The 49,561-nt window shown below is 44.5% G+C and carries 43 protein-coding genes and 4 tRNA genes (1 of these 47 running past the window's edge); 37 read left to right on the top strand and 10 right to left on the bottom strand.

The genetic code is table 11. The features are described 5' to 3' along the window. Nucleotides 1-272: 272 nt before the first annotated feature. The 7 genes from gyrA to dnaA form a co-directional block, all read right to left on the bottom strand. Complete coding sequence (gene gyrA / locus RB160_RS20560) at nt 273-2,843, bottom strand: DNA gyrase subunit A (RefSeq protein ID WP_316572314.1); 2,571 nt, start codon at nt 2,841-2,843, stop codon at nt 273-275. A gap of 136 nt (nt 2,844-2,979) precedes the next feature. Next, on the bottom strand, nt 2,980-4,890 hold the full coding sequence (gene gyrB / locus RB160_RS20555; RefSeq protein ID WP_396954753.1) for a DNA topoisomerase (ATP-hydrolyzing) subunit B: 1,911 nt from the start codon (nt 4,888-4,890) through the stop codon (nt 2,980-2,982). Between the two features lie 73 nt (nt 4,891-4,963). Continuing rightward, nucleotides 4,964-5,194 (bottom strand): extracellular matrix regulator RemB, encoded by a 231-nt coding sequence (gene remB, locus RB160_RS20550; protein WP_316572313.1) that lies wholly within the window; start codon nt 5,192-5,194, stop codon nt 4,964-4,966. 9 nt (nt 5,195-5,203) lie between these two features. Continuing rightward, the gene (recF, locus tag RB160_RS20545; RefSeq protein ID WP_316572312.1) at nt 5,204-6,322 is read right to left on the bottom strand and encodes a DNA replication/repair protein RecF; all 1,119 of its coding nucleotides are present in this window, start codon (nt 6,320-6,322) and stop codon (nt 5,204-5,206) included. An 11-nt stretch (nt 6,323-6,333) separates the two neighbouring features. Continuing rightward, on the bottom strand, nt 6,334-6,552 hold the full coding sequence (gene yaaA, locus RB160_RS20540; protein WP_316572311.1) for a S4 domain-containing protein YaaA: 219 nt from the start codon (nt 6,550-6,552) through the stop codon (nt 6,334-6,336). A 253-nt stretch (nt 6,553-6,805) separates the two neighbouring features. After that, a complete protein-coding gene (gene dnaN / locus RB160_RS20535; protein ID WP_316572310.1) occupies nt 6,806-7,942 on the bottom strand; it encodes a DNA polymerase III subunit beta in 1,137 nt (378 codons plus the stop codon). 185 nt (nt 7,943-8,127) lie between these two features. Next, nucleotides 8,128-9,474: a chromosomal replication initiator protein DnaA gene (dnaA, locus tag RB160_RS20530; protein ID WP_316572309.1), complete on the bottom strand. Its 1,347-nt coding sequence runs from the start codon at nt 9,472-9,474 to the stop codon at nt 8,128-8,130. 666 nt (nt 9,475-10,140) lie between these two features. Here dnaA and rpmH point away from each other — a divergent pair. From rpmH to RB160_RS20475, 11 genes are all read left to right on the top strand, one after another. Then, nucleotides 10,141-10,275: a 50S ribosomal protein L34 gene (gene rpmH, locus RB160_RS20525; protein ID WP_115450926.1), complete on the top strand. Its 135-nt coding sequence runs from the start codon at nt 10,141-10,143 to the stop codon at nt 10,273-10,275. 217 nt (nt 10,276-10,492) lie between these two features. Continuing rightward, nucleotides 10,493-10,858: a ribonuclease P protein component gene (rnpA, locus tag RB160_RS20520; protein ID WP_316572318.1), complete on the top strand. Its 366-nt coding sequence runs from the start codon at nt 10,493-10,495 to the stop codon at nt 10,856-10,858. Between the two features lie 142 nt (nt 10,859-11,000). Continuing rightward, on the top strand, nt 11,001-11,777 hold the full coding sequence (gene spoIIIJ / locus RB160_RS20515; RefSeq protein ID WP_316572308.1) for a YidC family membrane integrase SpoIIIJ: 777 nt from the start codon (nt 11,001-11,003) through the stop codon (nt 11,775-11,777). After that, entirely contained in the window at nt 11,774-12,397 is a 624-nt protein-coding gene (gene jag / locus RB160_RS20510; RefSeq protein WP_316572307.1) for an RNA-binding cell elongation regulator Jag/EloR, read from the top strand. Before spoIIIJ ends, jag begins: the two co-directional genes overlap by 4 nt. 392 nt (nt 12,398-12,789) lie before the next feature. Further along, nucleotides 12,790-14,175, top strand: coding sequence for a tRNA uridine-5-carboxymethylaminomethyl(34) synthesis GTPase MnmE (gene mnmE / locus RB160_RS20505; protein ID WP_316572306.1), 1,386 nt, complete (start codon nt 12,790-12,792; stop codon nt 14,173-14,175). A gap of 152 nt (nt 14,176-14,327) precedes the next feature. Next, the gene (gene mnmG, locus RB160_RS20500) at nt 14,328-16,217 is read left to right on the top strand and encodes a tRNA uridine-5-carboxymethylaminomethyl(34) synthesis enzyme MnmG (RefSeq protein ID WP_316572305.1); all 1,890 of its coding nucleotides are present in this window, start codon (nt 14,328-14,330) and stop codon (nt 16,215-16,217) included. A 21-nt stretch (nt 16,218-16,238) separates the two neighbouring features. Next, nucleotides 16,239-16,955, top strand: a complete 717-nt coding sequence (gene rsmG, locus RB160_RS20495; protein WP_316572304.1) for a 16S rRNA (guanine(527)-N(7))-methyltransferase RsmG — start codon at nt 16,239-16,241, stop codon at nt 16,953-16,955. Between the two features lie 114 nt (nt 16,956-17,069). Next, nucleotides 17,070-17,939, top strand: a complete 870-nt coding sequence (noc, locus tag RB160_RS20490; RefSeq protein ID WP_316572303.1) for a nucleoid occlusion protein — start codon at nt 17,070-17,072, stop codon at nt 17,937-17,939. 337 nt (nt 17,940-18,276) lie between these two features. Further along, on the top strand, nt 18,277-19,038 hold the full coding sequence (locus RB160_RS20485; RefSeq protein ID WP_316572302.1) for a ParA family protein: 762 nt from the start codon (nt 18,277-18,279) through the stop codon (nt 19,036-19,038). Further along, the gene (locus RB160_RS20480) at nt 19,031-19,885 is read left to right on the top strand and encodes a ParB/RepB/Spo0J family partition protein (protein ID WP_316572301.1); all 855 of its coding nucleotides are present in this window, start codon (nt 19,031-19,033) and stop codon (nt 19,883-19,885) included. Before RB160_RS20485 ends, RB160_RS20480 begins: the two co-directional genes overlap by 8 nt. Before the next feature lie 62 nt (nt 19,886-19,947). Further along, complete coding sequence (locus RB160_RS20475) at nt 19,948-20,661, top strand: DUF554 domain-containing protein (protein WP_316572300.1); 714 nt, start codon at nt 19,948-19,950, stop codon at nt 20,659-20,661. A 41-nt stretch (nt 20,662-20,702) separates the two neighbouring features. Here RB160_RS20475 and yyaC read toward each other — a convergent pair whose 3' ends face one another. Continuing rightward, on the bottom strand, nt 20,703-21,338 hold the full coding sequence (gene yyaC / locus RB160_RS20470) for a spore protease YyaC (RefSeq protein ID WP_316572299.1): 636 nt from the start codon (nt 21,336-21,338) through the stop codon (nt 20,703-20,705). Between the two features lie 319 nt (nt 21,339-21,657). On the opposite strand from yyaC, the gene RB160_RS20465 reads away from it, so the two are divergent. From RB160_RS20465 to rlmH, 25 genes are all read left to right on the top strand, one after another. After that, nucleotides 21,658-22,551 carry a mechanosensitive ion channel family protein gene (locus RB160_RS20465; protein ID WP_316572298.1) on the top strand — a complete coding sequence of 298 codons (894 nt, stop codon included), beginning with the start codon at nt 21,658-21,660 and terminating at the stop codon, nt 22,549-22,551. After that, complete coding sequence (locus tag RB160_RS20460) at nt 22,551-22,748, top strand: DUF951 domain-containing protein (RefSeq protein WP_316572297.1); 198 nt, start codon at nt 22,551-22,553, stop codon at nt 22,746-22,748. Before RB160_RS20465 ends, RB160_RS20460 begins: the two co-directional genes overlap by 1 nt. Before the next feature lie 78 nt (nt 22,749-22,826). After that, nucleotides 22,827-24,839 (top strand): molybdopterin-containing oxidoreductase family protein, encoded by a 2,013-nt coding sequence (locus RB160_RS20455; protein WP_316572296.1) that lies wholly within the window; start codon nt 22,827-22,829, stop codon nt 24,837-24,839. A gap of 146 nt (nt 24,840-24,985) precedes the next feature. After that, nucleotides 24,986-26,086 carry a redox-regulated ATPase YchF gene (ychF, locus tag RB160_RS20450; RefSeq protein ID WP_316572295.1) on the top strand — a complete coding sequence of 367 codons (1,101 nt, stop codon included), beginning with the start codon at nt 24,986-24,988 and terminating at the stop codon, nt 26,084-26,086. Nucleotides 26,087-26,266: 180 nt separating this feature from the next. After that, nucleotides 26,267-26,554, top strand: coding sequence for a 30S ribosomal protein S6 (gene rpsF / locus RB160_RS20445; protein WP_066205283.1), 288 nt, complete (start codon nt 26,267-26,269; stop codon nt 26,552-26,554). Nucleotides 26,555-26,626: 72 nt separating this feature from the next. Beyond that, a complete protein-coding gene (gene ssb / locus RB160_RS20440) occupies nt 26,627-27,139 on the top strand; it encodes a single-stranded DNA-binding protein (RefSeq protein WP_316572294.1) in 513 nt (170 codons plus the stop codon). A 48-nt stretch (nt 27,140-27,187) separates the two neighbouring features. After that, complete coding sequence (rpsR, locus tag RB160_RS20435; RefSeq protein WP_053368607.1) at nt 27,188-27,427, top strand: 30S ribosomal protein S18; 240 nt, start codon at nt 27,188-27,190, stop codon at nt 27,425-27,427. Nucleotides 27,428-27,746: 319 nt separating this feature from the next. Further along, the gene (locus RB160_RS20430) at nt 27,747-29,720 is read left to right on the top strand and encodes a DHH family phosphoesterase (RefSeq protein ID WP_316572293.1); all 1,974 of its coding nucleotides are present in this window, start codon (nt 27,747-27,749) and stop codon (nt 29,718-29,720) included. Next, entirely contained in the window at nt 29,717-30,166 is a 450-nt protein-coding gene (gene rplI, locus RB160_RS20425) for a 50S ribosomal protein L9 (RefSeq protein ID WP_316572292.1), read from the top strand. The genes RB160_RS20430 and rplI overlap by 4 nt, the downstream gene beginning before the upstream one ends. A gap of 130 nt (nt 30,167-30,296) precedes the next feature. After that, nucleotides 30,297-31,661, top strand: a complete 1,365-nt coding sequence (gene dnaB / locus RB160_RS20420; protein ID WP_316572291.1) for a replicative DNA helicase — start codon at nt 30,297-30,299, stop codon at nt 31,659-31,661. A 58-nt stretch (nt 31,662-31,719) separates the two neighbouring features. Further along, on the top strand, nt 31,720-32,274 hold the full coding sequence (locus RB160_RS20415) for a GNAT family N-acetyltransferase (protein WP_316572290.1): 555 nt from the start codon (nt 31,720-31,722) through the stop codon (nt 32,272-32,274). 165 nt (nt 32,275-32,439) lie between these two features. Continuing rightward, nucleotides 32,440-33,735, top strand: coding sequence for an adenylosuccinate synthase (locus RB160_RS20410; protein ID WP_316572289.1), 1,296 nt, complete (start codon nt 32,440-32,442; stop codon nt 33,733-33,735). A 444-nt stretch (nt 33,736-34,179) separates the two neighbouring features. Continuing rightward, nucleotides 34,180-34,255 (top strand) — tRNA-Lys (locus RB160_RS20405). 18 nt (nt 34,256-34,273) lie between these two features. Further along, nucleotides 34,274-34,345: transfer RNA gene (locus RB160_RS20400), tRNA-Glu, on the top strand. Nucleotides 34,346-34,351: 6 nt separating this feature from the next. After that, nucleotides 34,352-34,428 (top strand) — tRNA-Asp (locus tag RB160_RS20395). A 173-nt stretch (nt 34,429-34,601) separates the two neighbouring features. Further along, nucleotides 34,602-34,674: transfer RNA gene (locus RB160_RS20390), tRNA-Phe, on the top strand. Nucleotides 34,675-35,100: 426 nt separating this feature from the next. Next, complete coding sequence (locus RB160_RS20385; protein ID WP_316572288.1) at nt 35,101-36,561, top strand: peptidoglycan DD-metalloendopeptidase family protein; 1,461 nt, start codon at nt 35,101-35,103, stop codon at nt 36,559-36,561. A 310-nt stretch (nt 36,562-36,871) separates the two neighbouring features. Then, the gene (gene yycF, locus RB160_RS20380; RefSeq protein ID WP_316572287.1) at nt 36,872-37,582 is read left to right on the top strand and encodes a response regulator YycF; all 711 of its coding nucleotides are present in this window, start codon (nt 36,872-36,874) and stop codon (nt 37,580-37,582) included. 5 nt (nt 37,583-37,587) lie between these two features. Next, nucleotides 37,588-39,411, top strand: a complete 1,824-nt coding sequence (gene walK, locus RB160_RS20375; protein ID WP_316572286.1) for a cell wall metabolism sensor histidine kinase WalK — start codon at nt 37,588-37,590, stop codon at nt 39,409-39,411. Further along, entirely contained in the window at nt 39,408-40,724 is a 1,317-nt protein-coding gene (locus tag RB160_RS20370) for a YycH family regulatory protein (RefSeq protein ID WP_316572285.1), read from the top strand. Before walK ends, RB160_RS20370 begins: the two co-directional genes overlap by 4 nt. Then, entirely contained in the window at nt 40,711-41,511 is an 801-nt protein-coding gene (locus RB160_RS20365) for a two-component system regulatory protein YycI (RefSeq protein ID WP_316572284.1), read from the top strand. Before RB160_RS20370 ends, RB160_RS20365 begins: the two co-directional genes overlap by 14 nt. 5 nt (nt 41,512-41,516) lie before the next feature. Further along, complete coding sequence (locus RB160_RS20360; protein WP_316572283.1) at nt 41,517-42,311, top strand: MBL fold metallo-hydrolase; 795 nt, start codon at nt 41,517-41,519, stop codon at nt 42,309-42,311. A 490-nt stretch (nt 42,312-42,801) separates the two neighbouring features. Next, on the top strand, nt 42,802-44,046 hold the full coding sequence (locus RB160_RS20355) for a S1C family serine protease (RefSeq protein ID WP_316572281.1): 1,245 nt from the start codon (nt 42,802-42,804) through the stop codon (nt 44,044-44,046). Between the two features lie 172 nt (nt 44,047-44,218). After that, nucleotides 44,219-44,377 (top strand): CxxH/CxxC protein, encoded by a 159-nt coding sequence (locus RB160_RS20350; RefSeq protein WP_316572280.1) that lies wholly within the window; start codon nt 44,219-44,221, stop codon nt 44,375-44,377. Between the two features lie 101 nt (nt 44,378-44,478). Further along, on the top strand, nt 44,479-44,958 hold the full coding sequence (rlmH, locus tag RB160_RS20345) for a 23S rRNA (pseudouridine(1915)-N(3))-methyltransferase RlmH (RefSeq protein WP_316572279.1): 480 nt from the start codon (nt 44,479-44,481) through the stop codon (nt 44,956-44,958). A 202-nt stretch (nt 44,959-45,160) separates the two neighbouring features. On the opposite strand, the gene RB160_RS20340 is transcribed toward rlmH, so the two are convergent. After that, entirely contained in the window at nt 45,161-46,123 is a 963-nt protein-coding gene (locus tag RB160_RS20340; protein ID WP_316572278.1) for an aromatic acid exporter family protein, read from the bottom strand. Nucleotides 46,124-46,474: 351 nt separating this feature from the next. Further along, nucleotides 46,475-47,257: a metal-dependent hydrolase gene (locus RB160_RS20335; RefSeq protein ID WP_316572277.1), complete on the bottom strand. Its 783-nt coding sequence runs from the start codon at nt 47,255-47,257 to the stop codon at nt 46,475-46,477. 618 nt (nt 47,258-47,875) lie between these two features. Between RB160_RS20335 and RB160_RS20330 the strand changes: the two genes are divergently transcribed. Next, nucleotides 47,876-49,561: the 5' portion of an FUSC family protein gene (locus RB160_RS20330; RefSeq protein WP_316572276.1), read on the top strand. It continues 261 nt past the right edge of the window; only the first 1,686 of its 1,947 coding nucleotides appear in the window; its start codon is at nt 47,876-47,878; its stop codon lies off the right edge, out of view.

The raw sequence follows: 49,561 nt of genomic DNA, 5'->3' as shown, positions 1-49,561 counted from the left end.
TTATTGTTTGTTGACGCTTGTTTGTTTAGTTTTCAAAGAGCAATTGTCGCCCAACAGCGACTTTAATAATATATCATATCAGCTGGTTAACGTCAACACTTTTTATTAAATATTTAACTTCTCAGTGTTAATAACTCAAGCCGACCTTTGTGATTATATCAGCAACCTGGCAAACAGGCAATACCTTTTAAAACAGAAAGTTATTTCTGATAATTCCTTTAAAAAACGGGAAGCCATAATCCGGCTTCCCGCTTTAATTTACCATTTGGCGCTTATTCTTCGCCGCTCTCTTCTTCTGGATCTTGGTCCATGTTTTCTGCAGGCTCATCCAACTCGACAACCTCTGTTACGACAATATCTTCATCTGTATGCGTAGCTTCAACTACTGCACCGGATTCGTCTTCGGGCTTTTCTTCTTCCCTTTCTACTTTCGCAACCGTTGCCACACTTTCATTATCTTTAATGTTAATCAGCTTGACACCGATTGTGTTCCTTCCTACCTTCGAAATGCTGTCAACCGGTATACGGATAAGCACCCCGCTTGTGGTAATGAGCATAAGGTCTTCCTCACCCGTAACAGTTTTCATTGAAACGAGTTCACCGTTCCGTTCAGTTACGTTTGCTGTCTTAATACCTTTTCCACCTCGGCCCTGGATACGGTATTCGGCAGCGGCTGTCCGCTTTCCATACCCTTTGCTTGTTACGACAAGCACATCCGTGCCTTCCTCAAGGACCTCCATCCCTATGACTTCATCATCAGGATCAAGCGTAATTCCTTTTACGCCTGTTGCAGTCCTTCCCATTGTCCTTACATCTGTTTCAGGGAAACGGATCTGCATTCCTTTTTTGGTCGCGATTGCGATTTCCTTGCTTCCGTCAGTAAGCCGGACTGAGATCAATTCATCTCCCTCTCGGAGGTTCAGGGCAATGAGGCCGTTGTTCCGAATATGGGCAAATGAAGTAAGCGGTGAACGTTTCGAAATCCCTTCCTTTGTTGTAAAGAAGAGGAACCAGTCATCGACAAATTCATCAATTGGGATGATTGCGTTGACCCATTCGCCTTTCTCAATGCCAAGAAGGTTAATAATTGGGAGTCCTTTTGCCGTACGGCTGAATTCCGGAATCTCATAGCCTTTGGCACGGTATACTTTCCCCTTATTCGTAAAGAAGAGGATCGTATCATGGGTGGACGTTGTAATCAGCTGTTCAACAAAGTCATCCTCATTTGTCCCCATCCCCTGAATTCCTCGTCCACCGCGTTTTTGCGCGCGATAGGTGGAAACTGGCAGGCGTTTGATATAGCCATTATGGGTAAGGGTAAGAACAACGGTTTCTCGCGGAATCAGGTCTTCATCCTCGATGTTTTCAATTCCGCCCGCCACGATTTCAGTACGCCTTGTGTCGTTAAAGCGCTCCTTGATTTCGAGCAGTTCTTCTCGGATGATCTCGAGGATTTTTTCTTCATCGGCCAGGATTGCCTTCAACTCGGCTATCAATGCCATCAGATTCTGGAATTCATCCTCAATCTTTTCCCTTTCCAGGCCGGTTAAGCGCTGCAATCTCATATCAAGAATTGCCTGGGCCTGCTTTTCGGAAAGATTGAAGGTTGACATTAACCCGTCCTTCGCGATATCGGTTGTCCTTGAATTACGGATAAGTGTAATGACCGCATCAAGATTATCGAGGGCAATGCGCAGCCCCTCGAGTATATGCGCCCTCGCTTCAGCTTTACCAAGTTCAAATTCAGTACGGCGCCTAATGACCACTTGTTGATGGGCGAGATAGTATTTTAAGCACTGCTTCAGGTTTAACACCTTTGGCTGCCCTTCTACTAGGGCAAGCAGGTTGATTCCGAAGCTGGTCTGCATCGCAGTTTGCTTGTACAAATTATTTAGGACGACATTGGCATTCGCATCTTTTCTGACCTCGATGTAAATCCGCATTCCATTTCGGTCGGATTCATCACGCAGGTCGGTAATGCCATCAATCCTTTTATCACGCACGAGCTCAGCGATTTTTTCAATCAGCCTTGCTTTGTTCACCTGATACGGCAATTCATTTACAATAATGACTTCTTTGCCGTTCTTCAGCTGTTCAATCTCGACTTTTGCACGGAGAGTGATTGAACCCCTGCCGCTTTCGTATGCTTTGCGGATGCCGCTTCGCCCGATAATAATTCCGCCAGTCGGGAAATCAGGGCCTGGAATCGTCTCCATCAATTCATGAATTGTAATATCTGGATCCTGGCTAAGGGCCAATACGCCATCGATTATTTCACCAAGCTGATGTGGAGGGATATTTGTCGCCATTCCAACAGCAATCCCGGTCGTCCCATTTACTAGCAGGTTAGGGAAGCGGGCGGGAAGGACAACAGGCTCCTTTTCCTCTCCATCATAGTTATCCTGATAGTCAATGGTATCTTTATTGATATCCCTTAGGAGTTCCATCGATATTTTCGACATTCTTGATTCCGTATAACGCATTGCCGCGGCCGCATCGCCGTCAACTGACCCGAAGTTCCCATGTCCATCGACGAGCATATAACGGTAGTTAAAATCCTGGGCCATCCTGACCATTGTTTCATATACGGCGGAATCGCCATGTGGATGGTATTTACCAATAACATCCCCTACAATACGCGCGGATTTCTTATATGGTTTGTCCGAATGCATTCCAAGGTCGTGCATTGCATAGAGGATACGTCGGTGTACCGGCTTCAGTCCGTCCCGGACATCTGGAAGGGCACGTGAAACGATAACACTCATTGCATAGTCCAGGAAGGATGATTTCATTTCCTGGCTAATATTTATTTCCCTTACTCGGGGGTTTTCAAAATCAGCCATCAAATTACCTCCATTAGGGACTGGCAGCTACTTGCTCGCCGGCCAATAAACCCTAAATTAATTGCAAAAGCAGGATAGATGACTATCTATCCTGGCTTTTAAGTTGAACCATCATGTCATGCGGCGTTCATCGTTTTTAAATATCCAGGTTTTTTACATAAAGTGCGTTTTCCTCGATAAAGTTCCGTCGGGGCTCAACTTTGTCGCCCATAAGGATTTCAAATGTCTCATCGGCTTCAATTGCGTCAGTCAGGCTTACCTGAAGAAGAGTCCTCGTCTCAGGATTCATCGTTGTCTCCCACAGCTGATCCGGATTCATTTCTCCAAGTCCCTTATACCGCTGGATATTAGGTCTAGGCGTTGCTGGGAGCCCAGCCATGATCTCATCCATTTGTTTGTCGTTATACGCGTATTCGATGCGTTTACCTTGCTGGATTTTATACAGCGGCGGCTGTGCGATATAAATATATCCCGACTCAATAATCTGCCGCATATAACGATAAAAGAACGTCAATAATAAAGTGCGGATATGGGCTCCGTCGACGTCGGCATCTGTCATGATAACAATTTTATGGTATCTCGCCTTGCTGATTTCGAAGTCTTCACCAATCCCAGTACCGACGGCAGTGATGATTGCCCTTACTTCGTTATTGGACAGGATTTTATCAAGCCTTGACTTTTCAACATTCAAAATTTTTCCGCGAAGCGGGAGGATTGCCTGGAAATGGCGGTCACGGCCCTGTTTGGCCGATCCACCCGCAGAGTCACCCTCAACAATATAAATTTCACTTTCGGAAGGATCTTTTGATGAGCAGTCCGCGAGCTTCCCTGGAAGGCTTGAGACTTCAAGCGCACTTTTTCTGCGTGTCAACTCGCGTGCTTTTTTCGCCGCGAGCCTTGCACGGGCAGCCATAAGCCCTTTTTCGACGATTTTCCTAGCGACGATAGGGTTTTCCAGCATGAATTTTTCAAACTGATCCGCAAAAACGGCATCGGTTACCGCGCGTACTTCCGAGTTGCCTAATTTTGTTTTGGTTTGGCCCTCGAATTGCGGGTCAGGATGTTTGATTGAAACGATGGCAGTCAACCCTTCCCGGACATCCTCTCCGGACAGGTTTGCATCGGCTTCCTTGAAAATACCGCTCCTTCGGGCATAATCGTTTATCACCCTTGTCAGCGCGGTCTTGAACCCGAATTCATGGGTACCGCCTTCATACGTATGGATATTATTTGCAAAGGAATATAGGTTTCCGGTATAGCCATCGTTGTATTGCATGGCTACTTCGACTGTAATCCCGTCACGGCCGCCCTCCATATAGATCGGCTCGTCATGGATTACTTCTTTTGTACGGTTCAAATGCTCTACATACGATTTGATTCCGCCCTCATAATGGTACTCATTCGATTTGTTCTCCTCGCGCTTATCCTCAATGGAAATGTTGATTCCGCGGTTTAGGAAAGCCAATTCCCGGAGCCTGTTCGCAAGTACATCGTATTCGTATTCAAGTGTTTCAGTGAATATTTCCGGATCCGGCTTAAAGTGGATGGTCGTCCCGGTCCTGTCGGTCTCGCCAATCACCTTCAAATCGGCGACTGGAACACCGCGTTCATATTTCTGATAATGGATTTGGCCGTCCCGGTGGACAAATACCTCAAGGAATGTGGACAGCGCGTTTACAACAGAAGCGCCGACACCGTGGAGCCCTCCGGACACTTTATATCCTCCGCCGCCAAACTTTCCCCCGGCGTGCAACACTGTCAAGATAACCTCAACAGCCGGCCTGCCCATCTTTTCCTGGATCCCGACTGGAATGCCCCGCCCATTATCTTTGACTGTAATGCTATTATCTTCTTCAATGATGACCTTAATTTTATCGCAATAGCCGGCCAGCGCTTCATCTATACTATTATCGACAATTTCCCAGACAAGGTGGTGCAACCCTTTGCTGCTTGTCGAGCCGATGTACATCCCCGGCCGCTTCCTAACAGCCTCCAGGCCTTCAAGCACCTGAATTTGACTGGCATCATACGATTGTTCCTTCATCATTTCTTGATCCATTGCCAAACCGCTCACCTGCTCTTTCATTGCATTTGCCTTGCTGATTTATGTTAAGTTCATATCAAAAATCCTGAATGCCCATCCGGGCTGAACGTTTTTTTAATGTAGTTGAGGCCAAAGGCGATAAATATATGTCTTTCTCCGTAACGACGACCGATTTGAAGGGGCCCTTCGACAAATTGATTGCTTTGCCCGATTCAGCAAATCGCGAATCCAGGGCACTGCTTTTATCGATGATGGCAATAATCTCCTTCACCCTTACCATATGGTCTTCGCCGATATGAATATACATAGGACCGCCTCAATTCCTGCGTATGATCTCCCCTGAATCGACAATGAATGTAGAAGCTTCCTTGATTGTCTGGTGGTCGATTCCTTCCACACTTGTTGTCGTTACGAATGTTTGTACTCTCCCAAGGATTGTATTAAGAAGGTGGGATTGCCGGTGATCATCAAGCTCCGAAAGGACATCGTCCAAAAGAAGGATTGGATATTCACCGATTTCGGACTGGATTAACTCAATCTCCGCGAGCTTTACGGATAAGGCCGTTGTCCGCTGCTGCCCTTGTGACCCGAAAGTTTGGACATCGCGACCGTTCACATGGAACAGGACATCATCCCGGTGAGGTCCGAAAAGGGTTGTTCCCCGTTCAATTTCCCTGGCTTTCACCTTTGTGAATTTTTCTTCAAATACCTCTATCATTTTCGACAAATCCTGTCCTTCTAATACATTGACAGAGGGGGAGTAGTGTATTTCCAATGTTTCAATACCTCTTGAGATGCCTTTGTGGAGGGGCTGTGCCCATTTCTCAAGGAGCCTGAGGAATTCAAACCGTTTCGCGGTAATTCTGACCGCAGCTTGGATAAATTGTTCAGTGAGGATATCCAGCATAGTCTCGTCACTGGTTTTCTTGATTTGCAGCATTTTCAAGTAGTGGTTTCTTTGCTGCAGGATTTTTAAATATTGGCTGACCCCGTGCAAATAGACAGGCGAAACCTGTCCAATCTCCATATCTATGAAACGCCGGCGGATCTGTGGACTGCCTTTGACAAGGTTCAGATCTTCAGGCGCAAACATGACAACATTCAAGTTTCCGACATACTGGCTCAGCCTTTGTTGCTCAATATGGTTGTACCAGGCTTTCTTGCCTTTTTTTGAAATAACGAGCTGCATCGGGAGAGAACCGTGCTTTCGATTAATCCGTCCTTCTATTTTAGCATAATCCGTATCCCAACGAATAAGATCTTTATCATTCGAGGTCCGGTGGGATTTTGCCATTGCCAGGACATAGATCGATTCCATTAGATTTGTTTTTCCTTGGGCATTTTCACCAAGGATTACATTCACCTTATTTTCAAAGCCGATTTCCAGGCTGTCGTAATTTCGATAATTTTTTAATGCCAGCTTTTCAATATACATGTCAACATCCCTTAAGCCTGTTCAAGGGTAAATTCACCAAAGCCCGGAATGGATATTCTATCTCCAGCCCTGAGTTTTCTTCCTCTTCTTTGGTCCTGTTCCCCATTGATAAACACTTCATGTTCGCCAAGGAACCATTTGGCCATCCCGCCAGTCTGAATGATGTCGGCGAGCTTCAGAAACTGGCCCAGCGTGATGTATTCCGTATCGATTGTTATCTCAACTGGCATTTCGCTCACTCTTTTCCAAAAGAAATTGGCTTTTCATTGAAACTCGATCAGCCCAACCCAAATGGTGGCTGAGCGTTTCCAATTAGAAGTATCTAATACTTTATTTTACTAAAAAAACTCCGAAGATACAAAGAATACTGAGATTTAGCTTGTTTATTCCTATTTACCATAATTTAGGAGCGTGTTTTTTCCCTGTTATCAAGAAAGGAAGCTGCCAGTTAACCGGCAGCTCCTTTTTAAACGAACTTGGAAATTAATAAGTTCTTACCGGAAGGATCAGCTGCAGTGTCGATTCGTCGTGAAGTGGACGGATGACGAACGGCCTCATCGCTCCTGTGAAACTTACTTTAATATCTGTACCTTCTAGGGCTTTTAGCGCATCCATCATATATTTTGCGCTAAAGGAGATTTTTAATTCCTCGCCTTCGACAGACTGGCTTTGGATTTCTTCAACAACCTTTCCGATTTCAGGGGTGTTGGAAGAAACTTCGACGATGCTATCTCCAAGGGTCGAAAATTTAACAACGTTGTTTCGCCCTTCTTTTGCAAGGAGCGAAGCCCTGTCAATCGCATGGAGGAAATCCTTCGTATGGACGACGACATCCGTTTTGCTGTCCTGTGGGATAAGCCTGGATGTGTCCGGATAGTTCCCTTCAAGAAGCCTTGAGAAAAAGAGCAGGTTTTTCGCTTTGAACAGCACCTGGTTATCGGTAATGACAATATCAATCGGCTCATTTGTGTCGGCAATGATTTTGCTCAGTTCATTCAGGCTTTTACCCGGAATGACGACATTATAGGAATCATTGTTTTCCGTTTCCACATGCGCCTTCCTCATTGCGAGGCGGTGCGAATCTGTTGCAATACAGGTCAGTTGATTGTTTTCAGCCTTCCAGTTTACACCTGTCAAGATAGGCCTTGTTTCCGATACGGATACTGCGAAAACGGTTTGCCTGATCAATGCCTTTAGCAAGTCGGCTGGGATGCGGAATTTGTTTTTTTCTTCAATCTGCGGAAGGTGCGGATATTCCTCCGCATCCAGGCCAATCAGGTTAAATTCAGATTTCCCTGAGCGGATGACGGTCTGCTGATGGTTTTGCACGTCTATTTCAACTGTATCGGTAGGAAGTTTTTTAACGATTTCGCTGAAAAATTTCGCCTGGAGGACAATTGCTCCCTGCTGCTTGATTTCAACGATTTCATCCCCATTTTCTTCTTTCGGGATGAACGATTGGATCGAAATATCGGAATCGCTCCCTGTTAATGTTACTCCGTCTGTTCCCGCAACAATTTTTATTCCTGTCAGGATTGGAATGGTCGTTCTCGACGTAACTGCCTTCATCACATCATTTACGCTCTGGACAAGATAGTCGCGTTGGATACTGAATTTCATTTTTCTTCCCCCGATTCATGCATAATTTTTTTTGCTTAAAATATAATAATAAGTTCTTTAAAAAGATCGTAGAAGTACTAGTAGGGCCTGTGAGTTTGTGGATAACTGGCCTGTTCAAAGGAAAGACAGTCTATCCACATGTGGACAGACTGTGTGTAACCTCAACGGAGTTATTCACAAAAAGGCTAAACTTTCAACAGCTCGTTCAGCTCTTTGACCTGCTTTTGGAGCTGGGCATCGGTAGCTAGCAGCTTCGAAATCTTTTCATGGGCATGGATAACCGTCGTATGGTCCCGGCCTCCGAACTCTTCGCCGATTTTCGGAAGCGAGAAGTCGGTAAGCTCACGTGATAGGTACATGGCAACCTGGCGGGGAAATGCTACGGATTTGGTCCGTTTCTTTGCTTTGAAATCCTCCAGCTTCACGTTAAACTGCTGCCCGACTGCCTTTTGGATATCAAGGATCGTGACGATTTTCGGCTTTGAACTAGGGATAATGTCCTTTAGCGCCTCGGCTGCGAGGTCGGCGTTAATATCCTTGTTAATTAATGAGGAATAGGCAACGACCCTGATAAGCGCTCCTTCAAGTTCCCTAATATTCGAGTCGATCTGGTTTGCTATATACAGCATGACTTCATTCGGAATATCAAGGCCTTCCGCTTTGGCTTTCTTGCGAAGGATTGCAATCCTTGTCTCCAGATCGGGAGGGGTGATGTCGGTTATAAGGCCCCATTCAAACCGGGAACGAAGCCTGTCTTCAAGGGTCGGAATTTCCTTTGGCGGCCGGTCACTCGAAATGATGATCTGCTTGCTTTCTTCGTGCAAGGTGTTGAATGTATGGAAGAATTCTTCCTGTGTTGACTCTTTTCCAGCAAGAAATTGAATATCATCAATGAGCAATACATCAACTTTCCGGTACTTATTCCGAAATTCAATCGCCTTGTTGTCACGGATTGAATTGATGAATTCATTCGTGAATTTTTCGGAAGACAAATAAACTACTTTTGCAGACGGATTATGTTCAAGGACGTAATGCCCGATTGCATGCATCAAGTGTGTTTTGCCAAGCCCAACCCCTCCATAGATGAACAGGGGATTATACGCTTTTGCAGGAGCTTCAGCGACCGCAAGCGAAGCCGCGTGGGCGAACCGGTTTCCTGATCCAATGACAAACGTGTCAAACGTATACTTCGGATTCAGCATCGTTTGGGGAATATCATTGTTTTCTTCCTCTTTTTTATGCTTCTTTTTCGGGAGAGCAAGTTCAGGCTCCTCGTCGTCCTTTACCTGCGGGATGATAAATTTTGCTTCAAGCTCTTCCCCGGTAATTTCATAAAGGATTTCCGAAATTAATGGGGCATATCGTTCTTCAAGCCAGTCTCGCGCGAATTCGTTCGGCGCCGTTACAACAAGTGTATTGCCCTGGAGCGAATGCGCCTTTGTCGATTTCAGCCATGTATCGAAGCTGGGCTTGCTTATTTTTGTTTCGATCGTAGCTAACGCCGCATTCCATAAGTCCGCGATATTTTCCAACTAGTTTCCCTCCCTCTCTTAATCTCTGATTCTCACAAGAATAGGTTCTTGTGTATTTGTAGAATAGTCGGGTCTGTTATACAAGCTGTACAACCCGTATGAATAAATATTCAAGGTGATGGATTTGTGGAAAAACATATTATAAGGAAAGAATAAGAGGTTTCGACAATATCCACGGGATGTGGACAAGTTTTTACAAAGTGGTTGGATAACCTGTCCACAACTTATCCACAATCTGTGGACAATTAAGATGTCCACAGTGATTTATTAGAAGTGAAAACACAAATATAATATCAAAAAAAAGTAAGTGGCGCAATGGGTTTTCGTAATTATCCACAAGAACCGGATTTATCCAGGTTCGATTTATCCACAATACTAGGGTATGTGAAAAACCTGTCAATAAGCAAGGGAGAAGGCTAGAAATCTGTCGGAATTTATCCACAGGGATAAAAAGAGGGCGTTTTGCAGTGGTAAAAATGGAGGAGAAAAGAGGGATGGCGGAAAAGGCCCCTTCCTTTTAGGGGCTGGAAGATGTATGAAATCAGAATCAATAGTTGACAACTTCCTGCATGCGTCTCTATAATAATTAAGACTGTCTTTACCAAGCGTAAATTAAAAGCAAGCTAGACTGTCTATATAAGCAATTCCTCAGGGAGGTGTCATACGATGAAAAGGACGTACCAGCCAAAGAAAAGAAAGCATAGCAAAGTTCACGGGTTCCGCAGCCGCATGAGCTCAGCGAACGGCCGCAAAGTACTAGCGCGCCGCCGCCAAAAAGGAAGAAAAGTATTATCAGCTTAGGCCACTGACCGTCTCAGTGGTCTTTTTTCTATTGAAAATCAAAGACAATTTTCTTCGGGCTCACCCAAAACCACTCTAAGAATCATAATTGAGCGGAATGTATTGATTGAACGCTTTTATTTCTCCTTCGCGGCCTTCCGAATAACGGACTGCCTCGAGGGAGAGGATGAAACGTAGAGGTGGCAGCCATCCGGTGGCGAAGATGGAAGGTGAAGTCATGAAAAAAGATTATAGAATTAAAAAGAATAACGATTTTCAGGCTGTTTTTAAAAAAGGGCGTTCGACTGCAAACAGGCAATTCATCGTCTATGTCCTGAAAAAGGAAAACCAGCCTTCATTCCGGATCGGCTTGTCGGTGAGCAAAAAAATTGGAAACGCTGTGGTCCGAAACAGGATCAAGCGATACATACGGCAGTCGTTTTTTGAAATGAAGGAAGGGCTTTCTGACGGTAATGATTATGTCATCATTGCCAGAAAGCCTGCCGCGGACATGGATTTTTTCGAGGTAAAAAAAAGCCTCGCCCACGTCCTAAAGCTTGCAAAAGTATTGAAAAGGAACTTTCCAGTCGACAATGAGGGGTAAAGAGCATATTTTTTCCCGCTTCCATAGATTTTGAAAGCACTTCCTTTAAAAAAATGATAGAATGATTCAGGTAGCATGTCCTTTTTTGGGGAACACCCAAAAATAAATTCACATACCCATCCGCTTAAGGAGGAAATTTCGGTTGAGTAAGCGAAAATTACTGTATTTAGGTTTATTTTCATTGGTTCTCCTGCTCTCAGGCTGTATGGAGGTAAATAAACCAATTGATGCGAACAGCAAAGGTTTTTGGAACGAGTATATTGTTTACCCGCTCTCTTGGCTCATTACAGAAGGAGCGAACATTTTATGGGGGAGCTTCGGGCTTTCGATCATTGTTGTAACAATCCTGATCCGCCTTGCAATCCTGCCATTGATGATTAAACAAACAAAAAGCTCAAAAGCGATGCAGGCCCTCCAGCCGGAAATGCAGGCGTTGCGTGAGAAATACAGCTCAAAAGACCAGAAGACACAGCAGAAACTACAGCAGGAAACGATGGCCCTGTTCCAGAAACATGGTGTCAACCCGCTGGCCGGATGTTTACCTATCCTAATCCAGATGCCGATCCTCATTGGTTTTTACCATGCGATTTCAAGGACAAGGGCGATTGCAGACCATAACTTCCTTTGGTTCGACCTGGGCGATAAGGATCCGTATTACATTTTGCCGATTATCGCCGGCATCACCACGTTCATTCAGCAAAAAATGATGATGGCCGGAATGGAAGGCAATCCACAGATGCAAATGATGCTTTATATGATGCCGATTATGATCCTGATTTTCGCCATCAACTTCCCGGCAGCCCTGTCGTTGTACTGGGTAGTGGGGAACCTGTTCATGATTGTCCAGACATATTTCATTAAAGGGCCGGACCTGAAGAAGTCATCAGCAACCGGCGGCGCGGGGGGAGCAAAGAAGTGAAACAGATAACTGCTAGCGGGCAAACCGTAGATGAAGCAGTCCAATCAGCACTGGCTCAATTGAACACAACAAAAGACCGCACAGAAATAGAAATTGTAGATGAAGGAAAAAAAGGAATCTTCGGCCTTTTTGGATCAAGGCCGGCTGTTGTAAAAGTTACTCTCAAACCTGATCCGATTGAAGAAGCAAAAAAATTCCTTTCCGAGGTCAGCGAGCAGATGGGAGCGCCCATTGAAATCGAGGCAAAAAGGGAAGGCAAGCTCGTTACTTTTGTCCTTTCCGGAGAAAAGATTGCGCTATTGATAGGGAAGAGGGGACAAACACTCAACTCCCTCCAATATTTGACTCAGCTTATTATCAATCGTTTATCGGAGCAATACCTTACAGTCATCCTTGATGCAGAAAATTACCGGGACCGCCGCAATGAGACGCTGATCCAATTGGCCCAGCGCCTTGCGCAAAAAGCCGTGAAAACAGGCAAAACGGTCACACTTGAACCAATGCCTTCCTACGAACGGAAAGTCATCCATACCGCTCTTTCCGAAAATAGCAAAGTAAAGACTTATTCTGACGGTACAGAGCCCCACAGGCACATCGTCATTACGCCGGTACGGTACTGAAATCGAATAGTTGTTGAAAACCCGCCTTCAAATTCCGAAGGCGGGATTTTTTTATGTAAAATTTCCCCTTGTCGCAAAATTTGTTTTTTCCTATCTTAACCGGGCTTTAATGTTCTTAAAGATGCTATGTCTGTTGATTGTATCTTCGCTTTATTGTTATTCACATGTGGATAAGTTAAAATAAAACATGTTCAAACGGAACATGTGGATAAATGTGTTTTTTTGAAAGAAACAGTATGCTATTCTGTTATTTTGGGGTCGATTGAAGTTTTATGAGCGGTGGCTTCGATGCCTGAGAATTTTGAGGAGTGGCGTTACTGCCCGTTATGAGTGGAAAAACCAATTCAGCAGATAAACTATAGATGAAATTAAAAGGAAAAGAGGTGGAAAACATGGAGTTTGATACAATTGCGGCCATTTCGACTCCAATGGGTGAAGGAGCAATCGCCATTGTAAGGCTGAGTGGGGACGAGGCGTTTAAAATTGCGGATAAACTATTCATGAGCCCGTCCGGCAAAGTGCTTAGTAAGGTTGCGTCCCATACCATCCATTACGGACATCTTATTGATCCAAAGACCGGGGAAACGGTTGAGGAAGTAATGGTCTCGGCGATGAGGGGTCCAAAAACGTTTACGAAAGAGGATGTAATTGAAATAAACTGCCATGGCGGACTTGTTTCGGTCAATCGTGTGCTTCAGCTCGTGCTGAATAATGGGGCAAGGCTGGCAGAGCCAGGAGAATTTACGAAACGTGCATTCCTGAATGGAAGGATTGACCTTTCCCAGGCGGAAGCCGTCATGGATTTGATCCGGGCAAAGACGGACCGGGCAATGAGCGTTGCACTAGGCCAGATGGAGGGCCGCCTTTCCCGGCTTATCAAAAAGCTCAGACAGGAAATTCTTGAAACGCTTGCCCATGTGGAGGTGAACATTGATTATCCGGAATACGACGATGTTGAAGAAATGACACACAACATGTTGCTTGAGAAAGCAGGTTATGTGCGGGATGAAATTAAAAAACTTTTACAAACATCCCAACAGGGTAAAATATTAAGAGAGGGCCTTTCCACTGTCATTGTTGGCAGGCCGAATGTCGGAAAATCGTCCCTCTTGAATAGCCTTGCACAGGAAAATAAGGCAATCGTAACAGATATCCCAGGTACAACAAGAGACGTCATCGAGGAATATGTCAATGTCCGGGGAGTCCCGCTTCGCCTCCTCGATACGGCCGGTATCAGGGAGACGGAAGACATTGTCGAGAAAATTGGGGTTGAAAGGTCACGCCAGGTACTAAAGGAAGCGGATTTGATCCTGCTTGTTCTGAACAATTCCGATAAACTGACAGATGAAGACCGGAATATTTTTAAAGCAGTAGAAGGAATGGACGCCATCATTATCGTCAACAAGACCGACTTGCCAAAAGCAATCGACATGGAGGAAGTAAAGGCTCTTGCCGGAAACAGGCGGATTGTTTCGACATCGCTCCTTGAAGACAAGGGTATCGATGAACTTGAAGAAGCGATTGCGAATTTGTTTTTTGCCGGGTCAATTGATGCGGGAGATATGACATACGTATCGAATAGCCGCCATATTGCTCTCCTGGGCCAGGCGTTACATGCGGTTGAGGAAGCAATTAACGGGGTTGAAAACGGTATTCCGATTGATATAGTCCAAATTGACTTGACCCGATCGTGGGAGCTTTTGGGTGAGGTCATTGGCGAAAGTGTCCATGAAAGCTTGATTGACCAGCTTTTCTCCCAATTTTGCCTTGGTAAATAGTGTTGTTTCTTTTTTTTCGGCGGATGTAATAAAATTCAGTTATTGTTGATGTTTAGAGTTATAGGAACGCTATGTCTGAAGTAGAAATCGATAACTAAGTTTAACAGAGCTATGAAGAACTGTTTTATGCTATATGAAAAGGAGGCAGCGTAATGCACTACGAGGCCGGAAATTATGATGTAATCGTCATCGGCGCAGGCCATGCAGGTTGTGAAGCCGGATTGGCAGCTGCCCGGATTGGCGCAAAAACGTTAATGATTACAATCAATCTTGATATGGTCGCTTTTATGCCATGCAATCCATCCATCGGAGGGCCCGCAAAAGGGATTGTAGTCAGGGAAATCGATGCCCTTGGCGGTGAAATGGGCAAAAATATCGATAAGACCTATATCCAGATGAGAATGCTGAATACAGGGAAGGGGCCGGCGGTACGCGCGCTTCGTGCCCAGGCTGATAAATTTTCCTACCAGCATGAAATGAAAAAAACGCTTGAAAGCGAAAAGAATTTGACTCTGCTTCAAGGAATGGTTGAAAAGCTCATTGTGGAAGATGGCATTTGCAAAGGGGTAATTACCCAAACGGGTGCTATTTACCGGGCAAAAACAGTCATCATTACGACGGGGACTTTCCTGCGCGGTGAAATCATCATTGGCGACCTTAAATATTCAAGCGGGCCGAACAACCAGCAGCCTTCAATCAAACTTTCCGAGCATCTTGAGGAACTGGGCTTTGATTTGGTCCGTTTTAAAACAGGTACGCCGCCGCGGGTCCACAGTAAAACAATCGATTACTCGCTAACGGAGATTCAGCCCGGGGATGATCTCCCTCAAGCATTTTCGTATGAAACAACAAAATATATCACTGACCAGCTACCTTGCTGGCTAACATATACGAATGAACATACCCATCGGATTATTGATGAAAACCTTCACCGTTCCCCGATGTTTTCCGGGATGATTAAAGGATCGGGTCCGCGTTATTGTCCATCAATTGAAGATAAAGTGGTCAGGTTCAATGACAAGCCGCGCCACCAGATTTTCCTTGAGCCAGAGGGGCGTAACACAGAAGAGGTTTATGTACAGGGGCTGTCAACGAGCTTGCCGGAGGAAGTACAGCACAAGATTATTAAAACGATACCGGCCTTAAAAGATGCGCAAATGATGAGGGCGGGTTATGCGATTGAATACGACGCCATCGTTCCTACCCAGCTTTGGCCGACCCTTGAAACGAAAAAGGTAAAAAATCTTTATACAGCTGGCCAAATCAATGGGACTTCGGGTTATGAAGAAGCAGCCGGCCAGGGATTGATGGCGGGCATCAATGCGGCGTTGAACGCGCTAGGCAAGGATGAACTTATTTTGAGCCGTTCGGAAGCTTATATTGGCGTCATGATCGATGACCTGGTTACGAAGGGGACGAGCGAGCCATACCGCCTCCTGACTTCAAGGGCTGAATATAGGCTTCTTCTCCGCCACGACAATGCCGACCTCAGGCTGTCGGAAATCGGCCATCGGATTGGGTTGATCCAGGATGAGCGGTTTGAGAAGTTCCGAAAGAAAAATGACGCGATTGAGGCGGAAATAAAAAGGTTAAGGACTACGATTATCAAACCTACAGCGGAAGTCCAGGAATTGATTCGGAGCCTCGGAGGCAGCGAGCTGAAAGATGGAATCCGTGCCGCCGACTTCCTAAGAAGGACCGAAATGAATTACAGCCATATTGAATCCATCATTCCCCCGGAAATAAGCCTTGAGGATGAAGTCAAGGAACAGGTGGAAATTCAAATCAAGTACGAGGGGTATATTGAGAAGTCCCTTCAGCAGGTAGACCGGCTGAAGAAGATGGAAAATAAAAAGATCCCGGAAAATATCGACTATGATGCCATCTCCGGGATTGCGAATGAAGCCCGCCAGAACCTTAAACAAGTAAGGCCTCTTTCGATTGCCCAGGCATCAAGGATTTCAGGGGTAAACCCAGCGGATATTTCGATTCTCCTCGTGTATTTGGAGCACGGCCGGGTTGCAAGGATAAAAGCAGAATAAGAGCGGAGTTGGATGAAGATTATGAACGTAGAACAATTTGCCGGGCTGCTTGGGGATAGGGGTATTTCCCTCTCCTCCACCCAGCTTGGGCAGTTCGATACATATTTCAAAACATTGGTCGAATGGAATGAAAAGATGAATCTAACCGCGATCACCGACCGCGAAGAGGTTTATTTAAAGCATTTTTACGACTCCCTTTCGGCCGCATTTTATTTTGATTTTTCAGGATCCCTTTCCCTTTGCGATGTTGGCGCGGGAGCTGGGTTTCCAAGCATCCCTTTGAAAATCGCCTTTCCTTCCCTGAATATAACGATCGTTGATTCGTTAAATAAGCGTATTACCTTCCTGAACCATCTTGCAAAGGTCCTCGAATTGGACAATGTACAGTTTGTCCATGACAGGGCGGAAACATTCGGAACGAATCCGGAGCATCGGGAAAGATATGATATCGTTACAGCTAGGGCGGTTGCCAGGCTATCAGTATTAAGTGAACTTTGCCTCCCGCTTGTGAAACAGGGCGGCCATTTTATCGCTTTAAAAGCTGCTAATGCAAAGGAAGAACTGGCAGATGCGAAGAAGGCAATCACCGTTCTTGGCGGCCGGACAGATGAAACAAATACCTTTTCGCTGCCGCTTGAGGACAGCGAGAGGACGATCATTGTCATCAAGAAGGAAAAACGAACTCCCAAAAAATATCCGCGGAAGCCTGGAACCCCTGCCAAATCGCCGATTGCATAATCTTGTTTTCTTTTAAGGAATGGCGGTATCGTGAAATCACCATTCCATTCGGCAGGATTTTTTCGAAGAATAGAGAATTAGTTTAGAGGGAGTATTTTAAAGGTGGTGCAGGAGATGAAGAGTTCTTTCTCACGCTTTTTTGGCCGGGGTGAAAAAGAAGAGCAAGTTGACCTTCAAAAAGAGATTGATATAGAGACAGACGATAGCAATGAAGAAATAAAGAAAATAGCGATAGATTTAATCGTCCCAAACCGGTTTCAGCCAAGGACGGTTTTTGATGATGAAAAAATAGAGGAATTGTCCCGTACCATCCATATGCATGGCATCATCCAGCCTATTGTCGTCCGCGAATTCGAAGGCGGCCGCTATGAAATCATTGCCGGTGAACGCAGATGGCGCGCAATGAAAAAACTTGGCTGGGAAGAAGTGCCTGCCATTATTAAAAATATGTCCGATACCGAAACGGCTTCCGTCGCGCTAATTGAGAATCTGCAGCGCGAGGAGCTCTCTCCAATCGAGGAAGCCCTTGCGTATGGAAAACTGCTTACACTCCATAACTTGACTCAGGAAGCGCTTGCCCAGCGCCTGGGAAAAGGGCAGTCAACGGTTGCCAACAAGCTTAGGCTTCTGAAGCTTCCTCAGGAGGTCCAGGATGCGCTATTGAACAAGCAAATTTCCGAAAGGCATGCCCGCGCGCTCATTCCTTTAAAAGATGGCGCGAAACAGGTTGCCGTAATGGAAGAAATTATAGCCAGAAATTTAAACGTGAAGCAAACCGAAGAAAGGGTCATCAAGCTTCTTGGGCAGCAGGAACAAAAACCAAAGCCGAAGCGAAAGGCGTTCAGCAAAGATATGAGGATTGCCGTCAACACGATCCGCCAGTCGCTAACAATGGTTTCGGATAGCGGCATCCCCCTTGATTCAGAGGAAGAGGAATTCGAAGAGTATTACCAATTCACAATTAAAATTCCAAAGAAAAAATAATAGAGAACACAAACCGGATTCCTTTTGAGGTCCGGTTTTTTTATGAGGGAACAAAGGAACTCTTATTGAACACATGGAAACATATGTTCCTGTAACAATGGACGGTGTTTCACTTGGGCGCTATAATGGTAGTGAAGGTATCTTCTCTGAAGATTTGATTTATTTTTTTCCCGTTCTTAGATATTTCAGTCATTTTAGTACTCAATTCTTTTGATGGAAGGATTATTTTCATAAAAAAACCTCCATCAATGATTTTTCATGATAAAATAGAATGCATGGCTTTCTCAAAACTTTTTGGCAAAGCCAGTTATTTTTAAGCAAAAAGGTAGGTGACATCGTGGGCAAAATACTTGCAATCGCGAATCAAAAAGGAGGAGTCGGGAAAACGACCACCTCTGTCAATCTGGGCGCCTGCTTAGCATACATAGGAAAAAAAGTCTTAATGGTCGACATTGATCCCCAGGGGAATGCAACGAGCGGGATTGGAGTGGAAAAGGCCGATGTGGAGCAATGCATTTACGATGTGCTCGTCGATGATGTCGAAGCAAAAGAGGTCATCAGGCCGACATCTGTGGAAAATCTGTCCGCAATTCCCGCCACCATCCAGCTAGCCGGGGCTGAAATCGAACTGGTACCCACAATATCCCGCGAAGTCAGGCTTAAAAGGGCCCTTGAAGAGGTAAAGGACGAGTACGATTACATTATCATCGATTGCCCTCCCTCCCTCGGTTTATTGACCATCAATGCCCTTACTGCCTCCGATGCAGTCCTGATTCCCGTGCAATGCGAATATTACGCGCTTGAAGGGCTGAGCCAGCTGCTGAATACCGTCCGGCTGGTCCAAAAGCATCTTAACCAGGATCTGAAAATAGAAGGGGTCCTCCTCACTATGCTTGATGCCAGAACAAATCTTGGAATCCAGGTTATTGAAGAGGTTAAAAAATATTTTCAGGACAAAGTCTATAAGACTATTATTCCCAGGAATGTACGCTTAAGCGAGGCTCCGAGCCATGGGGAGCCAATTATCATCTATGATCCGAAATCACGAGGTGCTGAAGTTTATCTAGATCTGGCAAAGGAAGTGGTTTCTAATGGCTAAAGGACTTGGAAAAGGGCTTGATGCCTTTTTTGCCAATATGGATTTGGAATCTGAAGAGTCCGTCCAGGATATCAGAATTAAAGACTTGCGTCCAAACCCTTACCAACCCCGAAAGCATTTTGAGCCCGAAGCTATCGAGGAGCTGAAAGAATCCATACAGGAACATGGAATCCTCCAGCCGCTCGTTGTCCGCAAAAGCATAAAAGGGTATGAAATCGTTGTCGGGGAGCGCCGTTTCCGTGCCGCCAAACTAGCGGGGCTGGAAACAGTTCCGGCTGTGGTCCGGGATTTATCCGAACAGCAGATGATGGAACTGGCCGTGCTTGAGAATTTGCAGAGGGAAGATTTAAGCCCAATCGAAGAAGCCGCAGCTTACCAGACGCTTATGGAAAAGCTAAACCTCACACAGGAGGAAGTGGCGAAACGCCTTGGGAAGAGCCGGCCGCACGTCGCTAATCACATCCGCCTGCTCTCTCTGCCAAAACAAATTCAGGAGCTTATTTCAAAAGGCACCATCTCAATGGGACACGGAAGGGCTCTTCTCGGGTTGAGGCAAAAGGCCAAACTTTCGCTCCTTGTTGAAAAAACCGTCAAGGAAAGCCTGAATGTCCGCCAGCTTGAGAAACTCATTCAGCAGCTAAATGAAAATGTTTCACGTGAAACAAAGAAGCCGGAAAGGAAAAAAGACCGTTTCATCCGTGAAAGGGAAAACCAGCTTCGTGAAAGGTTTGGGACCACGGTCCACATTAAACAATCAAAAAACAAGGGCAAGATTGAAATCGAGTTCTTTTCAAAAGAAGATTTGGAAAGGCTTCTGGATCTTTTGGAACCCGAATCAAACGACTAAGCCATCACTTGATGGTTTCTTTTTTTAGGAAGTAAGTTTTTAACAGACAGGGGAAAAAAGATATGTTTTTATGGGGAACACTGGTTAACGGGCTGTTAATCATCGTAGGCACCTTGCTAGGCAAACTTCTCCATCGCATACCTGAAGGAATGAAATCGACCGTCATGTACGGAATTGGCCTTTCGGTGATGGTACTTGGTTTGCAAATGGGCCTTAAAAGCCAAAACTTCCTTATCGTCATTTTGAGCCTTGTTCTTGGAGGGGTGCTTGGCGAGGCTTGGGACCTGGATGGCAAGCTGAACCGGCTCGGCCTTTGGCTGGAACGAAAAATTGGCTCTAACGGAAAGGGGAGCATTTCCCAGGGGTTCGTAACGGCGACACTCATTTTTGTAATTGGGGCAATGGGTATCATCGGTGCCTTGGACAGCGGAATTCGCGGGGATCACGATGTTCTTTATACAAAAGCGATTATTGACGGTTTTACTTCGCTTATCCTGACAACGACCCTTGGCATTGGGGTTATATTCTCTGCCATTCCGGTCATGCTGTATCAGGGGACAATCGCTTTGTTCGCGACCCAGATAGACAGGATAGTCCCGGCTGCATTAATGGATCAATTCATTGTGGAAATGACGGCCACCGGCGGGGTAATGATTTTTGCCATCGGCCTGAATCTAGCGGGTATAACGAAAATAAAGGTTGCAAACCTGCTCCCAGGCATACTTGTTACGGCATTGGCAGTAGGATGCCTCTATTTTTACCATCAGCTTACATAGGAAACGAAAAACAGGAGAAGGCTCGCGCTCTTTTCCTGTTTTTAGGTTGTTTGTTCGTTTATTGCTGCTCCCGTCTCCCTATTCCAACGAATTTCCGACCAGCCAAGCTGGTTATATTGGTATTTGGAGGCTAAATGGATTCCATTCGCAATCGTTTTAGCCATTTTAACAACGAGGCTGAGCCTCGTATTTTGCAAAACGAAAAACTCCATGAAACCACTTACATTGACGATTCCGGTAATGTGCATATCCCCAACTTCAGGCAGTTCCTTGTTTACTCCGGCCCCTGGTTTGACAGGGCCATCGCAAACCTGTATGATTCCTACACTTTTAAAACGCCCAAGGCAAGCATCGATTGCCAGAATGAATGGATTGAAATGCTTTTCCGTTATTTCCTTCAGTTTTTCTTCCAAATTCACTGCATGAATTGGATCATCCAATGTTCCATATATATGGAAAGACGGCGATCTCTTTTCCTCAAGGAAACTACCAACGAGAGGGCCCAATGAATCCCCTGTCGACCTGTCAGTCCCAATGCAGACCACTACAATTGGCCGGCTTGTTAACAGGGGCAAATGTGAAATGAGTTCAGACGCAAGCTTTGCTTCTGCTTTGGCGTCCTCATGGTGAATCCGGCTGTTCTGCACCCTGTCGAATAAGCCTGATTTAAATGTCATAAAGCCCACTCCTCCATGGAAAGCGTACACGCATTCGTTTCTATTGCTATGCTGGTAAACGTCCGGGGCAGGATATGAAAATTCAGGTGGGGTAAAGCCTTTTCCCGGTGCGGAGATAAAGAATAGTATCAGTATACGAATATATTTCGTACTCTATACATACCTGTTAAATGTTTTTGCTAAACAGGGTAGAAAGAAGGATGAATCCGGAGTTTTAGGGAGTATTGGACTAGAATCGTATGGGATTTGACCGGGAAAAGTTGAAAAAAATCCCGCTTCTAACTAGAATGATAATGATTGATTGATTGGCGGTGGAAAAGTGGATTCACTTAACAGAGTATTGAACAAGATACATAACAGGTTCCTTGATGAAGACAAATGGGTCGCTATTGGGGAAAGCGCGATAAAAATCCTTCTTATCCTGATAGTATCAGGGATTCTGATTAGGATAGGGAAGGCGGCAATCCATAAAGCATTTGATTTAAGACTTAAAATGCCGCTGAGGGTAACGGAACGGCGAGAAGCAACCCTTGTAAAGCTGCTTGATAACATTCTTTCGTATGCCATCTATTTCATTGCATTTGTGATGATTCTTACCGAGCTGTCGATTGATGTAAAGGCCATGCTCGCGGGGGCTGGAATTGTTGGCTTGGCAGTGGGGTTTGGCGCGCAGAACCTCGTTAGGGACGTCATTACCGGATTCTTCATTATTTTTGAGGACCAATTCTCGGTTGGCGACCATATTAGGATAGATACGTTTGAAGGAACTGTGGAGTCGATTGGCCTCCGGACGACAAAAATTAAAAGCTGGACGGGGGAAGTACATATTCTTCCTAATGGGAGCATTACACAAGTGACCAATTACTCCTTAAATAACAGCATGGCCGTGGTGGATATCGGAATAGCATACGAAGAGGACATTGCAAAAGCCGAAAAGATTATCCTGGAAATTATAGGGAAGTTGGCGAACGCGCATGAGGATATGGTGAAACCGCCTGAACTGGTAGGGGTGCAAAACTTCAGCCCCACAGAGGTAACCTTAAGGGTTGTCGCGGAAACAAAGCCAATGAAACATTTTGCGGTTGCAAGGATGATCCGTAAAGAAATCAAGCTTGGATTGGATCAGCACGGTATTGATATTCCTTTCCCAAGAATGGTCATGTATTCACGCGAGAATAAAGGCGGCCAAGCCGCTGACAGGGGGGAAAGCTGATGGAACAAAAAGAATTCGGCCTGAATGATATAGTAGAAATGAAAAAGCCTCATCCATGCGGTGTGAATCGCTGGAAAATCATTCGCCTTGGGATGGACATCAGGATCAAATGCGAAGGCTGCTCCCATAGCGTTCTCATACCGCGGAAGGAATTTTCTAGAAAAATGAAAAAGATTCTTGTGAAGCATGAAGAATAATTTCATGCTTCTTTTTTTTGTAAAAATGTATTAACCTTGTATTTAAAAACATGTAGAGGGGCTTGCGGGGGTGTGGAGTTGCAAACAATCGTGAAATCAGCGTGCCCGCTGAATTGCTGGGACAACTGTGGTTTTCAAGTAACAATGGAAAAGGGGAAGATTATTCAAATAGATGGCGATCCTGACCATCCGATTACAAAAGGAAAAATCTGTGGCAGAGGCCGATCCTTAATCAAGAGAATTGAATCGGATGACAGGCTGCTTCATCCTCTAAAAAAAATAAATGGTGAATTTGTTCAGATATCATGGGAACAGGCACTAGATGAAATTGCTTCAAAGATGGCGCATATTAAGGACACATACGGTACAACAGCAGTTCTTCACAGCCATGATTATGCGAACAGCGGGCTCCTGAAAAACCTTGACCAGCGGTTTTTTAATGCTTTCGGCGGGGTGACGGAAGTGGTTGGTTCGCTTTGCTGGGGATCAGGCATCGAGGCGCAAATTTGGGATTTTGGCGACGCGCTTAGCCATGCGCCTGGCGATTTATTTAACAGCAGGCATATCGTTGTGTGGGGAAGGAATGCATCGAGGACGAATCTGCATTTCTATCAAAGCCTCCTTGAAGCAAAGAAAAAGGGAATCCACATCCTTGTGATTGATCCAATATATAATGCCACGGCGAAATTGGCAGATGACTATATCTCAATTAAGCCAGGCATGGACGGCCTGCTTGCTGCGGGCATTTTAAAGGAATTGCTCAGGGGTGGAAAAGAAGACCGGGCCTTCATTGACCAATTCACCGAAGGCTTTGGTGATGTCGAAGCCCTTCTTGATACGATAACGATAGAGGAAATTAGCGAAAAAACAGAAGTTCCAAAAGAGACGATTGCGCGGCTGTCGGCCATTTATGCCGAGCGGCCTGTGTCAACATATATTGGCCTCGGCATGCAGCGTTACCGGAATGGCGGCAATACAATCAGGTTTATTGATGCGCTCGTTGCAGCCAGTGGGAATATTGGCATTCCTGGCGGTGGAGCCAATTATGCAAATCTTCAGGTTGGAAAGAGCTTTCAGGCTGGCAGGCTTTCATTGAATGAGAGGAAAAAGGAATTTCGCCAATTCCCAATCATGAGGCAGGCGGAAATGATTCTATCCGAAAAAAATCCTGAAATTAAGATGGCCATTGTCACATGCGGCAATCCTGCAACCCAGGTTCCGGACTCCAATATCGTCGAGGAGGCTTTTTCAAAGGTTGAAACGGTTGTCGTGATTGACCAGTTCATGACTGACACAGCTATGCTTGCCGATTATGTCCTGCCTACAACGGCCGTTTTTGAAGAAGAAGACCTTTATTATGCTTCCATGTTCCATCATTATGTGAACTATGCGCCTAAACTGATGGATCCACCGGGAGAGGCTAAACCAGATCTATGGATATGGACTGAGCTGGCAAACCGCCTTGGCTTTGGCGATGATTTTGCCTATACACCCGGACAATGGCTGGAAAAGTTACTGGAGCCTTTGAATAAAGATGGACTGAATCTTGCATTTTTAAAGGAACACCATACATTCGAACTGCCGGTTGTTAAGGTTCCATGGGCGGATGGAAGATTTAACACACCTTCAGGAAAATATGAATTCACTTCAAATCTCGCAAGGCAAAAGGGAATGAACGGAAAGCTCCAGCTATCCTTGCCAAATGAAACGAAATGGACAAATCCTGAATTAGCGGCCAGATTCCCATATTCACTCTTGACAATCCACCCGCTAAGATCGAACCATTCGCAGCACTATCATATTTTTCCGAAAGAACCGCGTGTTGTTATAGAAATCGCGGCAGACATCGCGAGTAGGCATGGACTTTTGGATGGTGACAGGGCTAAGGTATGGAATGAGCGGGGAGAGGTAATCGGAACAGTTTCCATTTTGCCAAAAGCACATCCGGGAACAATTAATATCGATGAAGGCATTTGGAAGAAGTTCGGTGGCTCCGTCAATAGCCTTACATCGAGCCTTCCTTCCGATAATGGGCTGGGCAGCACATTGTATGACTGCCTAGTAGCAATAAAAAAGATTGAGGCCATCTAAACTGCCGGTTCTTCCGGCAGTTTTTATTGGGAAGCCAACCTTGTGTTTTTAATTAGGAATGCCTATAATTGTGTAGGGCTTTTAAATACAATTTCAATGCTAAATTTTCCAATAGATTATGTTTATATTAGAGGAGTGACCGAACTATGGCGTTAACAGCAGGTATTGTAGGCCTTCCAAACGTTGGGAAGTCCACGCTTTTTAATGCAATAACCCAAGCAGGTGCCGAATCAGCCAATTACCCGTTTTGTACAATCGACCCGAATGTCGGAATCGTCGAAGTGCCGGACCATCGCTTGAACAAGCTTACAGAACTCGTCCAGCCAAAAAAAACTGTGCCTACAACCTTTGAATTCACCGATATCGCCGGGATTGTTAAAGGTGCCAGCAAAGGGGAAGGCCTTGGAAACAAGTTTCTATCCCATATTCGTGAAGTTGATGCGATCTGCCAGGTGGTTAGATGTTTTGCGGATGACAATATCACCCATGTTGCCGGTAAGGTGGATCCAATTTCAGATATCGAAACAATCAATCTTGAGCTAATCCTTGCTGATATGGAGTCGGTGGAAAAACGGATTGGCCGTGTTGAAAAGCTGGCAAAGCAAAAGGATAAGGATGCTTCAGCTGAATTTGAAGTGCTATCTATGCTCCGTGAAGCGTTTGAAGCGGAAAAACCTGCGAGGGCAGTTGAATTTACAGAAGATCAATTGAAAATTGCAAAACAGCTTCACCTGTTGACAATCAAGCCAGTATTGTATGTAGCGAACGTTGGCGAGGAAGATGTGGCCGATCCTTCTTCGAATGAATATGTCCAGCGTGTCCGGGAGTTTGCAGCAAATGAAAATGCAGAAGTCATTGTGATTTGTGCAAAAATTGAGTCAGAAATTGCCGAGCTAGAAGGGGAAGAGAAGGAAATGTTCCTCTCAGAGCTAGGGATTGAAGAATCCGGCCTTGATCAGCTGATCCGGAAGGCGTACAGCCTCCTTGGGCTTGCCACTTATTTTACCGCGGGCGTCCAGGAAGTGCGTGCATGGACTTTTAGAAGAGGGATGAAGGCACCGCAATGCGCCGGAATCATCCATTCCGATTTTGAAAGAGGGTTCATCCGGGCTGAAACGGTCCATTATGATGACCTGCTGGCGAATGGTTCAATGAATGCCGCAAAAGAGGCAGGAAAAGTGCGTTTGGAAGGAAAAGAATATGAAGTGAAGGATGGCGACATCATTCATTTCCGTTTCAATGTATAAGAAAAAACATTTCATCGAGGGTGTTCGCCAGGTTTAATGGAGAATGCCTTCTTTTTTTGTCCCGAATTCAAGCGGCTGTTGCGCTTTTGGCGTTTCTATGATATACTTTTACACTGTGAGTAATTGATAAATTGCTCCTTGCCCATTTTGGGCCGCTTAGACCAAAAGGAGGTGACTGTGATGAGAAAGTACGAAGTTATGTACATCATCCGCCCAAACATTGAAGATGAGGCCAAGAAAGCGCTTGTTGAGCGTTTCAACACGATTCTGGCTGACAATGGTGCGGAAGTGGCTGAAGCCAAGGACTGGGGTAAACGCCGTCTCGCTTACGAAATCAATGATTTCCGCGACGGATACTACCAAATCCTAAAGGTGAATGCTGAGCCTGCAGCGGTAGAAGAGTTCTCCCGCCTTGCGAAGATCAGCGAAGATATCATTCGCCACATCGTAATTAAAGAAGAAGAATAATCCTTACAGATAAATTGTTCCGGGAAAGATGTTCCACGTGGAACATGGCTAGGAAAAGGGGAGTTGATTCTGATGATGAATCGTGTCGTACTGGTTGGCCGTTTAACGAAAGACCCTGAACTACGATATACGCCAAGCGGTGTTCCGATGGCTACATTTACTCTTGCGGTTAACCGTACATTCTCAAACCAGCAGGGTGAGAGAGAGGCGGACTTCATTAACTGTGTGGTATGGAGAAAACCGGCAGAAAACGTCGCCAATTACCTTAAAAAAGGGAGCTTGGCGGGCGTTGATGGCCGCATTCAAACCCGCAATTATGAAGGACAGGACGGAAAGCGTGTCTATGTAACAGAAGTCGTAGCAGAAAGCGTTCAATTCCTTGAACCAAGGAATTCCGGCAATAGAAACGACAACAATAACGATTACTATGGCAGTGCTCCAAGGGAACAGGGTAATCCTTTTGGGAACAGCAATCAGAATCAACGGCCTGCGCCTGCAAAGCAGCAGGGCTATACTCGGATGGATGATGATCCGTTCGCTGGCAGCGGACAGATTGATATATCCGACGATGACTTGCCATTCTAGGACGATAACGAACTTACTATAAATTTTTAAAGAAGGAGGGACATACCGATGGCAATGGGACGTAAAGGCGGCCGCGCTAAGCGCCGTAAAGTGTGCTACTTCACTGCAAACGGAATCACACACATCGATTACAAAGATGTGGATCTGTTGAAAAAGTTCATTTCTGAACGTGGCAAGATTTTGCCTCGCCGTGTGACTGGCACAAACGCAAAATACCAACGCAAATTGACAATCGCAATTAAACGCGCTCGTTTAATGGCATTGCTTCCATACGTTGCAGGCGAATAATCGCCTGATTTGAAAAGCAGCAGGGAACTTTCCCTTGCTGCTTTTTAACATTTTCACGTGCTTTTTTACAAGAAGGCTGTGAAATAATAACGGCCTACAGCCTTGTTTATTTTTAAAAAACCAAACAGCAAAAGAATAAAAACTCATATCGTTTGTTCTGTATTTAGAACATTTTGTGAAAGCAGTTGTTTTTCTTTTCATGAATAAGATATTGGGTATAATGAAATTAGGATTCGGTATGTGGATTCTTTTGAAATAAAAAGTTTTCTACTTTGCCGACGGTGAAACGTTGGAACATTTCTGTCAGGGAGCTGAAAGAATGCCGTCATTTTTGGAAAAGCGGTCAATACGTTATCCTTTTTACGGATTACTATGCTTAACTTTGGTGCTATTGGGCATCCTTGCTCGTTATCATATGGTTATAAGCATAGCAGGCTACGTCCTGGCGGGAGCCGCTCTTTATTATTTGCTTCAAATCGATAGGCGCCAGCGGAAGGAAATGGAGGAGTACATCTCCACTCTTTCCTACCGGGTTAAGAAGGTTGGGGAAGAGGCGCTCATGGAAATGCCTATCGGAATCATGCTTATTAACGATGATCTTTGCATCCAGTGGACCAACCCTTTTCTGGCTTCCTGTTTTGATGAGGAGACATTGGCGGGGAGGTCCCTTTATGATGTTGCTGAGTCGCTAGTTCCTTTGATTAAGCAGGATGTGGAAACAGAACTGATTACGCTCCATGACCGGAAATTCCGGGTCATTCATAAAGTAGATGAAAAGCTCCTCTACTTTTTTGATGTAACCGAGCAAACTGAAATTGAAAAGATGTATAGGGACGAGCGGACAGTCATTGCCATTATTTTTCTTGATAATTATGAAGAACTCACCCAGGGGCTTGATGATCAGGCACGGAGCAGCATCAATAACCTTGTTACATCCATCCTGAATAAGTGGGCGAACGACAATGGCATTTACTTGAAGCGGATTACATCTGAACGTTTTATAGGCGTTTTCAACGAAAGCATACTTCAATCGTTGGAAAAGGGTAATTTTGCGATTTTGGATGTTGTCAGGGAAATGACCATGAAACAAAATGTGGCCCTGACACTCAGTATAGGTATAGGAGCGGGAGTCTCGTCATTGCCAGAACTGGGGACACTTGCCCAATCGAGCCTAGATCTCGCACTTGGCCGCGGAGGAGACCAAGTAGCAATCAAACAATCAAATGGAAAAGTAAAGTTTTACGGAGGCAAAACAAATCCGATAGAGAAGCGGACGAGGGTCAGGGCGAGGGTTATTTCCCACGCTTTAAAAGAGTTGATTGCCGAGAGCGACAAAGTCATCGTAATGGGGCATAAATTCCCTGATATGGACTCTGTCGGATCGGCAATAGGAATTAGCAAGGTTGCCCAAATGAACGAGCGTGATGGTTATATCGTAATGAATTACGAAGAAATTGATACAGGAATCCAGAGGCTGATGGAGGAAATAAAGCAGCACCCCGATTTATTCGAGCGCTTTATTACGCCGGAGCAGGCGCTTGATTTGGCTACTGATGATACTCTGCTTGTAATTGTCGATACACATAAGCCTTCGCTTGTCATTGATGAAAGGGTTCTCGACTCCATAAGCGATGTTGTCGTTATTGACCACCACAGGCGAGGGGAAGACTTTATCAGCAATCCTCTGCTTGTGTATATGGAGCCATATGCGTCGTCGACTGCCGAGCTCATCACCGAACTTCTTGAATACCAGCCAAAAAGGGCCAGGTTCAGTATGATAGAAGCAACTGCCCTGCTGGCGGGAATTACCGTGGATACGAAGAGCTTCACACTTAGGACAGGAGCGAGGACGTTTGACGCGGCATCGTATTTAAGGTCACTGGGCGCCGATACAATTCTTGTCCAGAGGTTTTTAAAGGAAGATGTTGAAACTTATATAAAAAGAGCAAGGTTGATTGAATCAGTCTATTTTTACAGAGAAGGCATTGCGATTGCAAAAGCGGATGCGGGCAAGGTTTATGATCAGGTGATGCTGGCGCAGGCCGCGGACACACTGCTTGCGATGGATGGCATCCAGGCTTCATTCGCGATGTCAAAAAGGGACGATGGGCAAATTGGCATCAGCGCCCGCTCACTTGGCGAAGTCAATGTACAAATCATTATGGAAAGCCTCGGGGGCGGGGGACATTTGACCAATGCGGCCACACAGCTAACAGATATGGAAGTTGATGAGGCTGAGCAAATGCTGCGTCGAGCCATCAATGATTATTTTGAAGGAGGAAAAGCGGAATGAAGGTAATTTTTCTAAAAGATGTTAAAGGAAAAGGGAAAAAAGGCGAAGTGAAAAATGTCGCCGATGGCTATGCGCATAACTTCCTTATCAAACAAGGTCTTGCTGCCGAAGCGAACCAGGCAAATATGAGCAATTTGAATGCCCAGAAGAAGAAAGAAGAGAAAATGGCGGCACAGGAGCTTTCGGAAGCGAAAGAGCTAAAGGAAAAGCTTGAAAAAATCACGGTTGAACTAACCGCGAAATCCGGAGAAGGCGGCCGCCTGTTCGGATCGATTACAACGAAGCAAATTTCGGAAGAATTGCAAAAGAAACATGGAATTAAAATTGATAAAAGGAAAATGGAGCTAGAGGATGCCATTCGCAGCCTGGGCCAGACAATGGTGCCAGTCAAGCTTCATCATGAAGTCACAGCGACGCTCAAGGTGTATGTAAAAGAAGGAAACTAATTTTTAGTGGTAGATTTCGACAGAGAACATGATAAGATAATAGAGTAGCTTAAAAAATGTGATCGGCCCGGCTGGTCACTTTTTTTCGCGGTTTTAAGCAGTATTACCTCGAGGACGGGGGGATTTTTTGATGAATGATGTATTTGCGGATCGCATGCCGCCCCAAAATATAGAAGCGGAACAGGCAGTGCTTGGAGCGATTTTTCTGGAACCGGCTTCTTTGACACTGGCAACCGAAATATTGATTCCAGAGGATTTCTACAGGGCTGCCCACCAAAAAATCTTCAATACGATGCTTAAATTGAATGATGAGGGGAAAGCCGTCGATTTAGTCACTGTCACAGAAGAACTTGCCGCGGCAAAGCTCCTTGAAGATATTGGCGGGGTCAGCTATATGAGCGAGCTGGCCGGTTCCGTGCCTACGGCTGCCAATATTGAATATTATGCGAAAATCGTTGAAGAAAAATCATTGCTGCGCCGCTTGATTCGGACAGCAACGACGATTGCCCAGGATGGATATTCTCGTGAAGATGAAGTGGAACTCCTTTTATCCGAAGCGGAAAAAAGCATCATGGAGGTTGCCCAGCGCAAAAATGCAGGTGCGTTCCATAACATTAAAGATGTCCTTGTAAGGACATATGACAATATTGAAATGATGCATAACCGGAAAGGGGACATTACCGGGATTGCGACCGGATTCCGAGAATTGGACAGGATGACGGCTGGTTTCCAGCGAAACGATTTGATTATTGTTGGAGCGCGCCCTTCGGTAGGTAAAACGGCTTTTGCGTTGAACATAGCCCAGAACGTTGCTGTTAAAACCGGTGAAAATGTCGCCATCTTCAGCCTTGAGATGGGTGCTGAGCAGCTTGTAATGAGGATGCTCTGCGCGGAGGGAAATATCGATGCGCAGCGGTTAAGGACCGGTTCCCTGACTGATGAAGACTGGGGCAAACTGACAATGGCCATGGGCAGCCTGTCTCGGGCTGGAATTTTCATAGATGATACCCCTGGGGTGCGGGTTGGAGATATCCGTTCAAAATGCAGGCGCCTGAAGCAGGAGCATGGCCTTGGAATGATTATGATCGATTACCTTCAGTTAATCCTGGGAAGCGGCAGGAGCGGAGAGAACCGCCAGCAGGAAGTATCGGAAATCTCCCGTTCCCTTAAACAGCTTGCGAGGGAGCTTGAGGTACCGGTCATTGCACTTTCCCAGCTGTCACGTGGCGTAGAGCAGCGGCAGGATAAGCGCCCGATGATGTCCGATATCCGTGAATCGGGGAGTATCGAGCAGGACGCCGATATCGTCGCGTTTCTGTACCGGGACGATTACTATGATAAAGAATCAGAGAATAAGAACATCATAGAAATCATCATTGCCAAGCAAAGGAACGGCCCGACAGGCACAGTCCAGCTGGCATTCGTAAAAGAATACAATAAATTCGTTAACCTGGAGACCCGATTTGATGATTCGGCGATTCCTCCAGGTGCGTAGCTAACATCTATGCCGGCCTGTAACAGGGCCGGCAATTTTTAATTTAAGGAGATGACATATGGATACATATTCAATCGCTTCCGAAACAACCAGGCTTATAATCAGGCCTATTACACCTTCAGATTACGAGGCCTGGTTAAAAGGGTTTTCCGACAGGCTGCCTTCCCAGCACAAATATGATGATGGGCTTATTGATATGGAAGAGTGCACTGAAGAGTGGTTTGTAAATCTTGTTAATAAATATAAGGAATTGGCATTACAAGATTCATCCTATATTTTTGATGTTTTTTTAAAAGAGAATGGCCGGCATGTGGGAACGATCGATTTCTCTACTTTGGCAAGAGAGGGTTTCCAATGGGGTAGGATCGGTTACACAATCCACAACCAGTTCTGGGGCAGGGGGTATGGAAAAGAAGCGGTAAGGGAAGCATTGGTAATTGCATTTACAAAATTAGGCTACCATCGGATAGAAGCCCATATCAATGTTGATAATATAGCCTCAGAGCGTCTGGCACAAAGTGTTGGCATGGAGTTTGAATGTGTAAGGAAAGGGTTCATATTTGAATTCGGCAAGTGGACGGATAACCTGGTGTATTATCTGAATGAAAATTAACGTTGGAAATGAGGTGAAACTAGTAAATTACTAGTATATTACGAACATGACAGAGTTATAATGGAGTTAATGTTCGGATTTTCTTGACTTATTATCCGTTACCTTGGTAAGATTGGTATGGTTTGTTGCTTAATATAAAAAGAAACCAATTTCGGAGGTGCTTGTATGTCATCAGTTGTTGTAGTTGGTACACAATGGGGCGATGAAGGAAAAGGGAAGATTACCGACTTCCTTTCTGAAAATGCAGAAGTTGTAGCCCGTTACCAGGGAGGAAATAACGCCGGCCATACAATTAAATTTAACGGCGTTACCTATAAATTGCACCTAATCCCTTCAGGAATATTCTATGACGATAAAATCTGCGTGATCGGAAACGGCATGGTCGTTGATCCGAAGGCGCTTATCAAGGAATTGAAGTACTTGCATGGAGAAGGGGTCTCTACAGACAACCTTCGCATCAGCAATCGCGCGCACGTGATCCTTCCATACCATATAAAGCTCGATGAAGTTGAGGAAGAGCGGAAGGGCGCCAATAAGATTGGAACAACGAAAAAGGGAATTGGCCCTGCTTATATGGATAAGGCGGCAAGGGTAGGCATCAGGATCGCCGATCTACTGGATAAGGAAGAGTTTAAAGAAAAACTTAACCGAAACCTAGATGAGAAAAACCGTCTTTTTGAAAAAATATATGAAACAGAAGGGTTTACGGCTGAAGAAATCCTTGATGAGTATTATGAATATGGCCAGCAGATCAAGAAATACGTCTGCGATACATCGGTTGTACTGAATGATGCGCTTGATGAAGGGCGCCGCGTTCTGTTTGAAGGCGCACAGGGAGTCATGCTCGACATTGACCAAGGGACTTATCCATTTGTTACGTCATCCAACCCGGTTGCCGGCGGGGTGACAATTGGATCTGGTGTCGGCCCTACAAAAATTACGAATATCGTTGGCGTTTCCAAAGCCTATACGACTCGTGTCGGCGATGGCCCATTCCCAACAGAACTCAAAAATGAGATTGGCGACCGAATCAGGGAAGTTGGCCGCGAGTACGGCACTACAACCGGACGCCCTCGCAGGGTTGGTTGGTTCGACAGCGTTGTTGTCCGCCATGCGCGTAGAGTCAGCGGTATTACGGATTTGTCACTTAACTCAATTGATGTCCTGACGGGCCTGGAGACGGTAAAAATCTGCGCGGCCTACCGTTACAAGGGAGAAATCATTGAAGAGTTTCCTGCAAGCCTGAAGGTGCTTGCGGAGTGCGAACCAGTCTATGAAGAGTTCCCGGGCTGGACGGAGGACATCACTGGCTGCAAGACGCTCGGCGAACTGCCTGAGAATGCGCGCCATTACCTTGAACGGCTTTCCCAGCTTACAGGTATCCCATTGTCGATTTTTTCAGTCGGCCCCGATCGTTCACAGACAAATGTTGTCAGGAGTCCTTGGAGGACAAGTATGTAAGAATGCATACCGGGACCCTTCTCCTTTCGGGAGGGGGTTCCACTCTTTTTCTTATTTCGAGTCCTACCTATTCACGGTATTTGAAACGTCATTTTAATGTTTTAAAAATGATGTATAGGGAAAAAGAGTAAACATTGGGCTGCAGAAACAGGTTTAAATTAAATTTTTTCTAAAATTACTTGCTTCATATTCAGTGCGTATGCTATTATAAAAAACGTCGCCACTGCAAATGGCAATCATGCCGGATAGACGAGAGTAATAGTTTTTTAATACGAGCCATTAGCTCAGTCNAAAAAGAGTAAACATTGGGCTGCAGAAACAGGTTTAAATTAAATTTTTTCTAAAATTACTTGCTTCATATTCAGTGCGTATGCTATTATAAAAAACGTCGCCACTGCAAATGGCAATCATGCCGGATAGACGAGAGTAATAGTTTTTTAATACGAGCCATTAGCTCAGTCGGTAGAGCATCTGACTTTTAATCAGAGGGTCGAAGGTTCGAGTCCTTCATGGCTCACCATTTATTTTTTTGATAAATGGCCCCTTGGTCAAGCGGTTAAGACACCGCCCTTTCACGGCGGTAACACGGGTTCGAATCCCGTAGGGGTCATATACTGGTCCGGTAGTTCAGTTGGTTAGAATGCCTGCCTGTCACGCAGGAGGTCGCGGGTTCGAGTCCCGTCCGGACCGCCACTTTTATAAAGTGTTATACATATAATAAGATGGCTCAGTAGCTCAGTCGGTAGAGCAACGAGCAAAGCTCCAAGAATAGGCCTCGAGTTGTACACGCCGAGATGCTGCTTGCGGACCTTCCTGAGGCGGGGACAAAGGACTTAAAACTAAATTTAGGAATTATAACTTTATATGGCTCAGTAGCTCAGTCGGTAGAGCAAAGGACTGAAAATCCTTGTGTCGGCGGTTCGATTCCGTCCTGAGCCATCAATTAGGAAAGCAGAAACCTGCTTTCCTTTTTATATTTCCCAATAAAATAACCACCTTTGTAATATTACTGTAATAAAAAACCCTTATTTTACCAAAAATTAACCTAACTCTTCTTTCCTAAGTCATTATTACTATGTAAATTGTCGAAACCACTAAAAACCCACTATTTATAGGCTTTTAGACCTGTATTTCCTCTGTTTTTTTCTAGAAAACCTCCATTTTAAAGCGAAGTTACCGCCATTTTTTACCTGTAAATGTCAACTATTATACATTTTTGTTACATTATTAGTACTTATAATCTATTTAAATTAATTTATGGTAAAGTATAAATTGTGTAAAAATATTTTATATTTCCCAATAGGAAATTGGTTGCCAATATAAAAACAAAAGAAGTTTTGTTTCTGTCGCCCAGGGAGGATAACAATGGAAGTATTTTCAAAGGAATGTTCCTTGCCAACGAAAAAACCGAATATGACAATTAATCACATAAAAAAATATATGCTTACCGCTTTGGCGGCCATGGCATTATTCCTGGCAGCCGGGGAAAAGGCGGAGGCCGAACCAAAGCTTACCACTGTATACTATGTTTATCTTAATCATACATACATAGGCACCGTGACTGATAAAAACGTTGTCGAAGCCATGGTTGAAAAGCAAGTACTGGATATGCAGAAGATGAATAAGAACTTCAAACTTGGTTCTGAAATCACCTACATTCCAGAACAGGTTTTCCGGTCAACTGCCAACAACCGTGAAGCCGTCCAAAAGCTTGCACAGGAAATGACACTTGAAGTGGAATCCGCTGCAATTGTGATTGATGGACAGCCGGTCGTTTACCTGGACAGCCAGGAGGCTGCTGAACGGGTCATTAAACTGCTAAAGTATAAATATGTGACCAAGGAACAGCTGGAGGAGGTTGAGGCTAGGAAAAGCCAGCCTGATACTGTTTTACCTCCGTTAAAGGAAAATGAAACACGCATCCTTGATGTCCGTTTTTCTAGTGAAGCGGAAGTCAAAATGACAACAATTTCGCCAAAGAAAATCCTTACCCCGGAAAAAGCGCTGAAGTTCCTGCAAAAAGGTACGCTGGAAGAAAAGAAATACACTGTAAAAGAAGGGGATGTACTTGGGTCGATCGCCGTGGGCGCCAATCTTACAACAGCACAGCTGCTTGCTCTGAACCCTGGCTTGAAAGAAGATTCCCTTATTAAAATTGGCCAGGAATTGAACATTACCGTTCCCAAGCCTTATCTCGATGTAATAGTCGACAAGGAAGTTTTTAAAAAAGAAACCCTTTCGTTTAAAACGGAAGTAATCAATAGCGAATCAATGTTCAAAGGTGATAAAAAGGTGAAACAGGAAGGCCGAAATGGGGCCAGGGAAGTCACTTATACAATTTCCGAACAAGGCGGCCAGGTCATTAATAAGTCGGTTGTAAGTGAGAAAATTACGCAAAAGCCAACTAACCATATTATTGTCAAGGGAACAAAAGTCGTTCCATCCCGTGGCGAAGGTTCGTTCGTTTGGCCCGCTTCAGGAGGATATGTATCAAGCCAGATTGGCCACCGCTGGGGAAAAATGCATAAGGGGATCGACATCGCCAGGCCATCAAGCCATACAATCAAAGCCGCTGACAATGGAACGGTAATTTCCGCCGGATGGGACGGGGGTTATGGAAAGAAAATAGTTATTGACCATAACAATGGGTTCCGAACCGTCTATGCACATCTATCATCCATCGATGTTCGTGTTGGACAGACAGTGGCAAAAGGATCAAAAATAGGCCTTATGGGTTCAACGGGGGATTCGACTGGCCTCCACCTCCATTTTGAAGTATATAAAAATGGCAGCCTCCAAAATCCGCTGAAATATATTAGAAGATAGAATGCAAGAATAAGAATACAAGTCTCCGGCATGCATCCGGAGGCTTTTTTACGATTAGGCAATTGTTGCTAATAGATGATTTATGGCGAGTAAAATGGTAAAGTTAAATAGTATAAAAGAGAACACGATTGGTTCAACTGAGCTGCTTAAACACACAGCGAAAGCTTGAGTTCATTAATCTGAACCTTTACGGGCAGTTGGTTCCCCGCCTATCCTTTTGGATTCTCTGAATCTTGTTAGGGGGTTCTTGCTGCCCGTTAAGAGTGGATAAATGTAATAGAAACCGAAGTGAAGAGGAAGGAGTTTTGGGATGGAGAAGAAAATTTTGGTCGTAGACGATGAAAAGCCAATTGCCGATATACTGCAGTTCAATTTAAAAAAAGAGGGCTACACTGTTTATTGTGCATACGACGGAAACGAAGCTGTCTCCATGGTTGAAGAGGTTCAGCCGGACCTGATACTTCTGGATATCATGCTGCCCCTCCGCGATGGTATGGAAGTGTGCAGGGAAGTTAGAAAAAAACACGAAATGCCCATTATTATGCTGACTGCCAAGGATTCCGAGATTGATAAGGTTCTTGGCCTTGAACTTGGAGCCGATGACTATGTCACGAAGCCTTTCAGTACAAGGGAATTGATTGCTAGGGTAAAAGCGAACCTGAGGAGGCACCAGCTTCCATCCAGTCAGGCCAATGGGGAAGATACTTCGAATGAAATAGAAATCGGATCGCTCACCATCCACCCGGATGCCTATGTTGTATCAAAACGGGGCGAAATAATTGAATTGACACATCGTGAATTTGAACTCCTTCACTATCTTGCCAAACATATTGGACAAGTCATGACACGGGAACATCTCCTGCAAACTGTTTGGGGATATGATTACTATGGAGATGTCCGTACCGTGGACGTAACGGTGAGGCGGCTGCGCGAGAAAATCGAAGACAGCCCAAGCCACCCAGCATGGATTGTGACAAGAAGAGGAGTCGGCTATTATTTGCGCAACCCTGACCAGGAGTAAGTTTAATGAAAAAAGTCGGCTTTTTTAATTCAGTCCATCTTAAATTTGTGCTTATATATGTACTTCTAATCCTCGTGGCCATGCAGATCATCGGGGTTTATTTCGTCAGGCAGCTTGAAGAAACACTTACCGCAAACTTTCAGACTTCATTGAAAAGGCAGGTAACGATGCTTGGCTATAACCTCGTTGAACAAATGCAAAGAGAACGGGGAACAGGGGAAACGGACAGCAAAGAGGAGATAAGGAGAATTTTAAAGGAATTTGCCGTCGGCGATGTTATTGAAGTCAGGCTGATTGAAGCAGATTCGCTCAAAATTCTCGGGACGTCCAAGCAAAATGATCAGGATGTAGTCGGACAAAGGACTACGGAGATGAGGATCAAGCGGTCGATTGTCATTGAAGATGAACAAAGCGAAATTCTCGTTGACGGAAATGGCCGTCGGATATGGGTACTGGCCACTCCTATAAAATCAGACCGGAAAATCATCGGAGTTATCCAGGTTATTGCCAACATTGAAAGTGTTTTTGAACAAATGAAAACAATCAATGGGATTTTGGCAACAGGCACCGCGATTGCGCTGGCGATTACGGCTGCTCTTGGAATTCTGCTGGCCCAGACGATCACCCGGCCGATTACGGATATGAAGAAACAGGCGTTGGCCATGGCCAAAGGCAATTTTTCAAGGAAGGTCAAGGTGTACGGTTATGACGAAATCGGTACACTTGCGATGACATTCAATAACCTGACGAAAAAATTGCAGGAAGCCCAGGCGACGACAGAAGGGGAACGGAGAAAACTTTCTTCCGTCCTTTCCTATATGACCGATGGGGTAATTGCGACGGACCGGAGGGGAAGGGTAATCGTTATCAATGATCCTGCGGCTAAAATGCTTGGCGTTTCACGTGAAACAGTCCTTTCCCGGCCGATTGTGTCGGTGCTTGATTTGGATGAGGCGTATACATTTGAAGAATTGCTGGAAATTAAGGATTCAATCATTCTTGATTACAGTACTAAGCATACCCCATATATTTTGAGGGCGAACTTGTCCGTCATCCAGAAAGAAACCGGATTCGTTAACGGCCTGATTACGGTCCTCCATGATATAACCGAGCAGGAAAAAATTGATGCGGAACGCCGGGAGTTCGTCGCGAATGTGTCTCACGAACTGAGGACGCCACTGACGACGATGAGGAGCTATCTCGAAGCCCTGGCCGATGGTGTAATGGGTGACCCGGAGGTTGGCCCGCAGTTCCTGAATGTGGCTCAGACAGAAACCGAACGAATGATTAGGCTTGTAAACGACTTGCTCCAATTGTCAAAAATGGACAGCAGAGATTACAGGCTTTCGAAAGAATGGGTTGATTTTACCGAGTTCTTCAGCAGAATCATCGACCGGTTCGAGATGGCAAAGCGTGAAAATGTCCGGTTTACCCGGATCCTGCCTCGCAAGCCGCTCTTTGTTGAGATCGATGAGGATAAATTGACCCAGGTACTAGATAATATCATTTCAAATGCCCTGAAATACTCGCCTGAGGGCGGGGAAGTCATTTTTACCGTTCTTGAGGAAGAAGGGAAGATTACGGTTAGCATAAAGGATGAGGGCATCGGAGTTCCGAAAGAAAATCTCGGAAAGATCTTTGACCGTTTTTACCGTGTTGATAAGGCCAGGACCCGGAAGTTGGGCGGTACGGGCCTCGGGCTTGCCATAGCCCGTGAAATGGTAAATGCCCATGGCGGTACTATTTGGGCAACAAGTGAGGAAGGAAAAGGAACTCAAATCATTTTCACTTTGCCTTACGAGCCGACTGAAGAGGTTGACTGGTCATGAAATATGAAACTGTAAAATCGATTTTGCTGGCGCTACTGGTGCTTTTGAGTATTGGGCTGACCTGGTCTTTATGGACCTACCAGCCGAACCTTGACCTGCTTGTTAGCGGGAAATATGTTGAAGAAGTAAAAATGGGCGAGAGAAAAGAAGAGTCTAAAATCATCAAGCCTGATAGAATCCTTTATCATACAGAAGGAAAGCATTACGGAACTTCACGCATCAATGAAATTGACAAACTGATGAAGGAAATGTCAGGTTGGGTGTTTTTTGATGTGAAGAATCACACCGAACAGGCTGGGACTTTTAAACAGGCGGTACATGGGAACGACAAGGTTGAGATTGTGTATCCTCATGAGGTGCCAGTCGAGGTTTTCAGGAACATCCTGAACTTCGAGGAAAAAAAGCTGCCTTCCTTTCAGTTTGACCGGATTGTTATTGATATGAAAAGCCTCCAAAAAGACAGAGGCGTTGTTTATTTTGCGAATTCGAGGAACCGGGAGATATATATTAGCTATATCTCCGCGTCGCTTATGGACCAGTTCAATCGCAGCTTTTATGAACGGGCCAGCCAAAACCCGGCTTATTTTGCATTTGAAGCCACTGAAAAGCGGACAATTTTTCTGCCGGAAGAAGAAACGGAAATGCGCGCATATAAGTATTGGCCAAAAAATCTGGACTCAGAGGAATTTAAGGAAGCCCTTTTCAAAAACCCAAGCCTTGTTCAAAAAAGCATTGTCAGTACAGGTGAAGAATACGCGAACGATACGAGTAAAATGAATATTTACACGAACAAGCATCTGCTTGTTTTCATTAATCCCGCGGAAGATAACGGGTATTTGTCCGGATCTACAAACCTGTTAAAGCGAGGCATTGATTTTATCAATGAACATTACGGCTGGACTGACCCCTACAGGTTTGTCTACCTTCATGAAGCTTCGCAAAGGGTAACGTTCCGTCTTTACAGCATGGATGGTTACCCAATATTCAATGAGGAAGGCCTTTCGGAAATTAATCAGTTCTGGGGGAAAAATGCAATTACAAGGTTAACAAGGCCAACGTTTGCCATGGAACTTCCGCTTGAAACGACAAAAGTTGTCCGTCCATCCGGTAGGGAAGCCTTGGAGTTTTTGCAAAGCCAAAAAGGGTTCAAGCCGGAGCTTCTTGAAGATTTGATCCTAGGCTACAGGATGGACAGGGATTCCGCATCCAACAGGCTTATCACCCTTGAGCCCGCCTGGTTCTACCTCTACAATAAGAAATGGGTGCAAATCAGCACGGAAGAGTTGGGGGTGATGCGGCATGGATTGGAGTAGGATCAAAACGATCTTCATCATTACCTTTCTCATCCTGGACGTCTACCTCCTGTATCAGTTAATGGCAAAGCATAGCGCCAACCAGCTTGAGATGATGAAGGAGACTTCCGTCGAGGACCAGCTCAAGGCGGCTGATATCACCTATGAAGCAATGCCTAAGGCAGCGATAAAGGATCAGTATGTCCGCGCAAAAATTAAAGAATTTACAAAAGAGGATACAGAAAAACTGAAGAACCAGGCGTTTAGTATAAGGGAAAAGAGCGTCCTCGTTTCAAAATTGACCGAGCCTTATCAACTGGATGAAAATGCCGAACCCGTGTCGCTTTCAGGGTTTATCAATGAAAATATTTTGTTTGGCAGGGAATATCAGTATTGGGAAAAGGACGATAGGGAAAAAACTATCACGTATTTCCAGCAGTACCAGAATAAATTTTTGTACCAAAATGCGAATGGAAACGGCAAGATTGTTTTTGAGTTAAATGATAAGAATCAAATCGTTTCGTACGAACAGACGTATTTTGAAGACATTAAGAAGCTGGATGTAAAGGAAGAGGTCATCCAGCCGCTCAAGGCGCTGGGAATCCTCGTCCAAAAAGGGCTAATCGAGCCAAAAAGCAAGATAACAAAAGTGGAACTTGGCTATTCCACGATTGTGCCGCTTGCCTCTTCACAAGTATTCGCCCCGACATGGCGCTTTGTCATTGATAACGGCAAGAGTCTGTATGTCAATGCCTTTGAGGGCCAGGTCATCCCGTTTGGGAGCGAGGAAAACGAAATAACGGAGTGAACACAATGACATTGCAATTTAGTGTGCTTGCTAGCGGGAGTACGGGAAACGCCATCTATGTGGAATCAGGCGAGCATTCGTTCTTGGTGGATGCGGGCCTGAGCGGCAAGCAGATGGAAGGGCTGTTTCAGAAAATTGGCCGGGATATGCGCGATTTGTCCGGTATTCTGGTCACCCATGAGCACAGCGACCATATAAAAGGATTGGGCGTCGCGGCGCGCAAGTACAAGCTTCCAATCTATGCGAATGAAAAGACATGGAAGGCAATGGACCATTGCATCGGGGAAATTCCAACGGAGCAGAAGTTTGTTTTCGGGATGGAAACGGTCAAAAGCTTCGGTTCGCTCGATATTGAGTCGTTTGGCGTTTCGCATGATGCCGCCGAGCCGATGTTTTATGTATTCCATTCAGGTGGGAAGAAGCTCGTTCTGATTACCGACACGGGCTATGTGAGTGACCGGATGAAGGGAACCATCGCAAATGCTGATGCATATGTGTTTGAAAGCAACCATGACGTCCAGATGCTGAGGATGGGAAGATACCCCTGGAACGTCAAGCGCCGGATTTTAAGCGATGTCGGGCACGTCTCCAATGAGGATGCGGCAATCGCGATGAGCGAGGTTGCCGGGGATAATACAAAAAGGATTTACCTGGCCCATCTAAGCCTGGACAACAATATGAAGGACCTAGCGAGGATGGCCGTAGCCCAGACCCTTGAAACAAGAGGAATCCGGATTGGCGAGCAGTTTGATTTATATGATACAGACCCGCGTATCCCGACAGTGTTGACCGCTGTGTAGGATCGATAAAAAGAGTAAATGTACGTCCTTGGATGTATGTTTGCTCTTTTCTTTATTTACTTTAAATATACTTTAATATTGATTTACGCTCCGGACACTTCGCTTTCCGCGGGCAGTCAAAGCTGCTACCTGAAATAACTTCGAGAGAAACATCTATGATAAGCTTCGTGTAGCTTTGCGACGAGCTGAAGGTAATCATCCTTGAATAATCTTTGGCGCAGGAGGATAATGGAGCCTCCTCGGCGGAAAGCACGCCTGTGGGGTCTCCCCTGGCCAGCTATTCCCGCCAGGACGTTGAATCATCTTCTTGAAAAAGCACCGCAGGAGAAAATGCGACGGCATTTTCGAACGAGTCTCGTATCCTCCGCTGCAATCAACATTACAAAATTATCTTCATCTATAGCATTTTCCTTAAGATTAATGGATGGAGGGAGTATAATTATTTTATAAGCGGCATTGTGTACGGCAGTTTTGAAGGAGGATGTATTGCATGGGATATTATGACCAGGACTACCAGACCCGGTATAAAGCGCCGGAGCCGAAAAAGAGCGGAAAGGGCTATTTTTTTACCAGCATTATCGGGGCAATAATAGGAGCGTTCCTCGTTATTCTTTCTGTTCCTTTTCTTTCGGATGCGGGGGTGCTCCCTTATAAAGTGGCACCTACAAACGAGCCGGCACAGGAAACGGCGGCGGGCATCGGCGGAACCACTTCGACAGAGGTGCAGAAACAGGTTGCTGTCGATGTGGAAACTGATGTAACGAAAGCAGTCGAAAAGGCTGCCGATGCCGTTGTCGGGATCAGCAATATCAGAACATCTAGAGGCTTCTGGTTCAGTGAGGAACAGGAGGAATCCGCGGGAACCGGATCGGGAGTTATCTATAAAGCAACGGGAAACAAAGCATACATCGTGACGAATCACCATGTAGTGGATGGTGCGAAAGAGCTCGAAGTAACCCTTGCGGATGGCAATAAAATACCTGCCAAACTAAAGGGCAGTGATGTATGGACGGATCTCGCCGTCCTTGAAGTCAGTTCAGATAAGATTAAAACGATTGCCGAATTCGGTGACTCTGAGAGCCTGAAGCCAGGCGAGCCGGTCATCGCAATCGGAAACCCGCTTGGGCTGACCTTTTCGGGATCGGTTACGAAAGGGATTATTTCCGGCCTTGAACGAGCCATTCCGGTCGATATTAACCAGGACGGGATTGCCGACTGGCAGGCAGATGTTATCCAGACGGATGCAGCCATCAACCCGGGCAACAGCGGAGGAGCCCTTATCAATATTGCCGGCCAAGTGATTGGCATCAATTCGATGAAGATTGCCCAAAGTGCCGTTGAAGGAATTGGCCTGTCCATTCCTATCAATTATGCAAAGCCGGTGATTGCGGACCTTGAAAAATACGGTGAAGTGCGCCGCCCGTATATGGGGGTCGATCTCAGGTCCGTATCCGATCTGCCGACTTCGTTTCAACACGGGGAATTGATGTTACCAGGAGATGTGAATTATGGTGTAGCACTTAGGCATGTCGTGCCGAACTCGCCAGCCGATAAAGCGGGGCTGAAGGAACTTGACGTCATCGTATCGATGGATGGGGAAAAAATAAAGGACGCCATCGATCTCCGCAGACACCTGTACAATAAAAAGAAGATCGGCGAAAAGATGACAATCAAGTTTTACCGCGCGGGCAAGCAAATGGAAACGACCATTCAGCTTGGTGAAGGGGATATTTAAAACGAGAACGGGAGGGCCTGTTAATGGGCCATCCCGTTTTTTGTTGTGGAAAAGTTGAAAGAGCCTGAGTTTGAGCGGTATGGTATGATGTGAATAACTGGCTACCGGCTGTGGAAACTAAAACTAGCTGCCATCGAAGTGGTTTGTAGAGTAAAGATGGAGGTGGACAAACTTGATTTATTGTTGCGAAGAACATGTTGAGCTTGCGCTTGATATGGTTGTCGATGAGCACGAAACGTTTCCGATTTTGGAAAAAGTCGATGTGGATAACTTATCAACAAGCTGTGAATTTTGTCAAAATACCGCAATATATGTTGTGGCGAACGAATGATCTGCTACAAGATGTGGATAGAAAATGTGGACATGTGGATAACTTCTGTGGATAACGTGTTTGTAAACTGTTTGTAACCATTTTGTAAAGGGTTGTGAATTGTGAATATCTCTGTTTTAACGGTTGGTAAATTGAAAGAGAAATATTTGAAGCAGGGAATCGAAGAATATACGAAGCGGCTTTCCTCCTATGCAAAAATAGAAATCATAGAAGTCCCTGATGAAAAGGCGCCTGAGGAAATGAGCGAAGCCGAGATGGAACAGGTGAAGAAAAAAGAGGGAGAGCGGATTCTGGCGAAGGTCAGCGCAGATGCCCATGTCATAGCCCTCGCCATCGAGGGGAAAATGCAATCGTCCGAGGAGCTTGCCGCCAATCTGGACAGGCTCGCCCTCCATGGTAAAAGCAAAATCGCTTTTATTATCGGTGGTTCGCTCGGCTTAAGCAGCGAGGTCCTAAGCCGGGCTAATGACAAGCTTTCCTTTTCGCGGATGACCTTTCCGCATCAGCTCATGCGGTTAATTTTGGTTGAGCAGATTTATAGGGCTTTTCGGATAAATAGGAATGAACCGTATCATAAGTAAATGAGGATTAAAAAAAGCACTATTTGCATTAGTAATAGCGCTGCTGACAATTCATTAAGAATCTCTTGTTTCGCTAATATATCATTAACGTCATTTCTCTAAAATGGTTGATTCAGGGGGAAATCACGAGGACAGGTCCCTTGGCTAAATAAACCGAGAAGCCTGTCCCCGTAACCATTGCCAAGATTATCAGCCAAAGGAGTTAAAGTTTGTTCCTATTAAAAATATTCTTCTTAATATTTAAATAGTTCTTAATCGCGAAATTTAAATAATATAGATTTGCTCTAATTTCAAATTCTTCCCTTGTCTTCGGTAATTCTGTTTCACGTATAGACTCTTCGTACTCCTCTAATTGCTTTAATGCGATAGTGGTATCTCCTGAATCTACATGTTGACTGATATTTAGGAAGATATTAGCAAGCATTCCCTTTTGTTTGATATCTAACTCTGATGAAGAAACAATGCTTACAATGGCTGCCATCTGTTTTAGAATTTCCAGTTGATCTTCGCGCATTTCAAAATAATAATAATCTTTATTTTCTTTTCTTAACAGATGATTCTCTACATCTTGGATAGTTATGCTTTTAGCCTGATTAAGAATATTTTCTACTTCGATTAATTCTTTTTCGTCCCAGTTTCGCTTATTATCTTTTAAAAAAGCTGAGAATTCGTATAGAATAACGCTAAATTTATTTTCAACTTTTGTTTTATATTTTTCAATTTCCTTCTTAAAGCTGGGCATAATGCTGTTTACGAGCAAGGCAATTCCTATACCAATGAAAATAATATAAAGTTCATTCAATAAGTTTTCCAGGGTGGCTTCCTCTACTGTGTAAATATGTAAACAAATCACTATACTTGTGACCAATCCTTCTTGAATACGCGTTTTTACAAGGATTGGGACAAAAAATAAAATAAATAGCGTTAAGACAATTGGATTATATCCTAATAGTTCAAAACATATGGAACCAAGAATTAAAGATAAAAGAGAAGCGAAAAACTTTTTCTGAATGGAATGCAATGTCTTTTTCTTTGTCTTTTCAATACACATAATGACGATAATGGCCGCAAATGACGCGAATTCCAAGTCGAGCAAGCTCGCAATCCAAATTGCTAACCCTGCCCCTATTGCAGTCTTAATTGTCCGATATCCCATTCCAACCATATGTACCATCCTATTGTTTTCTTTATTTCATTATAACTAGTAGTTATTAATTGTAACAGAAAATCATAGGGCCGTGATAGCGCAGGTTCCTTGGTCTTATTTTAATGAATTAGGTCCATGAAAAAACCGCACTTAATTGAGGTACGGGGAACCGTATCACAAATAGATGCAGTGTTTTAATTAAGAACAATTAGAGACCACCTCATTAGTGAGAGGTTGCCAAAAGGAATAATAAAAACAGAGATGATAAAGAACTCATCTCTGTTCATTATTTACCTGGTTGTAATAGAGGCCATGAAGGCCCATTCAAATAAAGGACAACGATATTGGTAAACTTTTTATATAATATGGTTATTTCTTAAATTCCCTTTCTTCTCCATATCCCATCGTTACCACTTCGGTTTGTTGATAATCGTTTAACAACTCTTTTAGGTCCTTATCTCTATCTATCATATTTTCCACTACGGGAAAGGCGTTCAATAATTGATCAAGGGTCTCCGGTGATGGGGCACTTTTTTTAGATGGAAATGTATGGCTGGGAATAACGTATTGAACGTTCAATAGGTGCTTTACTGCATAGGCTGCTTCTTTTGGCCCCATTGTAAAATGGCCTGATGAAGATAATATTGCGATTACTGGATTATACACATCTTGAATCAACTTCATATCGTACATAAGAGCCGTATCCCCAGAATGGTAAACGGTATAATCATTGTCAAAGTCAAAAATATAACCAGCTGCCTCGCCCGCATAGATTGGGGTTCCTTCTATCTCTCCATATGAGGATGTATGTTTTGCTTGAACCATTGTGACGTTAAGACCTTCGAAGGACACTGAACCACCTAGATTAATAGGAAGTACATTTTTAATGCCCTTTTGCAGAAGTATCATGGCCAAATCATATTGGGCAACAACCATAATATCGGGTTTGTTTTCCACTATCTTAGAAAGCCCACTCGTATGATCAAAATGTCCGTGTGTCAAAAATACACAATCAATGGCATTATAAAAATCTTTATTATCAAGATGTCGTGGAAATCCTGGATTTAAATCAATAAATGGATCTACGAGGTAATTTTTCCCCTCTTTACTTGTAAACATATACATTGCATGGCCAAGCCGTAATATTTTCATTACATTCTCTCCCCCTAATATTCGTAAAGTACAACCACTATCATTCTATTCCTGACTTTCTAATTAATAAGTACGAATTTCCAAAATACATTATTGGCTTAATGAATATCATGGGAAGATCGGACAAATATCAGTTGTTTTAAGCTGAGGTATTAAGAGCAAAAAGCGTCAAAGAACAATTCAATGTTCTGACGCTTATTTCATTTGGCGTACCTTTTTAGATAGAGGTTTTTTCAGCTAATTAGGAAGTTTTCTAAGGGTGGAGGAATACACGCACACCGAACTTTACAAGATCTAAAAAGAAGGGAAATATTTTGGTGATATAATAAGAAAAAAAGTAAGGTTTGTGTGATGGGGAAGTGGAGAATTAGAGTCAGCTTTAAAGCGAGGGAAATGGTACAAATGCTTATTTTTAATTATTAACCTGAGTATTTTACCCGACTTAATCGGAGAAATAAGAAGTTCTGCTATACATAAAAGTGAAAAAAGCCCTAAATGATTTCACTTCATTTAGGACAGCATAAAATTGCTTTAACTATTCTGTTTTGGCGGGAAATTTGAAATTCAGCCGAAATTAGATAATGGTCCAATTTTGTAATAAGAAAAGGAGCAATCAGTATGAGAGAAACACTAAAATCTGACTCTCCCAAATCCCCATCGATTTTTAAACAGGCATTAACTGTTAATAGGAAGCCTTTTCCGTGGTTAAAGGCGTTTTCCGCAGGATTGGCAGCGTCTTTGCCAGTTTTTATTGGATTATTAGTTGGGAATCTGGAATATGGATTGATCGCTGGAATGGGGGGCTTTGCCTATCTTTATGTGTTTAATATTCCTTATGCCCAAAGAGCCAGGAAGATATTTTTTGCTGTACTGGGGATGACACTAGCCTCTGCCCTGGGGACTCTTGCTGCCCCTCATCCACTCGCAGTAGCGATTTTGATGGGGATTATTGGAGCTGCGGCTATTTTTATTTTCGGAGCATTAAAAATTAAAGGGCCGTCAGCAATCTTTTTTGTGTTAATCTTTGCTATGACAACCGGTATGCCTGTACATCCGGAACTTGTATGGGTGCGTGCCGGCCTTGTATTTCTGGGAGGGGCACTATCGTGGGTGCTTGCAATGATTGGGTGGTTTTTTAATCCCCATGGACCGGAAACAGGTGTTGTAAAAAAGGTATATACAGAACTGGCCGGGTTTCTTGATTCAGTCGGTACGGAGAAATTTAATGAGGCAAGACACGCACTTATGTCAGGCATGAGGGAAGCGGAAGAAACACTGGTCGCAGGATATATTCCTTGGCGAAATACAGACATTTTTAATCGTTTAGTTATCTTAAATGATTATGCAAACTCAATATTTTTCTATGTCCTTGAAAATTTTTCGGCGACAACCGATAAATTGCCACCAGAGTTTGGGGAATTTCTCCGGGAAATCGCTCATTCGCTTGACCTGAAGCAAAGGAATGAGATTCCTTCTAAAAAGCTTCTTCTGTCGGAAGGAATGGATGAAACAGTATTAAAGTTATTCAAAGAAATAACGGATGCGGATGCGATTCTGAATGAACCAACTTCTAAGATTAATCATGAGCTTCACATTTCCAGACCATCACTGAGGACCATTTTTCTAGGGGCCTTTGATAAAAACTCAATTGTGTTCATTACTGCTGTAAGGTTCGGTCTTGTAACCATTATCGCTGCTGTTATAGCGTACGAGTTTGAATTTACACGTCCATTTTGGGTACCGCTATCCTGTGTAGCAGTGATGTCGGGCTTTACGATTGTCGCTACCTATCATCGAGCGATCCAACGAGCAATTGGTACAATCCTTGGAATAATGATAGCAAGTTTGGTTCTTATGACTCAACCGAATGGATACATCATCGCGGTACTCATCCTGCTATTGACGTTCATTACAGAGCTGTTTATTGTAAAAAATTATGGTTTGGCTGCGTTGTTCTTTACGCCGAGTGCTTTGCTTATGGCTGAAAGCACAAGTCATGGGAACTTTGCCTTTAGTTATTTTGCATCTGCTAGGATCATTGATATCTTAATCGGCAGTATCGTTGGACTAATTGGGGTGTTCTTCGTAGGAAGGCGGTCTGCCTCCAGCCGCGTCCCGCATTTAATTACCAAAACGATCCGTAGCCAGGCGCAATTTTTATTGGTACTGTTCTCTGACCAAGGGACTGGTTTTAATGCGAGAAAAAGCAAAGAAAGAATGAAAATGCGAACCAATTTAAATAATTTAAAAACACTATACGATACAGCTGCCGGGGAGATTCCAGTCGATAAAAAATCGCTGGAA

The organism is Neobacillus sp. YIM B06451 (assembly GCF_032667185.1).
Lineage (GTDB): Bacteria > Bacillota > Bacilli > Bacillales > Cytobacillaceae > Bacillus_D.
The sequence above is the reverse complement of the archived record's forward strand: the minus strand, read 5'-3'. Positions and strand labels throughout refer to the sequence as shown.

Coding starts and splice junctions, on each gene's coding strand:
- mnmE (WP_316572306.1), top strand. CDS start 12,790: ATGGAGTTTGATACAATTGCGGCCATTTCGACTCCAATGGGTGAAGGA.
- rplI (WP_316572292.1), top strand. CDS start 29,717: ATGAAGGTAATTTTTCTAAAAGATGTTAAAGGAAAAGGGAAAAAAGGC.
- RB160_RS20460 (WP_316572297.1), top strand. CDS start 22,551: ATGGAACAAAAAGAATTCGGCCTGAATGATATAGTAGAAATGAAAAAG.
- RB160_RS20480 (WP_316572301.1), top strand. CDS start 19,031: ATGGCTAAAGGACTTGGAAAAGGGCTTGATGCCTTTTTTGCCAATATG.
- RB160_RS20475 (WP_316572300.1), top strand. CDS start 19,948: ATGTTTTTATGGGGAACACTGGTTAACGGGCTGTTAATCATCGTAGGC.
- noc (WP_316572303.1), top strand. CDS start 17,070: ATGAAGAGTTCTTTCTCACGCTTTTTTGGCCGGGGTGAAAAAGAAGAG.
- walK (WP_316572286.1), top strand. CDS start 37,588: ATGAAAAAAGTCGGCTTTTTTAATTCAGTCCATCTTAAATTTGTGCTT.
- rnpA (WP_316572318.1), top strand. CDS start 10,493: ATGAAAAAAGATTATAGAATTAAAAAGAATAACGATTTTCAGGCTGTT.
- RB160_RS20360 (WP_316572283.1), top strand. CDS start 41,517: ATGACATTGCAATTTAGTGTGCTTGCTAGCGGGAGTACGGGAAACGCC.
- remB (WP_316572313.1), bottom strand. CDS start 5,194: ATGTATATTCATATCGGCGAAGACCATATGGTAAGGGTGAAGGAGATT.
- RB160_RS20370 (WP_316572285.1), top strand. CDS start 39,408: ATGAAATATGAAACTGTAAAATCGATTTTGCTGGCGCTACTGGTGCTT.
- yaaA (WP_316572311.1), bottom strand. CDS start 6,552: ATGCCAGTTGAGATAACAATCGATACGGAATACATCACGCTGGGCCAG.
- yyaC (WP_316572299.1), bottom strand. CDS start 21,338: ATGACATTTAAATCAGGCTTATTCGACAGGGTGCAGAACAGCCGGATT.
- dnaB (WP_316572291.1), top strand. CDS start 30,297: ATGAATGATGTATTTGCGGATCGCATGCCGCCCCAAAATATAGAAGCG.
- rpsR (WP_053368607.1), top strand. CDS start 27,188: ATGGCAATGGGACGTAAAGGCGGCCGCGCTAAGCGCCGTAAAGTGTGC.
- gyrB (WP_396954753.1), bottom strand. CDS start 4,890: ATGATGAAGGAACAATCGTATGATGCCAGTCAAATTCAGGTGCTTGAA.
- RB160_RS20410 (WP_316572289.1), top strand. CDS start 32,440: ATGTCATCAGTTGTTGTAGTTGGTACACAATGGGGCGATGAAGGAAAA.
- recF (WP_316572312.1), bottom strand. CDS start 6,322: ATGTATATTGAAAAGCTGGCATTAAAAAATTATCGAAATTACGACAGC.
- RB160_RS20385 (WP_316572288.1), top strand. CDS start 35,101: ATGGAAGTATTTTCAAAGGAATGTTCCTTGCCAACGAAAAAACCGAAT.
- rsmG (WP_316572304.1), top strand. CDS start 16,239: ATGAACGTAGAACAATTTGCCGGGCTGCTTGGGGATAGGGGTATTTCC.
- mnmG (WP_316572305.1), top strand. CDS start 14,328: ATGCACTACGAGGCCGGAAATTATGATGTAATCGTCATCGGCGCAGGC.
- ssb (WP_316572294.1), top strand. CDS start 26,627: ATGATGAATCGTGTCGTACTGGTTGGCCGTTTAACGAAAGACCCTGAA.
- RB160_RS20340 (WP_316572278.1), bottom strand. CDS start 46,123: ATGGTTGGAATGGGATATCGGACAATTAAGACTGCAATAGGGGCAGGG.
- RB160_RS20355 (WP_316572281.1), top strand. CDS start 42,802: ATGGGATATTATGACCAGGACTACCAGACCCGGTATAAAGCGCCGGAG.
- rpsF (WP_066205283.1), top strand. CDS start 26,267: ATGAGAAAGTACGAAGTTATGTACATCATCCGCCCAAACATTGAAGAT.
- rpmH (WP_115450926.1), top strand. CDS start 10,141: ATGAAAAGGACGTACCAGCCAAAGAAAAGAAAGCATAGCAAAGTTCAC.
- yycF (WP_316572287.1), top strand. CDS start 36,872: ATGGAGAAGAAAATTTTGGTCGTAGACGATGAAAAGCCAATTGCCGAT.
- RB160_RS20365 (WP_316572284.1), top strand. CDS start 40,711: ATGGATTGGAGTAGGATCAAAACGATCTTCATCATTACCTTTCTCATC.
- RB160_RS20415 (WP_316572290.1), top strand. CDS start 31,720: ATGGATACATATTCAATCGCTTCCGAAACAACCAGGCTTATAATCAGG.
- dnaN (WP_316572310.1), bottom strand. CDS start 7,942: ATGAAATTCAGTATCCAACGCGACTATCTTGTCCAGAGCGTAAATGAT.
- ychF (WP_316572295.1), top strand. CDS start 24,986: ATGGCGTTAACAGCAGGTATTGTAGGCCTTCCAAACGTTGGGAAGTCC.
- gyrA (WP_316572314.1), bottom strand. CDS start 2,843: ATGGCTGATTTTGAAAACCCCCGAGTAAGGGAAATAAATATTAGCCAG.
- RB160_RS20335 (WP_316572277.1), bottom strand. CDS start 47,257: ATGAAAATATTACGGCTTGGCCATGCAATGTATATGTTTACAAGTAAA.
- RB160_RS20430 (WP_316572293.1), top strand. CDS start 27,747: ATGCCGTCATTTTTGGAAAAGCGGTCAATACGTTATCCTTTTTACGGA.